At 66.8% G+C, this 56,096-nt stretch carries 56 protein-coding genes and 3 pseudogenes (2 of these 59 cut by a window edge); 17 read left to right on the forward strand and 42 right to left on the reverse strand.

From position 1 onward, the window contains the following. The 3 genes from HWX39_RS25420 to rpoN all read right to left on the reverse strand — a co-directional run. A protein-coding gene (locus tag HWX39_RS25420; RefSeq protein WP_011349711.1) for a DUF1328 domain-containing protein crosses the window boundary here: on the reverse strand, window positions 1-120 show its 5' portion. It extends 42 nt beyond the left edge of the window; 120 of the gene's 162 nt are visible here — the first part of the coding sequence; its start codon is at window positions 118-120; its stop codon lies beyond the left edge, outside the window. A 46-nt stretch (window positions 121-166) separates the two neighbouring features. Then, window positions 167-355: a DUF3008 family protein gene (locus tag HWX39_RS25425; protein WP_175970552.1), complete on the reverse strand. Its 189-nt coding sequence runs from the start codon at window positions 353-355 to the stop codon at window positions 167-169. A gap of 77 nt (window positions 356-432) precedes the next feature. Continuing rightward, window positions 433-1,893 carry an RNA polymerase factor sigma-54 gene (gene rpoN / locus HWX39_RS25430; RefSeq protein WP_175970553.1) on the reverse strand — a complete coding sequence of 487 codons (1,461 nt, stop codon included), beginning with the start codon at window positions 1,891-1,893 and terminating at the stop codon, window positions 433-435. A gap of 344 nt (window positions 1,894-2,237) precedes the next feature. On the opposite strand from rpoN, the gene HWX39_RS25435 reads away from it, so the two are divergent. Beyond that, window positions 2,238-2,669, forward strand: a complete 432-nt coding sequence (locus tag HWX39_RS25435; RefSeq protein WP_175970554.1) for a CBS domain-containing protein — start codon at window positions 2,238-2,240, stop codon at window positions 2,667-2,669. 107 nt (window positions 2,670-2,776) lie between these two features. Here the strand turns inward: HWX39_RS25435 and HWX39_RS25440 are convergent, their stop codons facing one another. The 4 genes from HWX39_RS25440 to HWX39_RS25455 form a co-directional block, all read right to left on the reverse strand. After that, on the reverse strand, window positions 2,777-5,083 hold the full coding sequence (locus tag HWX39_RS25440; protein ID WP_175970555.1) for an ATP-binding protein: 2,307 nt from the start codon (window positions 5,081-5,083) through the stop codon (window positions 2,777-2,779). Window positions 5,084-5,121: 38 nt separating this feature from the next. Continuing rightward, window positions 5,122-6,489: a sigma-54 dependent transcriptional regulator gene (locus HWX39_RS25445; protein WP_175970556.1), complete on the reverse strand. Its 1,368-nt coding sequence runs from the start codon at window positions 6,487-6,489 to the stop codon at window positions 5,122-5,124. Window positions 6,490-6,947: 458 nt separating this feature from the next. After that, complete coding sequence (locus HWX39_RS25450; RefSeq protein WP_175970557.1) at window positions 6,948-7,412, reverse strand: DUF1269 domain-containing protein; 465 nt, start codon at window positions 7,410-7,412, stop codon at window positions 6,948-6,950. A gap of 45 nt (window positions 7,413-7,457) precedes the next feature. Beyond that, the gene (locus HWX39_RS25455; protein ID WP_175970558.1) at window positions 7,458-8,096 is read right to left on the reverse strand and encodes a MarC family protein; all 639 of its coding nucleotides are present in this window, start codon (window positions 8,094-8,096) and stop codon (window positions 7,458-7,460) included. A 134-nt stretch (window positions 8,097-8,230) separates the two neighbouring features. Here HWX39_RS25455 and HWX39_RS25460 point away from each other — a divergent pair, with 134 nt between their 5' ends. Beyond that, on the forward strand, window positions 8,231-8,449 hold the full coding sequence (locus tag HWX39_RS25460) for a DUF6566 family protein (protein WP_175970559.1): 219 nt from the start codon (window positions 8,231-8,233) through the stop codon (window positions 8,447-8,449). Window positions 8,450-8,487: 38 nt separating this feature from the next. Here HWX39_RS25460 and HWX39_RS25465 read toward each other — a convergent pair whose 3' ends face one another. Together HWX39_RS25465 and HWX39_RS25470 are read right to left on the reverse strand one after the other, a co-directional pair. Continuing rightward, complete coding sequence (locus HWX39_RS25465; protein ID WP_175970560.1) at window positions 8,488-8,865, reverse strand: DUF5594 family protein; 378 nt, start codon at window positions 8,863-8,865, stop codon at window positions 8,488-8,490. Window positions 8,866-8,902: 37 nt separating this feature from the next. Continuing rightward, on the reverse strand, window positions 8,903-10,435 hold the full coding sequence (locus HWX39_RS25470; protein ID WP_175970561.1) for an FAD-dependent oxidoreductase: 1,533 nt from the start codon (window positions 10,433-10,435) through the stop codon (window positions 8,903-8,905). Window positions 10,436-10,670: 235 nt separating this feature from the next. Here HWX39_RS25470 and HWX39_RS25475 point away from each other — a divergent pair, with 235 nt between their 5' ends. Beyond that, on the forward strand, window positions 10,671-11,831 hold the full coding sequence (locus tag HWX39_RS25475) for an NAD-dependent formate dehydrogenase (protein WP_175970562.1): 1,161 nt from the start codon (window positions 10,671-10,673) through the stop codon (window positions 11,829-11,831). A 34-nt stretch (window positions 11,832-11,865) separates the two neighbouring features. On the opposite strand, the gene HWX39_RS25480 is transcribed toward HWX39_RS25475, so the two are convergent. From HWX39_RS25480 to HWX39_RS25505, 6 genes are all read right to left on the reverse strand, one after another. Then, entirely contained in the window at window positions 11,866-13,290 is a 1,425-nt protein-coding gene (locus HWX39_RS25480) for a PLP-dependent aminotransferase family protein (protein WP_175970563.1), read from the reverse strand. A 390-nt stretch (window positions 13,291-13,680) separates the two neighbouring features. Continuing rightward, window positions 13,681-13,935 carry a hypothetical protein gene (locus tag HWX39_RS25485; protein WP_175952107.1) on the reverse strand — a complete coding sequence of 85 codons (255 nt, stop codon included), beginning with the start codon at window positions 13,933-13,935 and terminating at the stop codon, window positions 13,681-13,683. A 34-nt stretch (window positions 13,936-13,969) separates the two neighbouring features. Continuing rightward, the gene (locus HWX39_RS25490; RefSeq protein WP_175970564.1) at window positions 13,970-14,425 is read right to left on the reverse strand and encodes a DUF1269 domain-containing protein; all 456 of its coding nucleotides are present in this window, start codon (window positions 14,423-14,425) and stop codon (window positions 13,970-13,972) included. 68 nt (window positions 14,426-14,493) lie between these two features. Then, window positions 14,494-14,691 carry a hypothetical protein gene (locus HWX39_RS25495; protein WP_175970565.1) on the reverse strand — a complete coding sequence of 66 codons (198 nt, stop codon included), beginning with the start codon at window positions 14,689-14,691 and terminating at the stop codon, window positions 14,494-14,496. Window positions 14,692-14,748: 57 nt separating this feature from the next. Next, a complete protein-coding gene (locus HWX39_RS25500) occupies window positions 14,749-15,198 on the reverse strand; it encodes a phosphate-starvation-inducible PsiE family protein (protein ID WP_175970566.1) in 450 nt (149 codons plus the stop codon). Continuing rightward, the gene (locus tag HWX39_RS25505) at window positions 15,195-15,563 is read right to left on the reverse strand and encodes a LysR family transcriptional regulator (protein ID WP_175970567.1); all 369 of its coding nucleotides are present in this window, start codon (window positions 15,561-15,563) and stop codon (window positions 15,195-15,197) included. The genes HWX39_RS25500 and HWX39_RS25505 overlap by 4 nt, the downstream gene beginning before the upstream one ends. A 368-nt stretch (window positions 15,564-15,931) precedes the next feature. Here HWX39_RS25505 and HWX39_RS25510 point away from each other — a divergent pair, with 368 nt between their 5' ends. Then, entirely contained in the window at window positions 15,932-16,993 is a 1,062-nt protein-coding gene (locus HWX39_RS25510; RefSeq protein WP_175970568.1) for a Dyp-type peroxidase, read from the forward strand. 153 nt (window positions 16,994-17,146) lie between these two features. On the opposite strand, the gene HWX39_RS25515 is transcribed toward HWX39_RS25510, so the two are convergent. Beyond that, window positions 17,147-17,536, reverse strand: a complete 390-nt coding sequence (locus tag HWX39_RS25515; protein WP_175970569.1) for a GIY-YIG nuclease family protein — start codon at window positions 17,534-17,536, stop codon at window positions 17,147-17,149. Between the two features lie 426 nt (window positions 17,537-17,962). On the opposite strand from HWX39_RS25515, the gene HWX39_RS25520 reads away from it, so the two are divergent. The 4 genes from HWX39_RS25520 (at window position 17,963) to HWX39_RS25535 (ending at window position 25,029) form a co-directional block, all read left to right on the forward strand. Next, on the forward strand, window positions 17,963-18,778 hold the full coding sequence (locus tag HWX39_RS25520; protein ID WP_175970570.1) for a family 1 encapsulin nanocompartment shell protein: 816 nt from the start codon (window positions 17,963-17,965) through the stop codon (window positions 18,776-18,778). Between the two features lie 104 nt (window positions 18,779-18,882). Next, window positions 18,883-19,152: a hypothetical protein gene (locus tag HWX39_RS25525; protein ID WP_175970571.1), complete on the forward strand. Its 270-nt coding sequence runs from the start codon at window positions 18,883-18,885 to the stop codon at window positions 19,150-19,152. A gap of 622 nt (window positions 19,153-19,774) precedes the next feature. Continuing rightward, the gene (locus tag HWX39_RS25530) at window positions 19,775-22,624 is read left to right on the forward strand and encodes an AAA family ATPase (protein ID WP_175970572.1); all 2,850 of its coding nucleotides are present in this window, start codon (window positions 19,775-19,777) and stop codon (window positions 22,622-22,624) included. Window positions 22,625-22,749: 125 nt separating this feature from the next. Then, the gene (locus HWX39_RS25535; protein WP_175970573.1) at window positions 22,750-25,029 is read left to right on the forward strand and encodes an FdhF/YdeP family oxidoreductase; all 2,280 of its coding nucleotides are present in this window, start codon (window positions 22,750-22,752) and stop codon (window positions 25,027-25,029) included. 132 nt (window positions 25,030-25,161) lie between these two features. Here the strand turns inward: HWX39_RS25535 and HWX39_RS25540 are convergent, their stop codons facing one another. Continuing rightward, window positions 25,162-26,583 carry a cytosine permease gene (locus tag HWX39_RS25540; RefSeq protein ID WP_175970574.1) on the reverse strand — a complete coding sequence of 474 codons (1,422 nt, stop codon included), beginning with the start codon at window positions 26,581-26,583 and terminating at the stop codon, window positions 25,162-25,164. A 386-nt stretch (window positions 26,584-26,969) separates the two neighbouring features. Here HWX39_RS25540 and HWX39_RS25545 point away from each other — a divergent pair, with 386 nt between their 5' ends. Continuing rightward, window positions 26,970-27,893: a LysR substrate-binding domain-containing protein gene (locus tag HWX39_RS25545; RefSeq protein WP_175970575.1), complete on the forward strand. Its 924-nt coding sequence runs from the start codon at window positions 26,970-26,972 to the stop codon at window positions 27,891-27,893. 59 nt (window positions 27,894-27,952) lie between these two features. On the opposite strand, the gene argE is transcribed toward HWX39_RS25545, so the two are convergent. The 12 genes and pseudogenes from argE to HWX39_RS25600 form a co-directional block, all read right to left on the reverse strand. Then, window positions 27,953-29,116: an acetylornithine deacetylase gene (gene argE / locus HWX39_RS25550; RefSeq protein WP_175970576.1), complete on the reverse strand. Its 1,164-nt coding sequence runs from the start codon at window positions 29,114-29,116 to the stop codon at window positions 27,953-27,955. Continuing rightward, window positions 29,109-29,786 (reverse strand): DUF1028 domain-containing protein, encoded by a 678-nt coding sequence (locus HWX39_RS25555; RefSeq protein ID WP_175970577.1) that lies wholly within the window; start codon window positions 29,784-29,786, stop codon window positions 29,109-29,111. The genes argE and HWX39_RS25555 overlap by 8 nt, the downstream gene beginning before the upstream one ends. Before the next feature lie 8 nt (window positions 29,787-29,794). Next, complete coding sequence (locus HWX39_RS25560; RefSeq protein ID WP_175970578.1) at window positions 29,795-30,232, reverse strand: RidA family protein; 438 nt, start codon at window positions 30,230-30,232, stop codon at window positions 29,795-29,797. A 74-nt stretch (window positions 30,233-30,306) separates the two neighbouring features. After that, window positions 30,307-31,647, reverse strand: a complete 1,341-nt coding sequence (locus tag HWX39_RS25565; protein WP_175970579.1) for an NAD(P)/FAD-dependent oxidoreductase — start codon at window positions 31,645-31,647, stop codon at window positions 30,307-30,309. A 250-nt stretch (window positions 31,648-31,897) separates the two neighbouring features. Next, a pseudogene (locus HWX39_RS36405) lies at window positions 31,898-32,109 on the reverse strand (ferritin-like family protein); the annotation flags it as partial. A gap of 30 nt (window positions 32,110-32,139) precedes the next feature. Beyond that, window positions 32,140-32,904, reverse strand: coding sequence for a hypothetical protein (locus HWX39_RS25570; RefSeq protein WP_175970580.1), 765 nt, complete (start codon window positions 32,902-32,904; stop codon window positions 32,140-32,142). A gap of 6 nt (window positions 32,905-32,910) precedes the next feature. Then, complete coding sequence (locus HWX39_RS25575) at window positions 32,911-33,342, reverse strand: hypothetical protein (protein ID WP_175970581.1); 432 nt, start codon at window positions 33,340-33,342, stop codon at window positions 32,911-32,913. Window positions 33,343-33,429: 87 nt separating this feature from the next. Then, entirely contained in the window at window positions 33,430-35,013 is a 1,584-nt protein-coding gene (locus HWX39_RS25580) for a tyrosinase family protein (RefSeq protein WP_244135096.1), read from the reverse strand. Window positions 35,014-35,920: 907 nt separating this feature from the next. After that, window positions 35,921-36,367 carry a hypothetical protein gene (locus HWX39_RS25585; RefSeq protein WP_175970583.1) on the reverse strand — a complete coding sequence of 149 codons (447 nt, stop codon included), beginning with the start codon at window positions 36,365-36,367 and terminating at the stop codon, window positions 35,921-35,923. Window positions 36,368-36,668: 301 nt separating this feature from the next. Beyond that, window positions 36,669-37,274, reverse strand: coding sequence for a hypothetical protein (locus HWX39_RS25590; protein WP_244135097.1), 606 nt, complete (start codon window positions 37,272-37,274; stop codon window positions 36,669-36,671). A gap of 35 nt (window positions 37,275-37,309) precedes the next feature. Further along, on the reverse strand, window positions 37,310-37,615 hold the full coding sequence (locus HWX39_RS25595; RefSeq protein ID WP_175970585.1) for a RebB family R body protein: 306 nt from the start codon (window positions 37,613-37,615) through the stop codon (window positions 37,310-37,312). Window positions 37,616-37,729: 114 nt separating this feature from the next. Beyond that, entirely contained in the window at window positions 37,730-38,287 is a 558-nt protein-coding gene (locus tag HWX39_RS25600) for a sigma-70 family RNA polymerase sigma factor (RefSeq protein ID WP_175970586.1), read from the reverse strand. 252 nt (window positions 38,288-38,539) lie between these two features. Here HWX39_RS25600 and HWX39_RS25605 point away from each other — a divergent pair, with 252 nt between their 5' ends. After that, window positions 38,540-39,370 (forward strand): Crp/Fnr family transcriptional regulator, encoded by an 831-nt coding sequence (locus tag HWX39_RS25605; RefSeq protein WP_244135098.1) that lies wholly within the window; start codon window positions 38,540-38,542, stop codon window positions 39,368-39,370. Window positions 39,371-39,451: 81 nt separating this feature from the next. Here HWX39_RS25605 and HWX39_RS25610 read toward each other — a convergent pair whose 3' ends face one another. The 4 genes from HWX39_RS25610 to HWX39_RS25625 all read right to left on the reverse strand — a co-directional run bounded on the left by HWX39_RS25610 (window position 39,452) and on the right by HWX39_RS25625 (window position 41,564). After that, entirely contained in the window at window positions 39,452-39,751 is a 300-nt protein-coding gene (locus HWX39_RS25610) for a RebB family R body protein (RefSeq protein ID WP_231937802.1), read from the reverse strand. 202 nt (window positions 39,752-39,953) lie between these two features. Beyond that, window positions 39,954-40,319: a RebB family R body protein gene (locus tag HWX39_RS25615; RefSeq protein WP_175970588.1), complete on the reverse strand. Its 366-nt coding sequence runs from the start codon at window positions 40,317-40,319 to the stop codon at window positions 39,954-39,956. Between the two features lie 190 nt (window positions 40,320-40,509). Then, on the reverse strand, window positions 40,510-40,842 hold the full coding sequence (locus tag HWX39_RS25620; protein ID WP_175970589.1) for a RebB family R body protein: 333 nt from the start codon (window positions 40,840-40,842) through the stop codon (window positions 40,510-40,512). 80 nt (window positions 40,843-40,922) lie between these two features. Continuing rightward, a complete protein-coding gene (locus HWX39_RS25625; protein WP_175970590.1) occupies window positions 40,923-41,564 on the reverse strand; it encodes a hypothetical protein in 642 nt (213 codons plus the stop codon). Window positions 41,565-41,793: 229 nt separating this feature from the next. Between HWX39_RS25625 and HWX39_RS36410 the strand changes: the two are divergent. Continuing rightward, window positions 41,794-42,012, forward strand: a pseudogene (locus HWX39_RS36410) (HipA N-terminal domain-containing protein); the annotation flags it as partial. Window positions 42,013-42,062: 50 nt separating this feature from the next. Here HWX39_RS36410 and HWX39_RS25635 read toward each other — a convergent pair. The 4 genes and pseudogenes from HWX39_RS25635 to HWX39_RS25650 all read right to left on the reverse strand — a co-directional run. Further along, window positions 42,063-42,266 (reverse strand): annotated as a pseudogene (locus HWX39_RS25635) (IS256 family transposase); the annotation flags it as partial. Window positions 42,267-42,296: 30 nt separating this feature from the next. Further along, entirely contained in the window at window positions 42,297-42,800 is a 504-nt protein-coding gene (locus HWX39_RS25640; RefSeq protein ID WP_175970591.1) for a pentapeptide repeat-containing protein, read from the reverse strand. Further along, the gene (locus HWX39_RS25645) at window positions 42,797-43,081 is read right to left on the reverse strand and encodes a hypothetical protein (RefSeq protein ID WP_244135099.1); all 285 of its coding nucleotides are present in this window, start codon (window positions 43,079-43,081) and stop codon (window positions 42,797-42,799) included. Before HWX39_RS25645 ends, HWX39_RS25640 begins: the two co-directional genes overlap by 4 nt. A gap of 26 nt (window positions 43,082-43,107) precedes the next feature. Continuing rightward, entirely contained in the window at window positions 43,108-44,751 is a 1,644-nt protein-coding gene (locus HWX39_RS25650; protein WP_244135100.1) for a DUF6396 domain-containing protein, read from the reverse strand. Window positions 44,752-45,553: 802 nt separating this feature from the next. Between HWX39_RS25650 and HWX39_RS25655 the strand changes: the two genes are divergently transcribed. Both HWX39_RS25655 and trpS read left to right on the forward strand, forming a co-directional pair. Next, complete coding sequence (locus HWX39_RS25655; protein WP_175970592.1) at window positions 45,554-45,709, forward strand: hypothetical protein; 156 nt, start codon at window positions 45,554-45,556, stop codon at window positions 45,707-45,709. 214 nt (window positions 45,710-45,923) lie between these two features. Continuing rightward, entirely contained in the window at window positions 45,924-46,937 is a 1,014-nt protein-coding gene (gene trpS, locus HWX39_RS25660) for a tryptophan--tRNA ligase (RefSeq protein ID WP_175970593.1), read from the forward strand. A 114-nt stretch (window positions 46,938-47,051) separates the two neighbouring features. Here trpS and HWX39_RS25665 read toward each other — a convergent pair whose 3' ends face one another. From HWX39_RS25665 to HWX39_RS25685, 5 genes are all read right to left on the reverse strand, one after another. After that, window positions 47,052-47,462 carry a VOC family protein gene (locus HWX39_RS25665; RefSeq protein WP_175970594.1) on the reverse strand — a complete coding sequence of 137 codons (411 nt, stop codon included), beginning with the start codon at window positions 47,460-47,462 and terminating at the stop codon, window positions 47,052-47,054. Window positions 47,463-47,703: 241 nt separating this feature from the next. Next, a complete protein-coding gene (locus HWX39_RS25670) occupies window positions 47,704-48,090 on the reverse strand; it encodes a VOC family protein (RefSeq protein WP_175970595.1) in 387 nt (128 codons plus the stop codon). Window positions 48,091-48,167: 77 nt separating this feature from the next. Further along, window positions 48,168-49,088, reverse strand: coding sequence for a bestrophin family ion channel (locus tag HWX39_RS25675; protein WP_175970596.1), 921 nt, complete (start codon window positions 49,086-49,088; stop codon window positions 48,168-48,170). Window positions 49,089-49,279: 191 nt separating this feature from the next. Continuing rightward, a complete protein-coding gene (gene cydB / locus HWX39_RS25680; protein ID WP_175970597.1) occupies window positions 49,280-50,287 on the reverse strand; it encodes a cytochrome d ubiquinol oxidase subunit II in 1,008 nt (335 codons plus the stop codon). 3 nt (window positions 50,288-50,290) lie between these two features. After that, a complete protein-coding gene (locus HWX39_RS25685) occupies window positions 50,291-51,691 on the reverse strand; it encodes a cytochrome ubiquinol oxidase subunit I (protein ID WP_175970598.1) in 1,401 nt (466 codons plus the stop codon). Window positions 51,692-52,116: 425 nt separating this feature from the next. Here HWX39_RS25685 and fdhD point away from each other — a divergent pair, with 425 nt between their 5' ends. The 4 genes from fdhD to HWX39_RS25705 all read left to right on the forward strand — a co-directional run. Continuing rightward, window positions 52,117-52,983, forward strand: a complete 867-nt coding sequence (fdhD, locus tag HWX39_RS25690) for a formate dehydrogenase accessory sulfurtransferase FdhD (RefSeq protein WP_175970599.1) — start codon at window positions 52,117-52,119, stop codon at window positions 52,981-52,983. Beyond that, window positions 52,983-54,197, forward strand: coding sequence for a gephyrin-like molybdotransferase Glp (gene glp / locus HWX39_RS25695; RefSeq protein ID WP_175970600.1), 1,215 nt, complete (start codon window positions 52,983-52,985; stop codon window positions 54,195-54,197). Before fdhD ends, glp begins: the two co-directional genes overlap by 1 nt. Window positions 54,198-54,405: 208 nt before the next feature. Then, complete coding sequence (gene moaA / locus HWX39_RS25700; RefSeq protein ID WP_175970601.1) at window positions 54,406-55,530, forward strand: GTP 3',8-cyclase MoaA; 1,125 nt, start codon at window positions 54,406-54,408, stop codon at window positions 55,528-55,530. 46 nt (window positions 55,531-55,576) lie between these two features. Next, window positions 55,577-56,096, forward strand: the 5' portion of a protein-coding gene (locus tag HWX39_RS25705; protein WP_175970602.1) for a molybdenum cofactor biosynthesis protein MoaE. It continues 50 nt past the right edge of the window; the window shows 520 of its 570 coding nt (coding positions 1-520); it begins with the start codon at window positions 55,577-55,579; its stop codon lies off the right edge, out of view.

The raw sequence follows: 56,096 nt of genomic DNA on the forward strand, positions 1-56,096 counted from the left end.
CACGACGAAGATGTAGAACAGGATCTTCGCGATCTCGGCCGCGCCGGCCGCGATACCGCCGAAGCCGAACACGGCAGCCACGATCGCGATGATGAAGAAGATGACGGCATATCGAAGCATGGAGACCTCCTGGATGGCTGCTGTTGTCAGTACACGTCGTCGCCGTTCACGCATCGCGCTTGTGCTCCGGTTTGCCGCGTCTCGGCGTCGACGCCATTTTTTCGAGTTCCTTTTCGCTCATCGACCTGGCCATCGATTTGGCCGGCGGCTTGAGGTCCTTCATTTTCGTCTTGCCGCGTTTGGCCGACAGCGCGGCCCCCGCGGCACGCTGCTGAGCTTGCGATTTTGCTGGCATGGTTGCGCTCCTGTCGTGGGCGCGCGCGTCGACGCGACGGTCGGCGCGCGCACGCGATGGGCTCGCCCGGGCAGCCGTCATGCGGCATCGCGGCGGCGCAGGTCGGCCGGTGGAATCTTCATCGCCTGGCGATACTTCGTCACCGTGCGACGCGCAAGCAGGATGCCGCGCCCCGCGAGGTTGTGCGTGAGCGCGACATCGGACAGCGGATCGGTGTGACGCTCGGCCGCGATCATGTCGCGGATCAGGACCTTCGCGGCCGCCGCCGAGCACACGCCCTTGCCGGCCGCCTCGAGCTTGCGCGGGAAGAAATGCTTGAACTCGAACGTGCCGTGCGGCGTGGCCATGTACTTGTTGCCCGTCGCGCGCGACACGGTCGATTCGTGCAAGTCGAGTTCCTCGGCGATATCGCGCAGCACGAGCGGCTTCATCGCGATCTCGCCATAGCGGAAGAAATCGCGCTGTCGCGCGACGATGCATTCGCCGACGCGCTGGATCGTGTCGAAGCGCTTCTGCACGTTGCGGATCAGCCAGCGCGCTTCCTGCAACTGCTGGCCGAGCGGCGAATCGCGCTCGCCGCTCGACTGCGCGAACAGCGTCGCATAGCGTTCGTGCAGCCGCGCGCGCGGCAGCACGGCCGGGTTGATCGTCACGATCCAGTCGTCGCGCACCTGGCGCACGATCACGTCGGGCACCACGTAGTCGCCGCGCGTGCTGCCGTAATGATTGCCGGGGCGTGGGTCAAGCCCGCGCACCAGCGCGCAGGCTGCCTGCAGCGTCTCCGGGTTGCAGCCGATCCGCCGCTGGATCTCGCCCGTCTCGCGGCGCGCCAGCCGCTCGAGATGCTCGCGCGCGATTGCTTTCGCTTCCGCCAGCGCCGGCGTGCCGGCCGGGATTGCGTCGAGCTGCAGCACGAGACACTCGGACAGCGAGCGCGCGGCGATGCCGGGCCGGTCGAGCATCTGCACGAACCGCAGCGCGACCGCGAGATCCTGCTCCGACAACAGCAGCGCGGGGTCCGCCGCGACCGGCAGCTCGGCCAGTTCCTGGCGCAGGTATCCGTCGTCGTCGAGCGCGTCGATCACGATGCGCGCGGCTTCGCGGTCACGCCGATTCAGCGGATAGAGCCGCAACGCATCATGCAGTTGCTGATGCAGCGACGGTTCCGCGGCCAGCCATTCGCCGGGCGACAGGCCGCCCGACTCGTCGCCCTGGCGGCTTGTGCCGCGCGTCGCGGGCGCGGCCGTCAACGACACGTCGGACATCTCGGGCACTTCGGGTGCTTCGCCGTCCGGCGGGCGAGCGTCGTCAGCCTGGGGCGCCGCGTCGGGCGCGGCAGCTTCGGCCTGCGGCTCCGGAGCGTCGGCGGCAGGCTCCTCGTCGCCCTGGCCATCCTCGAGAAACGGATTCTGATCGAGCGCCTGCCGCAGTTCCTGTTGAAATTCGAGCGAGGACAACTGCAGCAACCGCAGCGACTGCTGAAGCCTCGGCGTAAGTGCCAGATGCTGTCGCATCTGCAGCGCAAGCGAGACGGACATCGATGATCCTCCTGACGTTTCTTGGGTTTCGCTTCGTATTCAGCCAGGATTGACGCAGTTTCCGTGCCAGGCGGGCCGATCGCCCCACGTCGCGGTTCGCGCGGGTTCATACCCCGTCTTGCATCCCGTCAGGGCAGCTTTTTTTACAAGCCGGCGGCAAGTTTTGGGCACGCATTTCGCGCACCTCGCCGCAATGCGCAAGCCGCGAGTCGAATCAGTACTGCATCGGCCGCGGCGAGCGCCGCGCGAACACAGCCGCGAATGACCGGCCGCGCGTACCGGACGGCATGCGATTTGCTGAATCCGCAGAAAAATCACCCCATTCCACCCGCAAGGAGAACGCCATGCATCGCGTCAACGAAATCATGTCGCAGGATGTCGTGCGCATCGCGCCGACCGATTCGATCCGCCATGCCGCGCAACTGATGGAGCGCTACGACATCGGCGCACTTCCGGTGTGCGACAACAACCGGCTGGTCGGAATGGTGACGGACCGCGACCTCGCGGTGCGCGCGATCTCGGTCGGCAAGCCGCCGGAGACGCGGATTCAGGAAGTCGCGTCGGGCCCGATCGAATGGTGTTTCGAAGACGATTCGCTGGACGAGATCCGGCATTACATGGCCGACGCGCAGTTGCGGCGCCTGCCGGTCGTCGATCACGACAAGCGTCTGGTCGGCATGCTGTCGCTCGCGGACATCGCGACGCGCTCGGCCGGCCCGGCGCGCGACGACGTCGCGAACACGCTCGAAGGCGTGTCGCAGCCGAAGCGGACGTGACGGAGCGTCGATGGCCGCGCGCGATGCGACCTGCACGCCGCCGGTCGAGGTCGGCCCCGCATCGCCGACACCGGCCGTCGACAGCGGAAGAATGCATGGCCGCAGCGTCAAACGTCGTGCTTCGTCACGCGCACGATCTTGTCCGCCAGTTCGCGCACGTCGACCGGCTTGCACAGATAGCCGTCGAACCCGGCCTCGAGCGCCCGGCGTTCGTCGGCCAGGCCCGCATGCGCGGTCACGGCCAGCACCCGCACCGCGGGCGGCGCACCGCCGCCGTTCATGCCGGCGTGCCGCAACGCGTCGAGCAGCCAGAAGCCGTCGCCGTCGGGCATCGCGAGATCGGACAGCACGACAGTCGGCCGCAGGTCGGCGGCCACCGCGAGCGCTTCGCGGCCCGTCGATGCGATCGCGACGGCCGCGCCGAACGTCGTCAGCGCGGCGGTGAGGCTCTCGCGCGTCGTCGCATCGTCGTCGACGATCAGGATGCGTTGCGTATCGAGCATCGGCGGGTCGCGATGGTCGTCCGCGCGCGCATTCCCCCACGCCATCGCACCGATCGGCTGCCAGCCGACCGGTAGCGTCACCGTAAACGTCGCGCCGCGATTGCGGCCTGCACTCTTGGCCGTCACGCCGCCACCGTGCAGCTCGGCGATATGCCGCACGATCGACAGGCCGAGGCCGAGCCCGCGCCGCGACGACGCGGGCGAATCGTCCGCGCGGCGGAACATGTCGAACACGTAGGGCAGGAATGCCGGCACGATGCCCTGCCCCGTGTCGGACACGGTCAGCACCACCCGGGTGTCGTCGCGCGCGAGCCCGACCGTCACGCTGCCGCCGGCCGGCGTGAACTTGAGCGCGTTCGACACGAGGTTCGACAGCATCTGCCGCAATCGCTCGGCATCGCCCGACACGACGCAGGTCGACGCCGCACAGTCGAATTCGAGCATGATGCCGGCCGCCGACGCGGCCGTCTGGAACGCGCCGACCGAATCGGAGAACAGCCGCACGACGTCCACCGGCATCGCGTCGAGCTGCAGCTTGCCGGTCGCGAGCGACGACGCGTCGAGGATGTCTCCGACCATGCGCGTGAGCGAGCGCGCGCTGCGGTCGATCGCATCGATCGCCTGCCGCTGCAGCGCGTTGTCGCCCGCATTGCGCAGCACCTCGACCCAGCCGTAGATCACGTTCAGCGGCGTGCGCAGTTCGTGCGACACCGTCGCGAGCAATTCGTCCTTCAGGCGGTTCGATGTCGCGGCCTGGTCGCGCGCCACGCGCGCGCCCTGCAGCGACTGCTGCGCGCGCAAGTCGCGACGGCGCTGCGCACCGGCTTCGCGCAGCGTCAGCGAAAACGCGACCCAGGCGCGCGCGTCGCCGCGCACCGGGCACGCCGACACGGTCGCACGAAAGCGCCGGCCGTCACGCCGCACGCACAGCAGGTCGATCGGCCCGACCGCTTCGTGCATGTCGTCGAACGCTTGGGCGAGCGGCTTGCGCTTCAGCCAGCGCATCGCGACCAACGATTCGAATGCACGGCCGCGCGCATGGTCCTCGTCGTAGCCGAACATGCGCTGCGCGGCCGGGTTCCAGCTGACGATGCGGCCGTCGGTGTCGATGCCGACGATCGCGTCCGGCGACGCGTCGACCACGGCGCGCTGCAACCGCGACGCATCGGCCTGCGCACGATCCGCACCGGCGTCGCGCAGCAACAGCACGGCGCCGTCGACGTTGCCGTCCGCATCGCCGAGCGGCCCGGCGACCTCGACGATCGGCACCCGCTCGCCGCCCTCCGCCTGCAGCCAGTGGCGATCCGACACGACGCCCGCGCCGCCGCGCGCGAGATCGAGCGGTGTCGACTGAACGCGCCGGCCGTCGCGATCGACGATCCGCAGCACGTCGCGCGCGGCCTGTCCCGTCGCGTCGTCCGGACGGCAGCCGACGAGCGCGGCCGCGGCCGCGTTGATGTAGGTGAGCCGCCCGTTCGTGTCGGTGGCGATCACGCCATGCGGCAAGGCCTGCAGCACGGCTTCGAGCCGCCGTCGGGCGGCCGCTTCGCGGCACAGCGCCGCGTCGTTCGTGAGGCGCGCATGACGCAGCATCGACGCGACCGCGCAGGCCAGCGCGCCGACCAGCACGAACGTGCCGAGCCGCACGAGCCGCTCGGGCAGCGGCTCCGAATAGGCGGCCGGATCGGACAGGAACAGCGTCCACACGAGCAGGCCGCTGACCACGGTCGAGACGACGCCGAACAGGAACGATGTCGCCCATGCGGCGCCCGCGAGCAGCGGGTAGTACAGGACGAGCGGCAGGTTCACGCCGCCGAAGCGGATCGCGAGCGCCTGCAGCACGGTCGCGATCGCGACCAGCATCACGGCCGTGACGAAGTTGCCTGCACGCATCCGCGACATGTCGAACATCGGTCGCGCTGCTGGCGGCGTGTGCGGTCGGCGCGGCATCAGGATTCCGGCTTGTCCGCTTCGCCTTCGAGCTGCGCGAGCCGGTTGTAGATCGTCTTCAGGCTGACGTCGAGCACCTCGGCCGCCTGCGCCTTCACGCCACCGCATTGCGCGATCGTGCCGAGGATCAGCCGCCGGTCGACTTCCTCCAGCGGCGTGCCGAACGGCACGGTCACGCGATCCTCGTGCGAATCGGCCAGGTTCGACAGTTCGTCCATGATCGGCGGCGGCAGCGAATCGATCACGTCGGCATCGCTGAAGATGCTCGCGCGCTGCACGAAGTTGCGCAGCTCGCGCACGTTGCCCGGCCACGCATAGGTCTTCAGCGCTTCGCGCGCGGCCGGCGCGAAGCGCAGGTTCCGGCCGCTTTCGGCGTTGAACTGCTGCAGGAACGAATCGGCCAACATCGGGATGTCGTCGCCGCGCTCGCGCAGCGACGGCAGCGGAATCGGGAACACGTTGATCCGGTGGAACAGGTCGGGCCGCAGCTTGCCGTCGGCCATCGCCGCTTCCGGATCGCGGTTGGTCGCCGCGACGATGCGCACGTCGACGTCGATCTCGCGCGTCGAGCCGAGCCGCGTGACGCGCCCCGTCTCGAGCACGCGCAGCAGCTTGACCTGCGACTCGAGCGGCATCTCGGTGATCTCGTCGAGAAACAGCGTGCCGCCGTCCGCGCGTTCGAAGAAGCCCTTGTGCTGGCGCTCCGCGCCCGTGAAGCTGCCGCGGTCGTGGCCGAACATCTCGCTCTCGACGAGGTTCGCGGCAATCGCGCCGCAATTCACCGCGAGGAACGGGCCGCGGCGGCGCAGGCTCAGGTCGTGCACCGTCTGAGCGGCCAGCTCCTTGCCGGTGCCCGATTCCCCCGTCAGCAGTACCGACGCCTCGGTGCGCGCGACCCGGCCGATCGCGTCGTAGACCGCCTGCATCGCGGGCGAACTGCCGAGCATCCGGCCGAAGCGGCCGAGCCGCTGCAATTCCGAGCGCAGCTCGGCGATCTCCTCGTGCAGCGCCGTGGTGCGCGGCACGCGCGCGAAGATGCTGTTCAGCCGCTGCATGTTGAGCGGCTTCACCAGATAGTCGGTCGCGCCGCGCCGCAACGCGTCGATCGCAGTTTCGAGGCTCGCGTGGCCGGTGGTCAGCACCATTTCGCAGTGCGAACGCTTGGGCAGTGAATCGAACAGGTCCATCCCGTTGCCGTCGGGCAGCACGAGATCGCACAGCACGAGATCGGGGGTATGGGTCGTGACGAGCGTGCGCGCTTCTTCGAGCGTCGCGGCCGTGTCGCAGGCGAGCTGCTGCGTGCGCGCGAGCGCCGCGAGCATCGTCCGCGTGTCGGCGTCATCTTCGACGATCAGGACGTAGGGCATCGTGCCTCCTTGTGAAGCGGCCCGGCACGCGTATCCGCCGGGACCGCGGCGGGTTGCAGCGAAGTCCGGCCATCGGTCGCACGACGATACGGCATGATCGATGCTCTCGTGCCGACTGGCTGTCCTCCCGTGAAAAGCAGTCCATCTCAGTATAAGAGCCGCATGTCGCGCATTCGCCGATCATCGAATAATTCTATCCGCGCACGTCACCTGCATTGCCAGATTCAATGCGCCGCAATCGGTAAGAACGCCCTCGTTTTCGAGCGGATCATGCGGCGTGAAGCCGTCTCGATCGCGTCTCTTGCACACTTCGACGTCCTATGCGGTCAAACTTTCCGGTCTGACTTTTCGCATGTCGAAATCCGTCGATAACGACAGGAGGGTTGCGACGGCCTGTGTTCGATCAGACCCTGCTGCGTCACGCGCGTCGCATCGAGCACCTCGCGCGAACGCGGCAGTCAGTCGGACGCGGCCTGACTGCCGCCGTCGCGCGCTTTCGAAATCGCTTCGACGAGCTTCAGTTCGTCGTCGATCGACAGCGTCGTGTCGGTCACTTCTCCACCAAACGGTGCGAGCGCCGTACTCAGCGCCTCGATATCGAGTTGCGTCGCGGCCAGCCCGAGCGACACGGTGCCCGGGCGCGCCTTGCGCGCGACGCGGTCGATCAGCGCGTCGTCCACCGGCTTCTCGCGCCATGCATCGAGCGACGATTCGATATGCTCGACCACGCTGTCGAGCAGCGATCCGGGCGGCGTGCGGCCGGGGTCGACCGCATGCGCGCGCAACTGCCCATCGGCCGCGCACTCGACGATCGCCGCACCCGACAGCGCGACGACGTGCCGGTCGCGCAACGTATCGAGTTCGGCGAGCGCGCGATGCGCGGCCGCGAGGTCGGGATAGGACAACACGATCAGCGTATTCATCAGCCCCTCCGTGAAATCAGGCGGCCGCGTTCGGATGCGCCGCGCTCAATGCGGCAGCCCGAACGCGGCCTTCAGGCTCGCGACGATCATCTGCATCGCGATCGCCGCGAGAATCATCCCCATCAGCCGTTGTGTCACCGCCGTCACGCGCGGCGACAGGTAATGTCCGATCAGCGGCGCGGACCATAACGAAACGGCCAGCAGCACGAGAAACGCGGCAAGCCCGAGCGCGAACGCGAATGCCTGCCCGGTCGATAACGCGCTGTGCCCGAGCACGATCATCGTCGCGATCGTGCCGGGGCCGACGAGCAGCGGGATCGTCAGCGGATAGATCGCGACGCTCTCGTCCGCGGCCGGCACGGCGCCTTCGTGATCGCCCGGCGCATGCTGGCGGCTCGGTGCGCCGTGCAGCATCGACAGCGCGATCAGCAGCACCAGCAGCCCGCCCGCGAGGCGAAAGTCGTCGATCGTCAGGCCGAACCCATGCAGGATCGCACCACCCGCGACGGCCGACACGATGCAGCCGACCGTCACGCCGATCGCAGCCGTCAGCGCGATCTTGCGGCGCTCGGCGTCCGCCGCGCCTTCCGTCAGCGACAGGAACACCGGGATGTTCGCGATCGGGTTCATGATCGCGAACAGCGCCGCGAACACCTTGATGGAAAAGGTCAGGTCGAAGGCCACAGGTTCGCTCCCGGTTCGCGCGTCGACGCGCATGTCGAATCGCACGCAGGTTCCGCTTCGTTTCCGATGCACGGCGCGCGCCGTGCTGCTACGATCGTCGCACCGCGTTCGCGCACGACGGAGGGCCCCGACCGATGCAAGCCACCGACACCTTCATGGATCACGAGATTCGCGTCGATGCGACGCGCAACGCGAACGGCGCGTGGGTCGCGCAGGTGCGGATCTTCCGTGACGGCGCGCCGGTCGACCTGCCGGCGCCCGAGCTCGTCACCCCCGAATGGCTCACGTGCGACGAAGCACTGCGCGGCGGCATCGACCAGGGCCGCGTGATGATCAAGACACGCGACCGCTAGCGACAACCGGTTCATCGGCGCGCATCGCACGATGCGTTTCACGCATCGAAATCCAGATCGCCAATCAGGATCTCGCGATCGCGCTGGGTTCGCGTGCTGAAATCGATTGGTAATTCCAACTGCCAGCGTTCGATCGTGACCGGCAGCGCCGCGAGATAGCGGTCGAAGCGGCTGCGGTCGGGTTCGGCCAGCAACGCATCGATCGCATCGTCACGCCACGCGAGCCGCGCGTTCAGCCGGTTCGGCAATCCGACCGTCGACGTGAGGCCGATCACCTCGACACGGGTCGGGCTGCCCTGCCCGTCGTGCGGCACGACGTCCACCCTCACTTCGCCAGGCTGATACAGGCCGAGCACACGCGCCGCGATGCGCGGCGCAAACTCGGTTTCGAAACGTGCACGGACATCGGGATTCATCTCGCCTCCGGGTTCGAATCATGTCGTCATGCCGCTGTCACGCGGCTGCAATCTGTTGCTCGAATGCCGCTTCCGCCTTCAGGCTGTCGAGATCGCGGCCGATCGTCGCGACCGCGAGCCGCGTGTCGCCGCGCCAGTACGCGATCGAGCAATCGTGCGCGCCGAGGTCGCCATCGATCTCGACACGATCGAATTGCTCCGCATGCCCGACGTAGTTGATCGTCAGGTCGTAATGCTGGCTCCAGAAGAACGGCACCGCGTCGAACGGCCGCTGCTGCCCGAGCATGTTGCGCGCGGCGGCGATGCCCTGCCGCTCGGCGACCACCCAGTGCTCGACGCGAATCCGCTGGCCCGTCAGCGGATCGGGCCAGCGCGCGATGTCGCCGGCCGCGTAGATGCCGGGCACACTCGTCCGAAGGAAGCGGTCGACCGTCACGCCGCGCTCGACGGCCAGCCCCGCGTCCTGCGCGAGCGCCACGTTCGGGTGAACGCCGATGCCGACCACCACGAGATCGGCCGGCAGCACGTCGCCCGTCGACAGCGTCACGCTGTCCGCCGTGATCTGCGCGGGTGTCGCGCCGAGATGGAACACGACGCCGTGCGACTCGTGCAGCGCCTGGATCGTGCTGCCGAGCGCTTCGCCGAGCACGTGCGCCATCGGATGCGCATCCGGCGCGACGACCTGCACGTCGAGCCCGCGCGTGCGCAACGCGGCGGCCGCTTCGAGCCCGATGAAGCTCGCGCCGACCACGACGCAGCGGCGCGCCGTTTTCAGCTTGTCGATCAGCGCGTCGCAATCGGCACGCGAGCGCAGCACGCACACGTGCGGCAGGTTCGCGCCGGGCACGGTCAGCCGGTTCGGCTCGGCCCCCGTCGCAAGCAGCAGCGCACCGTAGCCGACGCGGCTGCCGTCGGCCAGTTCGACGGCCTGCCGCGCGGGATCGATCCGCGCGACACGCGTGCCGCACCGCACGTCGATGCGATGGTCGGCATAAAACGACGGCGCACGCAGCGGCAGCCAGTCGGCGTCGGCCGTGCCGGCGAGATAGTCCTTCGACAGGTTCGGCCGGTCGTACGGCGGATCGGAATCGGCGGTCAGCAGCGTAACGGGATGCGGATAGCCTTCCTGCCGCAGCGTCACCGCGGCCGCGATCGCCGCGGCGCCGCCGCCGACGATCACCACCGACGCGGGCAATCCGGCCGCATTCAGCGCAGGCGGCGCGGCGGGCGGCCGCGCGTCGAGCACGACGGCACGGCCGTCGCGGCGTTCGACGCGCCAGCACGGCAGCCCGTCGAGCGCCGGCGCGCGCAGCAGCTCGCCGCTGCGCAGGCAGAATGCCGCGTGATGCCACGGGCAGCGGATCGTGTCGCCCTCGAGCAGGCCGTCGGCCAATGGCGCGCCGTAGTGCGGGCACTGCGCGCCCACGGCATACAGTTCGTCGGCGCGGCGCACGAGCAGCACCGCCGCATCGCCGACATGGCCCTCGATCATGGCACCGTCGGCGAGATCGTCGAGCGCGATGCCTTGCGTGAGATCGGGACGTGAAGGCGAGGAATCGCTTCCGGACATGACATCGCTCCCGCAGAGTCAGGTAACGATCCCATTATCGGCGTCCCTCATGAAAAGAACAGGTACAGACGTCCCCGCAGCGCACGCAAACACGCACTGTAGCTTGCGGGCGATCCATGACGGGCGTAGAACGTCACCAACGTTGCGGCGCAACACACCCGCTGCGTGCCGCGCACGTCGTGCGTCCTGCGCAATCCGCGTGCCGCCTTCACCCCGTCACCAGGAGTGCTACCCGATGGCCACCGTCCTGTGCGTGCTCTACCCCGACCCCGTGGACGGCTATCCGCCGCGCTACGTGCGCGACGCCATTCCGGTCATCACGCGCTACGCGGACGGACAAACGGCGCCGACGCCGGCCGGCCCGCCCGGCTTCCGGCCCGGCGAACTTGTCGGCTCGGTGTCCGGCTCGCTCGGGTTGCGCGGCTATCTGGAGGCCCACGGCCACACGCTGATCGTCACGAGCGACAAGGACGGCCCCGACTCCGAATTCGAGCGCCGGCTACCCGAAGCCGACGTGGTGATCTCGCAGCCGTTCTGGCCCGCGTACCTGACGGCCGAACGGATCGCCCGCGCGCCGAAGCTGAAGCTCGCGCTGACGGCCGGCATCGGCTCCGATCACGTCGATCTCGATGCCGCCGCGCGCGCCCGCATCACCGTCGCCGAAGTCACCGGCTCGAACAGCATCAGCGTGGCCGAGCACGTGGTGATGACGACGCTCGCGCTGGTGCGCAACTTCTTGCCGTCGCATGCGGTCGCGCAGCAAGGCGGCTGGGACATCGCCGATTGCGTGTCGCGCAGCTACGACGTCGAGGGCATGCATTTCGGCACGGTCGGCGCGGGGCGCATCGGGCTTGCCGTGCTGCGCCGGCTGAAGCCGTTCGGCCTGCACCTGCACTACACGCAGCGCCACCGGCTCGACGCATCGGTCGAGCAGGCACTCGGGCTCACGTATCACGCCGATGCCGCGGCGCTCGCGAGCGCCGTCGACATCGTCAACCTGCAGATCCCGCTGTACCCGTCGACCGAGCACCTGTTCGACGCGGCGATGATCGCGCGCATGAAGCGCGGCGCGTACCTGATCAACACCGCGCGCGCGAAGCTGGTCGACCGCGACGCGGTCGTGAATGCCCTCACGTCCGGGCATCTCGCGGGCTACGGCGGCGATGTGTGGTTTCCTCAGCCGGCGCCGGCCGATCACCCGTGGCGCACGATGCCGTTCAACGGGATGACGCCGCACATCTCCGGCACGTCGCTGTCCGCGCAGGCACGCTACGCGGCCGGCACGCTGGAAATCCTGCAATGCTGGTTCGACGGCAAGCCGATTCGCCATGAATACCTGATCGTCGACGGCGGCACGCTCGCGGGAACGGGCGCGCAGTCGTACCGGCTGACGTGATGCAGCGCGCGACTCGCGGCTCGCGGCGGACCGTTCAGTCGAGGCAGTGGGCGGCGAGCTTGCCGACCATGATCACCGCCTGCTCGATCTCCGGCGACCACGGGCTGCTGTAGTTCAGCCGGATGAAATTCCGGTAGCTGTCCGTGATCGAGAACATGTAGCCGGGCCCGATCGTGATCCCCTGCTCCAGCGCGAGCTGGTACAGCCGCATCGCATCGACCTGCGCGGGCAGTTCGACCCACAGCACGTACCCGCCGGCCGGGCTCGAGATGCGCGTGCCTTCCGGGAAGAACCGCGACACCATCGTACGCATCAGGTTCGCCTGCTGTGCATACGCCTTGCGAATCCGCCTCAGGTGATGCTCGTAGCCGTCGCGTTCGAGAAACTCCGCGATCGCGAGCTGCGGCAGCGACGGCGTCGCGAGCGTGTTCAGGAATTTCAACTTCTCGACCTGCTCGCGATACCGCCCGGGCAGCGCCCAGCCGATCCGGTACGCGGCCGTCAGGCTCTTCGAGAACGACGCGCAATGCAGCACGATGTCGTGGCGGTCGAACGACTTCAGCGTGCTCGGATGCATGTTGCCGAAGTACAGTTCGTTGTACACGCCATTCTCGATGATCGGCAGGTCGGCCTTCGCGGCGAACTCGACCAGCTCGCGCTTGCGCTCGTCCGGCATCTGGAAGCCGAGCGGGTTCTGGAAGTTCGGCATCACCATGCAGGCGGCGATCGGCTGCGACTTCGCAATCGCGGCCAGCGCCGCGATGTCGATCCCGTACTCCGGATGCGTCGCCACCTCGATCGCCTTCATCCCCATCCGCTCGATCGCGTGCAGCATCGCGTAGAACGTCGGCGATTCCACCGCGATCGTGTCGCCCGGCTTCGCGACGGCCTGCAGGCACAGGTTGATCGCCTCCGTCGCGCCGACCGTCACGATGATCTCGTTCGGGTCCACCGACATCCCGTTTTCCAGGTAGCGTCGCGCGATCTGCCGGATCAGCCGCGGATGCCCCGGCGGCAACCCGTCCGTCACGCCCCACAGCGACTTGTCGCGGCCGGCCGCATACGCGTAGCGGTTCAGCTTCTCGAACGGGAACAGGCTCGGGTCCGGATACGGCGAGCCGAGTGGCACCGCGTCGTCAGCGCCGATCGAGCGCAGCGTCGACAGCACCAGCCGGCTCACGTCGACCGACGACGAGATCGCGATCGGCTTCGACGGCCGCAGCTCGCGCACCGGCGCATGGCCGTCGTCACGCCGCAGGTTCACGAAATAGCCCGACTGCGGCCGGCTTTCGAGCAACCCGCGGCTTTCCAGCAGCAGATACGCATGCAGCACGGTCGTGATGCTGATCCGGTGCTGCTGGCTCGCCTGCCGCACCGACGGCACACGATCGCCGTGTCGATATACCCGTTGCCGGATGAGTCTCTCTATGTCGTTTGCAAATTTCTCGTAGAGCTTCATCCGCCTCGCCCCGCCAGCGGTGAACCGGCCTGCGATGCACGGGCGCCATGGCCGCGCCGGTGCACGAAGCCGGATAGCCGGGCCCGGGCGCGGGCGTCCCGGTGCGAACCTCGTCCGTTATCGAAATTGAAGGCGGATAGCAATGCGAATCTCATCAAGACAAGGTTCGGCATCCTACTGCGTCATTTCGACGAATGTAAGTGACAGTTTGGCGAGGAAACGCGAAATCCGGCCGGCGTGGTGAACAGATTCGAACGCGACGGCGCGGCCCCGCGCGATCGCGCGGCAACCGTTCGCCGGGCGCGGTGCCGGCGCGCGTCATCGTGGCTTGCCGATGACCGTCGGGCAGCGATCACGCGAGGCCCGGTCATGCGCGGGCCCCACATTCACTCAAGCGTCGTCGACGTTATCCGCGTAGTGATCGATCGCGACCTTGCACGCGTCGAACACCACCGTCAGCGATGCGGCGTCGTTCGACTCGACCCACTGGCGGATCTGCAGGAATTGCCCGGTGCCGAGATCGGCGATGCGGGCAGGATCGTCGGTCGTCACATCGACGATCGCGATCGCGCGGTTGCGGTTGCCGGGCAGCGGCGACAGCGTCGCCGCGATGTCGAAGCGCCGGTACGATTGATCGATGCGCATGCGGTTCTCCCTTTGCGGTTCGACAACGACACGCTCAATCGAGCGTCTGGCGGAATACCTTGCCGCCGAATCCCGTCACGACGTTGTCGACCGAGAACGGCGTGTCCTCCTTCGCTTCCAGGATGATCGCGACGCTGCCGGGCATGAGCCGTGCCGCAATCGTCTCGACGAACGTGCCGTCGAGCAGCGCATTGCCGGCCGCTTGCGCGAGCACGCCGGCTCCCGCGCCGGCCGCCATGCCGGTGACCACGCCGAGCGGCCCGGCGAGCAGGCCGAGCAAACCGCCTGCGATCGCGCCGATCACGCCGCCCTTGAACGGCCGCGATTCGGCGTGCAGTACCGCGAGCTTGCCGGTCGCGTCCTTCTCGACGACGACGCCGTTCTCGATGTGGAATCCTTCGTTCTTCTCCGACAGCGCCTCGAAATCGTTCGTGGCCTGACGGGCCGTCTCGACGCTGCCGAACACGGCGACGATCAGTTGCTGGGTCATTCGACACCTCGCTCGCTGGGATGGTCAGTGGCAGCCGCCGCACCGCGTGCGGCACGCCGGGGTTCGATTCAGATGCCGGTGGCCGCCGCGCGTGCCCGCGCCGCAGCGGCATAGGCATGCGCAGCCGCCCGCTGCAGCCTGGCGACGGAAGGCGCGCGTGCGAGCACCGGATCGGCATCGCGCGTGTCGCGCGCCAGCCGGTAAGCGTGCGACGCCGCGTGCTGCAGTTCGATCGCCTGTTTCGTTGCATCGAGATACGTGGTCATCCGGCATCCTCTGTCTTGCAGGAACAGCGAACATGCTTGCGGCCCGCCGCCCGCGCTTCACCTGCGCACATGTGCATCGTCCTCGACATCGTCGACGTCGGCCGGAAAGCGGTGCTGGCCGAAACTCGGGATCAGCACGCCCACCGCGAGCAGCACGATCCCGAACGTCGTCATCAACATCCGCTCGGGGCTGTCGGTTGCACCGCGCAGGATCAGGTCGCGCGCGAGCGACGTCATCGCGATGAACAACGGAAACCGCACCGGCAACCGGCCGAGCCGCAGGTAGCGCACGTCCATCGCGAGCACTTCCAGATACAGGAACATCAGCAGCAGGTCGGTCAGCGACACCTCGCCCGCGAGCACGACCTTCCACGCCTCCTGCGTCATCGCGAACGCGGTCGCGAGCCCGATCACGATCAGCCCGGCCAGTTCGGCCGCGTGAAGGAAATGGCCGAAGCGGCGGCGAATACGCTCGGCCGGCGAGCTGGAAAGCGTGGTCGTATTCAAGGTGACAGTCGCGGTGATGAGGCTGGAACGGCGCCGGGCGGCGGGAGCGTCGCGTCGCGCGCGGCGGCATGCACGGTATCGTGCGCGTCGGGCATTGCCGGTGCGTGCGGGCCGGCCGCGCCGATCGCCTGCTCGACCGCGGACAGCGTCCGGCGGCAGCACACGTGGAACGCATCGCCCGCATCGGTGCAGGCGACGTCGTCGTGGTCGCGGCACAGCAGCAGGCGGCAGCCGAGATACCGCTCGAGGCCGTCGATCCGTTCGCTCACCTGCGCTTCGCCGAGCTGCAGTTCGGACGCCGCACCGGACAGGCCGCCATGCTCGACCACCGCGACATACACACGCATCGCTTCCAGCAGGTTCATGATGACGCTCCTCGTCGGCGGGCGCAGCGGAACCTAATCTACTGCACGCGGCACGCGCGCTCAAGAGCACAGCGCCGCATGCGCCAGGAGTACAGCTGCGCGGCCGCCGCCCAAATTCCGGCCCTGTTTGACGCATTCGCATGACAGTTTGGCGCTACGTGTTCCAAAGACCGGCCGAAGCTGCTAGATTGCTTGCTCGACGACGTTACGCGGTGCGGGCAGGTCACGCGCCGTGCGGCCGGCCGCCACCGCTGCGGCCCGTTGCGCGATGCCCGCGCAACGTCCTTCATCCGCGTGACACAAAGAGAACCGTCGCATGACACAGTTCAACCGTTCGCCTTCGCGCGCCACGGCACTTCCGTCCCGACATGACTGACCGGCAAGCCACGATGCAGACACCTCCCCCGCTCTCCCAGGCCGTTCACAGCCCGATCACGCGCAGCGCGATCTTCCTCGTGGCGACGATCAATCCCGGCGCCGATCACGCCGACACGATCCGTTCATGGTGCGGCGACATCGCCGCGCTCGTGCGCTCGGTCGGCAAACGCGTGCCGGGCGGCAACCTCACTTGCGTGTGCGGCTTCGGCGCCGACGCATGGGATGCGCTGTTCGGCAACCCGCGCCCCGCCGCGCTGCATCCGTTCCGCGAATTCGGTGCGGGGCAGCGCGTCGCGGTCGCGACGCCGGGCGACATCCTGTTGCACATTCGCGCGGAAGCGATGGATCTGTGCTTCGAACTCGCGACGCAACTGCTCGGCGCGCTCGGCGATGCCGTCACGGTCGTCGACGAGGTGCACGGCTTCCGCAATTTCGACCAGCGCGCGATGATCGGTTTCGTCGACGGCACCGAGAACCCGGAAGGCCGCGAAGCGGTCGATTTCACGGTGATCGGCGACGAAGACGCGGAATTCACGGGCGGCAGCTACGTGATCGTGCAGAAGTACCTGCACGACATGGCCGGCTGGAATGCGCTCGCGGTCGAGACGCAGGAGCGCATCATCGGCCGCACCAAATTGTCCGACATCGAGCTTGCGCCGGACGTGAAGCCGTCGTGCTCGCACAGCTCGCTGACCACGCTCGACGAGAACGGCCAGGAAGTGAAGATCCTGCGCGACAACATGCCGTTCGGGCGCCCGGGCGCGGGCGAATTCGGCACCTATTTCATCGGCTACGCGCGCACGCCGGCGCCGATCGAGCAGATGCTCGAGAACATGTTCGTCGGCCGCCCGCCCGGCAACTACGACCGCCTGCTCGACTACAGCCGCGCCGTCACCGGCTCGCTGTTCTTCGTGCCGTCCGCCGACCTGCTCGAGGCGCTCGCCGATCGCGCGGCGCCGGCCGCGGATGCCGCGGCGCCGGAGCCCGCTTCGTCCGCGCCGCATCGCGACGGCTCGCTGAAAATCGGCTCGCTGAAAGGCGTGCCGTCCTAAGGCAACGCGCCAACGGCAGTCCGGCGCGCAACCCGCGCCGGACGTGCCCGAAATGGCCGCGGTTCAGTCCGCCGGGGCGCTCGCGCGAAGCGCGCGCGGCGCACGGGCCGCCGCGCCGACCTGCCACTGTGCCCGGCGTTCCATCCGCGCGAATCAGCCGACCAGGATATAGAGCCAGTTCTTCGGCAGCGCCCCGCCGGGGCCGTTGCTGCATGCCAGCAGCCGCTCCCCGGATTGCGGGTGCATGATGCCGGTACGGAATGTCTCGATGGCCTTGCGCTCCAGACGGTCGAACGCGTTCCCGACCAGGTTGTGCGCTTCCAGATAGATCGGGCACATCAGTTTGAAATCGGGCTTGGTGGCGCGATGTTTCGCCAGCCGGGTGTGCAGGTCACTGGTAATGCCGATATAGAACTTGCTGTACTCCGGCTTTGCGGCAAACGCGTTCAACACCTGCTTCAAATGCCCGATGACCGCCTCGTGACTGATGACGCCCGTCTTCAGCAAGTATTTGTCTTCGGGCGAGACGAGTTGTAGTGCCATGAACGACCTCCACGTGTTGTGAAGCTTCAATAGGCTGCGTCTATGATTCATCCGGGCGTGGCCCCGCCAGCTGCATGCCGCCCAGCCCCGGTTTCCGGCAACCCTGCCGGATGAATGTTCGCAAGAATGCACGACGCGCGATGCGGCGTCGAGAGCAAGTGGTTCGGCGCGTGATCGCGCGCGGCCCGAGCGGCGCGAGCGACGTCCGGAACCCGCGTATCGCAATCCGGTCGCGGCCTGCCGCACGCGACTTGCATCACAGTTGCGCCACCGCACGGTGTCGTTTCGATTTGTGCTGCAGCGGTGTCGAGCGAGCCTGCTAATATGCATTTTCACCCGCGATCGGCAGGCCTGGCATCAGGCGCAGTCCGTCAGCCGATCGGCCCACCATGAAGTGTTTTCGCTGACGTGAGGCAACCAGAACCCATGAACAACCTGCACCGCGAACTCGCCCCGATCTCGTCTTCCGCCTGGGAACAAATCGAGGAGGAAGTGGCACGCACCTTCAAACGATCGGTGGCCGGCCGCCGCGTCGTCGACGTCGACGGCCCCGAAGGCCCCGAGCTGTCGGCCGTCGGCACCGGGCATCTCGTCGAGATCGCCGCGCCGCGCGAGCTGGTGAATGCGCGGCTGCGCGAAGTCCGCACGATCGTCGAACTGACGGTGCCGTTCGAGCTGAGCCGCGATGCGATCGACAGCGTCGAGCGCGGCGCGCGCGACGCCGACTGGCAACCGGCGAAGGAAGCCGCGCAGCGGCTCGCATTCGCCGAGGACAACGCGATTTTCGACGGCTACCAGGCGGCCGGCATCGTCGGCATCCGCGAAGGCACGTCGAACCGCAAGCTCACGCTGCCGGCGGACGTCGGCGCCTACCCCGACGCGATCAGCGACGCGCTCGAGGCGCTGCGGCTTGCCGGCGTCGACGGCCCGTACTCGGTCGTGCTCGGCTCGGATGCATACACGGCGCTCAGCGAAGCGCGCGACCAGGGCTATCCGGTCCTCGGCCATATCAAGCGGATCGTCAGCGGCGAGATCATCTGGGCGCCGGCGATCAGCGGCGGCTGCGTGCTGTCCACGCGCGGCGGCGATTACGAGCTGCACCTCGGGGAAGACGTATCGATCGGCTACACGAGTCATACCGACAAGGTCGTCCGCCTGTACCTGCGCGAAACCTTCACGTTCCTGATGCTGACGAGCGAAGCATCGGTGGCCGTGGCGCCGCAGGGCAACACGGCGGCCTGACCGCGGTTGCCTGCGCGCGATGCCCGCCGGGCGTCGCGCGCGAGCGGCCGCACCGCCGGCCGCATGTTCGTCGCCGATCAAACCCATCTTGCATGGAGTGTGTGATGAGCGAGTCGAATGAGGCATTGCAGGCGCTGCAGGCGTCGGTCGACCACCTGAAGCAGGCGGTCGATGCGAACGCGAGCAGCCAGGCCGGCGACACCGCCGTGCTGTTCACCGTCTTGTCGCTGGTCCTGGCGGAGTTGCCGCCCGACACGCGCAACCTGATCGAGGATTCGTTCTCCGTCTGGGCCAATGGCCTGCCGGATGCGGCACTGTCGACGGACGTCAAGCGGATCGCCCGGCAGCGGCTGGCGATGACACTTCCGGACTGACCACGGCACGCCACGGTTGCGCCGTGTCCGGCCCGGACCGTGCAACCTGCCCTCGCCTCCGGCCGCCACACACGCATCGTCTGCGGTGCGTGCGGGGTCGCGCCTGGCCGGTCGCGGCACACCTGCGCTGCGGCGCTTGCGCCGCGCATGCCCTCCCGCATCGCCGCCTCCCCACCGGCAACCGGCGCCCTGCGCGCCGATGTCGCACCGCGATCCGATCGCGCCCAGCCCGCTCCCGCGTCCTGCCATCACACGCCACGCCCGCCGCGCATGCCCGTGCCGCCGCGCGCCCGCCCGTCTGTACTCCTTGCCGCCCGGGCACGAACGCATGCGAGGGTGCAATTCGCGGCCGGGCCGCGGCGGAACTGTGTCTTGGATGGCCTGCGCCGATTCGCTATTTTGAACGCAGTCGAAGCGATGCCGTGGGCTCCACCCGGCACGCACGCTTGCCGCCCTGACCGCGGCCGTGCACGACGCCGGCGCGCGCTGCGTGACCGCACCGGCGCCGCCCGCGCGCCGCCGTGCCGCGCGTCGTGCGTTCGCGGTCGGAATGCGCCCAAGCGCCGCACCGCATCGGGACGTCACCCTTCGACCCACTTTCACCGACAGGAGCCAGACCACCATGCCCGCACTTTGCGATATCTGTCACGCCCGGCCGGCCGTCGCGCGCGCAACCGTGATGCAGGACGGCGAGCGCAAGACGATCTCGATCTGCGATTACCACTTCCGCCAGCTGATGCGGCATCAGAGCATGCTGAACCCGTTCGATTCGCTGCTGGGCGGTGGCGGCTCGTCGTCGCTGTTCGGCGGGCTCGACGACGAAGCGCCGCTCGCCGCCGAGGTGCCGCGCGAATCGGTCGATCCGACCGACGCATTCAGCGAGCAGACGCTGGAGCTGCTGCAGCGCGCGGCCGAGAAGGCGCATGAGCTGCGCCGCAACGAGCTCGATTCCGAACACCTGCTTTACGCGCTCGCGGACACCGACGTGTGCGCCGCACTGCTGAAGGAACTGAAGCTGTCGCCGCAGGACATCAAGTCGTATATCGACGAGCATGCGCACACCGGCACGGCCGCCCCCGATGCGCCGCTCGACAAGCTGTCGATCTCGCCGCGCGTGAAGAAAGCCGTGCAATACGCGTTCCAGGCGTCGCGCGATCTCGGCCACTCGTATATCGGCCCCGAGCACCTGCTGATCGGGCTCGCATCGGTGCCGGACAGCATCGCCGGCACGCTGCTGAAGAAATACGGCGTGACGCCCGAGGCGCTGCGCCAGAAAGTCGTGAAGGTGGTCGGCAAAGGCGCGGAAGACGGCCGCGTCGATGCGCCGACCGGCACGCCGAACCTCGACAAGTTCGGCCGCGACCTCACCGCGATCGCACGCCAGGGCAAGCTCGACCCGGTGCTCGGCCGCGCGCAGGAAATCGAGAGCACGATCGAGGTGCTCGCGCGCCGCAAGAAGAACAACCCGGTGCTGATCGGCGAGCCGGGCGTCGGCAAGACGGCGATCGTCGAAGGGCTCGCGCAGCGGATCGTCAACGGCGACGTGCCCGAGGTGCTGCGCGACAAGCGGCTCGTCGAGGTCAACATCAACTCGATGGTGGCCGGCGCGAAGTATCGCGGCGAATTCGAGGAGCGCGCGAAGCAGCTGATCGACGAAGTCACTGCGAAGCAGGACGAACTGATCCTGTTCATCGACGAGCTGCACACGATCGTCGGCGCGGGTCAGGGCGGCGGCGAAGGCGGCCTCGATATCGCGAACGTGCTGAAGCCCGCGCTCGCGCGCGGCGAGCTGAGCCTGATCGGCGCGACGACGCTCAACGAATACCAGAAGTACATCGAGAAGGACGCCGCGCTCGAACGGCGCTTCCAGCCGGTGTTCGTGCCGGAGCCGAGCGTCGAGCAGACGATCGTGATCCTGCGCGGGCTGCGCGACAGCCTCGAGGCGCACCACCAGGTGACGTTCGCCGACGACGCATTCGTCGCGGCCGCGGAATTCGCCGATCGCTACATCACGTCGCGCTTCCTCCCAGACAAGGCGATCGACCTGATCGACCAGGCCGCCGCGCGCGTGCGGATCGGCGCCACGTCGCGCCCGGCCGACATCCAGGAAGGCGAAGCGCAGATCGCGCAGCTCAAGCGCGAGCAGGACTACGCAACGTCGCGCAAGCGCTTCGACGAAGCGAAGCAGTTCGAGGAGCAGATCAACGCGAAGCAGAAGACGGTCGATGAAAAGATGGAGGCGTGGCAGCGCAAGACCGGCTCCGAGACGCTGGAGGTGACGGTCGAATCGGTGGCCGAGGTCGTGTCGCGGCTGACCGGCATTCCCGTGTCCGAACTCACGCAGGAAGAACGCCAGAAGCTGCTGAAGATGGAGGAGCAGCTGCGCGAGCGCGTGGTCGGTCAGAACGATGCGGTGGTCGCCGTCAGCGATGCGGTGCGGCTGTCGCGCGCGGGGCTCGGCCAGACGCACCGGCCGATCGCGACGTTCCTGTTCCTCGGGCCGACGGGCGTCGGCAAGACCGAGCTCGCGAAGGCGCTCGCCGAGACCGTGTTCGGCGACGAGCAGGCGATCATCCGCATCGACATGTCCGAGTACATGGAGCGGCACGCGGTCGCGCGGCTGATCGGCGCGCCGCCCGGCTACGTCGGCTACGACGAAGGCGGCCAGCTCACCGAACGCGTGCGGCGCCGCCCGTACAGCGTGATCCTGCTCGACGAGATCGAGAAGGCGCATCCGGACGTCTACAACGTGCTGCTGCAGGTATTCGACGACGGCCGCCTGACCGACGGCAAGGGCCGCGTGGTCGACTTCAGCAACACGATCATCATCGCGACGAGCAACCTCGGCGCGGCGATCATCATGGACAACCTCACGCAACCGGAAGCCGCGCGCAAGACCGACAAGGCGATCCGAGAGGAACTGATGCAGGTGCTGAAGGGCCATTTCCGCCCCGAGTTCCTGAACCGGATCGACGAGGTGATCGTCTTCCATGCGCTGTCGAAGGAGAACATCCGCGCGATCGTGCAGATCCAGCTCGACCGTGTGGTGCGCACGGCCGCCGCGCAGGACATCACGCTCGTGATGGGCGATGCGCTCGTCGAGCACCTGACCGAAGCCGGCTACCAGCCGGAGTTCGGCGCACGCGAGCTGAAGCGCCAGATCCGTCAGACCATCGAGACCAAGCTCGCGAAGGAGATCCTCGCCGACCGGCTGAAGTCCGGCGACCGCGTCGAAGTCGACTACGACAAGGACAGCGACGAAGTGAAATTCAACAAGCTCGCCGCACCGGAAGCGAAGGACACGAAGGACGCGAAGCAGGACGCCGGCGGCAACGCGAAACCGAACGGCAAGGCGGCCAAGGCAGGCGACGATGCGAAGACGGGCGACACGCCTGCCGACGCGCCGCCGCCCGCACCCGCCGCGAAACCGTCCGGCAAGAAGCCGTCCGGCGCGAAGAAGGCGGCGCACTGAAATCCCGCGAGCCCCGCACGCCCGGAGCACGCATGACCGGCTCCGTCCACCGGACGGAGCCGCCCCACGCCGCGACACGGCGCAAACCGAGCCGCCCGCATCGGGACCGGCTGATGGAGATTCACATGACAAATCGACGCGAAGTGCCAGGCATCAGGAAGTACGACGGGCCCGCAGGTGGTTGGGGCGCGCTTCGCGCGACAGCCGATGCGGTGCGCACGCAGATGGAAACCATCGAGGCGCCGATCGTGCTGATGCGGACCAACCAGCCCGACGGCTTCGACTGCCCCGGCTGTGCGTGGCCCGACAAGGAACACAAGTCGACGTTCCAGTTCTGCGAGAACGGCGCGAAGGCCGTCACGTGGGAAGCGACGACCAAGCGCGTGACGCCCGAGTTCTTCGCGGCGAACCCCGTGTCGTCGCTGCTGCGCATGTCGGACTACGAGCTGGAGAACATGGGCCGGCTCACGCATCCGCTCGTCTACGACCGCGCGACCGACACGTTCCGTGCGATCGAATGGGACGATGCGTTCGCGCGCATCGGTGAAGTGCTGCGCGCGCTGCCGCCCGACCAGGTCGAGTTCTATACGTCCGGCCGCGCATCGAACGAAGCCGCGTTCCTGTACCAGCTGTTCGCGCGCGAGCTCGGCACCAACAACTTCCCCGACTGCTCGAACATGTGCCACGAGCCGACCAGCGTCGGCCTGCCGCAGTCGATCGGCATCGGCAAGGGCACCGTATCGCTGGAGGACTTCGACCACTGCGAGCTGATCATCTCGATCGGCCACAACCCCGGCACGAACCACCCGCGGATGATGGGCACGCTGCACGAGTGCTCCCGGCGCAACGTGCCGATCATCGTGTTCAACCCGCTGCGCGAGCGCGCGCTCGAACGCTTCGCCGATCCGCAGGACATGATCGAGATGGCGTCGTTCGGCTCGACGCGGATCGCCTCGACGTACTACCAGGTCGACGCCGGCGGCGACGCGGCCGCGCTGAAGGGCATCATGAAGGCGCTGCTGCAGCTGGAAGCCGAACGCGGCGACGTGCTCGATCGCGACTTCATCGCGCAGCACACCGACGGCTTCGATGCGTTCTCGGCCGACCTCGTCGCCACGTCGTGGGACGACATCGAGCGCGCAAGCGGACTCAGCCAGGCGCAGCTCGAACAGGTCGCGCTCGCCTACGCGAAGTCGAACGCGACGATCATCACGTACGGAATGGGCGTCACGCAGCACAACAAGGGCACGGCAACCGTGCGCCTGATCGCCGACCTGCTGCTGATGCGCGGCAACATCGGCAAGCCCGGCGCCGGCGTGTGCCCGCTGCGCGGCCATTCGAACGTCCAGGGCAACCGCACGGTCGGCATCACCGAGAAGCCGTCGGCCGAGTTCCTGAAAAAGATCGAGGACGTGTGCGGCTTCACGCCGCCCGCGCATCACGGGCATGACGCCGTGCAGGCGATGCAGGCGATGATCGACGGCACCGCGAAGGCGCTGCTGTGCCTCGGCGGCAACTTCGCGGTCGCGCTGCCCGATCCGGAGCAGTCGTTCCCGGCGATGGCCAAGCTCGACCTGAGCGTGCATCTCGGCACCAAGCTGAACCGCTCGCACCTGCTGGTCGCGAAGGAAACCTTCATCCTGCCGGTGCTCGGCCGCACCGAACTCGACATGCAGGCCACCGGCCGGCAGTCGATCACCGTCGAGGATTCGATGTCGATGGTGCACGCGTCGGCCGGCAAGCTCAAGCCGGCGTCAGACCAGTTGCGCTCGGAGCCCGCGATCGTCGCGGGGATCGCGCATGCGACGCTGCCGGCGAGCAAGGTCGCATGGCTCGACCTGATCGCCGACTACGACCGCATCCGCGACCTGATCGACCGCACGGTGCCCGGCTTCGAGGCGTTCAACGAGCGCATCCGCACGCCGGGCGGCTTCCGCCTGCCGCTGCCGCCCACCGAACGCGTGTGGCCGACGCCGACCGGCAAGGCGATGTTCTCGGTCTACAAGGGCGTGAAGGAGGATGCCGACGTGCTCGGCGCCGAGCAGGTGCTGCGGCTGATCACGCTGCGCAGCCACGACCAGTACAACACGACGATCTACGGGCTCGACGACCGCTATCGCGGCGTGTTCGGGCGGCGCGACGTGCTGTTCATGAACCCGGCGGATCTCGCGAAGTACGGGCTCGAACACGGCGACCTCGTCGACATCGAAACGATCACCGCGTCGGGCCGCACGCTGCGTCTCGAGAAGATCACCGCGATCGAGTACGACATCGCGCCGGGGTCGGTCGGCGCGTACTACCCGGAAGCGAACGTGCTCGTGCCGCTCGACTACATCGACAAGGAAAGCGGCACGCCGTCGTACAAGTCGGTGCCGGTGCGCGTCGCGCGCTCGGCGGTGGTTTGATGCGCGGGCAGGCTGGCGGCGCGTCGCCGGCCGCGAGCCTGCCCTCGTCATGCCGAAGCGCTTCCACGGGCCACCGCATCGCCACCGATGCGGTGGCCCGACGCTTCCTGTTCCGCGTCGAAAACGCCCCGCTCACCGCGCCGCCGTCGGCGGCATCGTCGCGCCCGTCTGCCGGCGCCGATACGCGCTGTCGCGCGTCGCGAGCCAGTAGTACAGCGGCGACGTCAGCGCGAGCCCCACGAGCCACGACAGGTCCGCGCCGCCGAGATGCGCGGGAATCGGGCCCGCATACATCGGCGTGTTCATGAACGGAATCTGCACGAGGATGCCGATCGCATACGCGAGCAGCGCCTGCGGGTTGAAGCGGCCGTAGATCCCGCCGTCGGCCATGAAGATCGACTGGATGTCGTACTTGCCCTTGTGGATCACGTAAAAGTCGATCAGGTTGATCGCCGTCCACGGCACCAGCACGACCAGCAGCGCGAGCACCAGATCGACGAGGTTGCCGACGAAGTTCGTCGACGCGCCGATCGCCGCGTAGCAGCACGCGACGAAAATCACGACCGACACCACCGCACGCGCCTTCGCGGTCGGAATCCACTTGTACGCGAACGTCTGCACCGACGTGATCACCGCGAGCACCGCGCCGTACAGGTTCAGCGCGTTGTGGCTGATCACGCTCAGCAGGAACAGCACGAGCATCAGCGGGCCGAGCGGGCCCGTCGCCTGCTTGACCGCATCCATCGCGTCCGCGCCGGCCGGCACCGCGAGCACCGCGACCGCGCCGAAGATGAACGCGAGCGTCGAGCCGATCGTGCAGCCGAGGTAGGTCGCCCAGAACGTCGACGCCACGCCGACGTTTTCCGGCAGATAGCGCGAATAGTCCGACACGTACGGCGCGAACGCGATCTGCCACAACGCCGACAGCGACACCGTCGCGAGCCATCCGGCGAAGTTGAAGCCGCCGCGCGTCAGGAAATCGTCGGTCGACACGTGCGTGAGGATCATCCAGAAGCCGACCAGGATCCCGATGCCGAGCACCCACGTGCCGATCCGGTTCAGGATGTGGATGAACCGGTAGCCGACGATGCCGATCAATCCCGAGCCCACCGCGCCGATCACGATGCCGACGGGCACCGGCACCGACGACGCGATGCCGTGCACCGACTTGCCGGCAAGCACGATGTTCGATGCGAAGAAGCCGACGTACATCACGGCCGCGATCACGGTCACGAGCAGCGCGCCCCACGAACCGAACTGCGCGCGGCTCTGGATCATCTGCGGGATGCCCATCTGCGGCCCCTGCGCCGAATGCAGCGCCATCAGCACGCCGCCGACCGCCTGGCCGACGACGATCGCGACGATGCCCCACATCAGGTTCAGGTGGAAGAGCTGCACGCCGAGCGCGCCGGTCACGATCGGCAGCGGCGCGATGTTGCCGCCGAACCAGAGCGTAAACAGGTCGCGCACCTTGCCGTGGCGCTCCGCGGGCGGCACGTAGCCGATCGTGTGTTTCTCTATCATCGGGGACGCGTTGGGGTCCACGTTCGTCATGGTGAGGTCTCCTGTCCTGCGCGGCGATGCGCGCTTGCCGTGTCAGCCGGCGCGCGTCGGGGTGCGCGCCTGCAATCGGGTCCGGATACGCGAGCGACGACGCACCGCTTGCACGCGCGGCGGTGTCGAACGAAGCGGACGATGCGCATGCGGGGACGGATGCCTTGTCCCGCCAGTGCGTGCGCGGCCTCGTCGTGATCCAGGTTGGAGACGATGGTGCGCCACGACCCTCGCGGCCGGAAAATACTAAAAATATTTCCGGGACATACGAAAAAGCTCTGCAGCGGGAATACCGGCGCCGGGGGGCTTTCAGGTAAGGTGCTACGCAAAACCATGGACAGATTGCGCCCGCGGCGGCACGCCGGGGCCGTGCATCAGAGGTGCTTGTGGCTCACTACACTTTGCGGCAACTGAAATACTTCGTGACGACGGTGGAATCGGGCAGCGTCGCCGAGGCCTCGCGCCAGCTCTTCATCGCGCAGCCGTCGATCTCCAGCGCGATCAAGGGGCTCGAGGAAAGCTTCGGCGTGAAGCTGTTCATCCGCCATCACGCGCAGGGCGTGTCGTTGACCCCGAGCGGCACGCGCTTCTACCGGAAAGCGCAGGAGCTGTTGCGCATCGCGCACGAGTTCGAACAGAACGCGCTTGCCGACAACGACGTGATCACCGGGCAAATCGACATCGGCTGCTTCGAGACGGTCGCGCCGCTCTATCTGCCGCAACTGATCGCGGGGTTCCGCGAGCGCTATCCGGGCGTCAACATCCGGCTGCGCGACGGCGACCAGCAGGAACTCGTGCAGGGCCTGACGTCCGGCACGTTCGATCTCGCGCTCATGTACGACCACGATCTCGACGGCACGATCGAGACCGAGCCGCTGATGCCGCCGCAACAGCCCTACGTGCTGCTGCCGGAAAATCACCGGTTCGCGGGCCAGACGCACGTATCGCTGCGCGACCTCTGTGTCGAGCCGATGATCCTGCTCGACGTGCAGCCGAGCCGCACGTATTTCGTCAGCCTGTTTCATGAGCTTGGGCTCACGCCGAACATCGTGTTCGGGTCGCCGTCGATCGAGATGGTGCGCGGGATGGTCGGCCAGGGGTTCGGCTTCTCGCTGCTCGTCACGCGCCCGCATTCCGAATACACGTACGACGGCCAGCGGGTCGTGACGATCGGCCTCAGCGAAACGGTGAGCCCGTCGGGGCTCGTGAGCGCGCGGCTGAAACGCGGGCAACTCACGAAGCAGGCGCAGTCGTTCGTCGATTTCTGCCGCGAGCGGCTCGCGCGGATCGCCGCGGAATCGGCGCGATAAGGAACAGGAAAACGCACGCGCCGCGGAATGCGGTGCGTGCGGGTCGGCCGCTCGGCGGTTCAGGCGGCCGCAGCGAGATGCGCGGCGAGACGCCCCAGCATCGCGTCGCAGCCGTGGAGCTGGTCGAGCGTGACGAACTCGTCGGGCTTGTGTCCCTGGTCCATGCTGCCGGGCCCGCATACCACGGTCGGAATGCCGGCCTGGCCGAACAGCCCGCCCTCGGTGCCGAACGCCACCGTGCCGAATGCGTCGGAGCCGGTCAGCATCGCGAGCAGGCGTGCGGCCTCGCTGTCCGGCGCGGTCGCGAGCCCCGGATACGCACCCAGCGGCTGCAATTGGATATCGGTATCGGGCTGCACCGCACGCATCCTCGGCAACAGTTCGGATTCCGCATAGGCCTGCAGCTTCCTCGGCACGTCGTGCGCATCGAAATCCGGCAGCGCCCGCACCTCGAAATCGAATTCGCATTCGGCCGGCACGATGTTCAGCGCGCGGCCGCCCTTGATCAGCCCGGTCTGCACGGTCGAGAACGGCGGGTCGAATCGTGCGTCGTGCCGTTCGGGCCGCGCGAGCGCCGCACCGATCTCGCCGAGCCGGCCGATCAGCTTCGCCGCGTAGTCGATCGCGTTGACACCCGACGGCGCATACGCAGAGTGGCACGCGGCGCCCTTCACGTGGCAGCGCATCGCGAGCTTGCCCTTGTGACCGAGCACCGGCTTCAGTTCCGTCGGCTCGCCGATCAGGCACAGGCGCGGCCGGTGCTCGCGCGCGGCCAGTTCCGCGAGCATCGGCCGCACGCCGAGACAGCCGACTTCCTCGTCGTACGAGAACGCGAGATGCACGGGCACGCTCAGCGGCCGTGCGACGAATGTCGGTACGGCCGCGAGCACCGACGCGATGAAGCCCTTCATGTCGGCCGTGCCGCGGCCGTACAGCCGGCCGTCGCGCTCGATCAGCCGGAACGGCTCGACCGTCCACGCCTGCCCGTCGACCGGCACCACGTCGGTATGGCCCGACAGCGCGATGCCGCCGCGATCGCGCGGCCCGATCGTCGCGTACAGGCTCGCCTTCGTGCGTTGCGCGTTGTAGAACAGCTCGCTCTCGATGCCGAAGCCCGCGAGATAGTCGCGGATGAAGCCGATCATCTCGAGGTTCGAATCGCGGCTGACCGTCGCGAAACCGATCAGCCGCTCGAGCAGCGCACGGCTCGACGGTTCACTCATCGCCCGGCACTCCGTAGCGCGGTGCGGCAGTCGGGTTCAGCGCGCGCGTCTGGTAGTCCTGCATCTGCGGCCGATAAGCCTGCCACAGCGCATCGAGCTGCCCGATCGGATCGGCATCGGCCCAGTCGACGCGCAGGTCGACGATCGGCCAGGTCACGTCGCCGGCCACCTTCAGCGCGGCCGAATGCACCGGCCCCGCCTCGCCGCCGGCCGCCATCGCCGCGTGCATCGCGGCCAGCAGGCGCTCGGCGAGCAGGCCGGGCGCCTGTTCGAAGGCACGCACCATCGCGTCGATCACGGCCGGCGCGGCCAGCAGGTTGCCGGCCGCCACGCATTGCTCGCCCTGCACCGCGTGATGCGTGCCGAGCGCTTCCTTGCCGGTGAAGCACGCCGTCTGCCCCTGCCCGTCGATCACCGTGACCTGCCGGTACTGGCTCCAGCCGTTCGCGCTGAGCGCACGGTCGAGCGCCGCGCCGGGCGCGAGCTGTTCGTGCTCGACCAGGTCGAGGATCTGGGGCCCAAGCGCCGGCAGCGTGATGTTCTGCGTCGCGACGGCGCCGACGCCTGCGCGCACCCACGGGCAGCGCGCGCCCACCGCGATGCTCGACGAGCTGATCGCGATGCCGAGCTGGCCCGTCTCCGGGCAACGCCCGACGATCGAGAAAGTCATGTCGCCTCCTATGCGCGGTTCGGCTGCCAGTGGTCCGGGATCACGGCGATCACGTCGATTTCCATCAGCCATTGCGGCTGGCCGAGCGCGGACACGACGAGCCCCGTCGAGATCGGAAACACGCCCTTCAGCCACTTGCCGACTTCCTGGTACACCGGCTCGCGATAGCGCGGGTCGATCAGGTAGGTCGTCGTCTTCACGATGTGCGTGAGGTCGCTGCCGGCTTCCTCCAGCAGCTGCTTGACGTTCTTCATCGCCTGCCCGGCCTGCGCGCGCGCGTCGCCGAGGCCGATCAGGTTGCCGTCGAAATCGGTGCCGACCTGGCCGCGCACGTAGACGGTATTGCCCGCCCGCACGGCCTGGCACAGGTCGTTGTCGAGCGTCTGGTTCGGGTAGGTATCCTTCGTGTTGAACATGCGGATACGGGTATGGGTGGGTTGGCTCATCGAAATCCTTCGGTTGTCGGAGGTCACGCCGCCGCACCGGATGCACACGCGGTGCGGCAGGCGGCACGGGTTCGTCAGTTCACCGCGACGGCAAGCGGTTGCGCGTCGGCGTGCGCCGCGACGCCGTCCTGCTCCGCGTGCGAGGCCGAGCGGCGCTGCGATGCATGGTGGTATGCGAGGTAGGTGCGCTGGATCGCGATGTGATCGGCGATATGCCGCGCGTCGTGCCACACGCCCCAGATGAAGCTGGAGCCGCGCCGCGACAGCCACGGCAGCCCGAGAAAATAGATGCCCGGCTCCTTCGACACGCCGCGCTGGTGCTGCGGCTTGCCGTTGTCGGCGAACGCGTCGACCTTCAGCCAGTCGTAGTCGACCGCGTAGCCGGTCGCCCAGATGATCGACGTGACGCCCGCGCCGGCAAGGTCGAGCGCGAGGATCGGATGCGCGACGCAGTCGGGGTTCGGCAGGATGCGGCGCGCGTCGGGCTCTTCCGGCAGGTCGAGGCCGTTGCGTGCCGCATAGGCATCGGCGGAGTCGAGCAGCGACAGGTAGTTCTCGTCGCCGCGTGCGAGATTGATCGCCAGGTCGCGCTCGAACACGGCCACGCCGCCGTCGAACGACTTCGTCAGCCCGACGAGCGTCACGCCCTGGTTCGCCAGCCTGCGGAAATCCACGGTATGGCCGCCGCGCGCGCCGCTCACCGCGATCGTCACGTGTTCGCGGCCGGGCGTCGCGACTTCCTTGTCCCATTCGCCGAGCACGCCGAGCCACCAGCAGAAGTCGCGGCCGCGATACGCACGCGGCGGGCGATCGTGCGGGCCGACCGACAGGTACACCTGCCGGCCCGCGCGCTGCAGCTCGTCGGCGATCTGCACGCCCGACGATCCCGCGCCGACCACCAGCACCGCCCCGTCCGGAAGCTGGCCCGGGTTGCGATAGTCGGCGGAATGGAGCTGCACGAGGCGCGCATCGTCCGGCGCGATCGGCGGAATCACCGGGCGCTGGAACGGCCCGGTCGCGACGACCACGCGGTTCGCCTCGATCGTGCCATCGGACGTCTCGACGATGAAACCCGGCTTGCCCGTATTGCGCACGACCTTCGTCACCTCGACGCCGGTGCGAATCGGCGCGGCGAACTTGCGCGCATACGCTTCGAAGTAGTCGGCGACCTGGTCTTTCGATGCGAACGCGTCAGGATCGAGGCCGTCGAATTCGAGGCCGGGGAAGCGATCGTGCCACGCAGGGCCGTTCGCGACCAGCGAATCCCAGCGCCCCGTGCGCCAGCGTTCGGCGATGCGGCTGCGCTCCAGCACGAGATGCGGCACGCCCAGCTTGCCCAGGTGCTCGCTCATGGCCACGCCGGCCTGTCCGGCGCCGACGACGAGCGTATCGATTGAGGTTGTTTCGACTGCCACGGCTGTCTCCTTCTGAAGTGCGGCTCGATGCGACGTTCTTGCTGCCGCACGAGTTGGAATGGAGACATTCTGCTGACACCCCGCCGGGGGCGAAATGATGATTTTTGTCGTTGTTGATGAGCAAAAAGCTGGGGGGGAGGCGCGACTGGCCGCGCCGGGCGTCGCCCATTGCAGGCGCCCGCCGCCCCCCGGCCGGATGGCGGGCCCCGCCCGCTGGCCCGGCGCGCATGTCCCACGCCGGCCGTCGCACCTAAGCCTGCGGATTCACGTTGCGGAAACGCGGGCCGTCAAACACCGGCTTCGACAGATCCGTATAGCTTCGCAGGTACGCGACTCGTCCGGAGACAGCGTGTCCAGCCGCGCGAGCGCGGCCGGCGGCACCGGGTGGCGCAGGAGGTTGAAGCACGACAGCACCCGCAGATCCACCATGCCGTGCACTGCCGCGCCGAGCGACTTCCACGCGTCTATGCCCTCCGGTTTATTTTTGCCATCCTAAGCAACAGGACCGTTTTTATTGCGCAGGCGATCTTTCAACGACACCTCCGCGAGTGCAGCGCGATCGCTCAGCGCGTAGAACGCCAGCATGCTGACGAGCATCGCAACGGCCACGCCGTTCGTGTCCCAACGCAGTCCCATGCCGAACGCCAATGCCTTGATCGCGCTCATGCCGAGTGCCATGACGAGCAACATCGCCGCCAATTCAAGCGCGACCCGAACCGGAGCCAGAAACCGAGCGCGTACCGTGCTGCGCCGATGCCCGGCCTTGCGGTCGACCTCGCGCCGGATCAACAGCGCCAGCATGGCCAGCATCGACATCGGAAACCATTGGAGATGGAGCACGAGCGAATTCCACATGGCGCCGGCATCGAGGGTTCCTCCGCAGAGGTTGAGGACGGCATCCAGCGGGGAGCGCATCGCATCGAGCGTCAAGCCCGTGCAGATCGCGGCCATGCACCACAGCATCGACCGGCGCGCACACCTGCCGGGCGAGCCGCTGCGCGTCGAGTAGCCGGCGATGCCGCAGGCAATCGCGCCGATGCCGTTCCATATCCAGCCGGAAGGGACACCTTGCAGCCGGGTCGGCAAGTCGCACGTCAGGAAACCGAGGAACGCGAACGCCAGCCCGCCGCGTACGCGTTCTGACCTCGAAACCATGGCGATTCGCGCAGGCCCGATCCCGGCGCACGCGCGGATCGCGTCCGTCGCCGTCGCCGGACGCCCGGCCGTGTCGGCCGGTGGTGCGGTCGGAGCCGTCATGGCCGTTCAGGCGGGATCTCTCATCACCGCATACCACGAGCACACCACGCCGGCCGGCGCGACGCCGCCGTCGCCGCTCGCATGCGGAACCGTGCGGACGATCGAACCGGTCAGCGCCGGACGCTGATCGATACCATTGGGCCAGGGCGCGCTCACGTACCCGACATAGTCGTAGACCCATTCCTCGCCGCCGACCACGCCGCGCCCCTGGAATCGCACCGTGCCGGGATTCCCGTAGCTGATCCAGCCGTTGAGTTGCAGTTCCCATCCCGGGCCGAAAATGCGCCCCTTGAAAATGCCCGCCGGTGCCTGCGCGATCTCGATCGTGCCGAGGCCGAATTCAAGGTCGTTGAATGCGGTCGCAGGGTCGGGATCGTTCAGGAAACTGCGGTAGGTCCACAGCCCCGCCAGGCTGCCGGTTTCGGGTGTGTAGCTCATGCCTGCGCCTCTCCTTCATGTCCACGTTGTCGACGTGCCGCGGTGAACCGGCGCCAGGCAACGGCGCCGGTTCGTCACGCGCCGCGGCTAGCGGACCTCGAGCCGGAACAGTTTCCGTACGGGTTGCGGAGCCGCACCGGCGACGGCTTGCGACGCGGGGGGTGACGCGGGTGGCGTCTGAAGGCGCACGCCGTCACGCGTATGGATCTCGACGTCGTACTGCGCATCCTGCACCGCGCTTTCCGCGAACTGGTCCAGCGGAAAGAACGCCTTCACTTCGACGTGCGTCTGGCAGTTCGCGCAGGACTGCACGCTCCAGCGGCTCAGCACGGCCTCCGTGCCGAGCAGGTGCCGCTCGCCGTCCACGTTGACGTACGCGGACACGAGAAACGACCCGGCGATCGGCGCACGATTCAGCCCGGAGACGCGCACGACCTTGCTGCTGTTGCCGGCCTGCACCGTCGACGCCGCCAGCGAGTACGCCGGCTGGTTTTCCAGCGAACCGGGGCCGTACGTGTAGCCGAGCTGCTCCTCGATGTTGATGCAGTCGAGCGACGTATAGGCGCGCTCCTTGCCGTTCTCGCTCTTCTTGAACGGGTCGAGCGGCGATTCGAGCGTGAGCCACGCGTTGGGCACCGTGCCCGGCGTCGGCCCTTGCGAATCGACGGAGTTGGTGCCCGGATACTCGGCGATGACGTCGAGGTGCTGCGTGAAGCCATGCCGCTTCTGCCACAGCCAGAACACGCGATCGATGAAGCAGTGGTGGAAATAGAAGATCGGGTCGAGGCCCGCCGTGTCGTTTTCGCCCATATCGCCGTTGGCGCCCGGAATCGGCGAGAAATCGCCCTGGTTCGGGCCGTGCGGCACGTCGAATCCGCCGACGGCAAGGTGAATCTTGTTGTGCGGCGACTCGAGCGGGACGACGGGAATCGCACCGGCCGGAAGATTCTCGTTCCACTCGGCCGCGGACGTCGTGTTGGAAAACACCGTATAGTTCGGCGCGTCCAGGCACTGCTCGTACTTGCGCTTCACATTCGTGTCCACCACCTTGCCCTTCACGACGATGTACGACGTGAGCCAGTCCACGATGTTCCGGTTCAGTATGACGACGTTTTCCTTGGGGTCGGGAAACTTGGCGTTGTGCTTCTCGGTGGCGGCCTTGTCCTTCTCGGTCCCCACGAGCCCCGACAACGGGTAGCGAACCGTGACGTAGGGCAGCGGCTTGCTGTAATTGGGATCGTCGCCGTTGATGTTGTCGGTGATCGCCCTGTTGAACGAGAAGGAGGCCAGCGGGTTCGGAATCTTTTCGCCGTCGAGCTCGAAATCCGGGTCGGTCAGCGCCCACGGAATGCCTTTCGTCAGCGACTCTTCGCTGGTTTCGTCCCAGAAGGGCAGCATCACCTGCTCGCAACCGGGGATGCTCTGCAGCGCCTGTTCCAGCCGCAGCAGGTAGGCGCGGTGCCAGGTGGGGAACAGCACGTTGCCGTGGTTGCAATAGCCGCCCCAGTACGACGCCGATCCCCAGCCGGCACCGCGGAACGGCTCGCCGTGGAAGCCGCCGATCATGAAGAACGAGTTCGGATCGTCGGGCGGTAATTCCTTGATGCCTTTCCACGCGCGCATCAGGTCTTCCAGCGGCTTTTTGTTGCCTTTCCGATATTCGGCTTGCAACGATTCGATCGACGGACGAACTCTGACTCCAGGTGCATTATTCATGATGTGCCCAATCCCCTTCGTGGATAGCGTTACGGTTTGGCCGCCAGATTTTGAACGTAAGCAGGTAATTCAAAAAATCAGTCAAACTCACGCTCAATTGAATTCGTTTTATTAAAACAGCGCCAGGTATTTGAAATGCATTGACCGGCGGGCCATAGGCAGGCCCGCGTGGTCACCTGTTCGCCTCCATGGGTGGCGTGGACACGCGCAACAGGCGCAGCACGGCCTCTGAAAAGGGGCTGCGCCTTCAGATCGTAAGAATGCGGTAGTGAATGGATGCCGATTCGGCAGGCACGAATGCCTGGCGAAGCAGCCGAGATACCCCGATAGCGTTTTATCCTGATTTGGTATGAGTAAATAAAGCAGATGGCGTTGGTTTTCGCAAGGAAAAGGCAGGCCTGATTATCAAAAAAAACTGGCATCGGCCGGGGTTATTGGTTCGCTTTATTTTCATGAATAATCAAGCAAATTTGCGACGAGATCGTAAAAACCGGCGCCGGATAATCACGGGCGCATAACGGAGTTTATTAATGCAATCAGCCGACGGATACCTTACGATCGCCGGCTGCCGCTCGGCCGGTGCAATCGCTTCCAGCCGGGAGAGCGTATTGAGGCGCGCGTGTGACGGCGCTGCGAACGTGCGTCTCCGGCGCGTTCGGTTCGCGTCGCACGAGCGGGTGAAAACTCGCGGAGGACAAGGACGATTGCATCGCTACATTGGGACGACGAGATCCCGAGCAAGTCGCATCTCAGCCATTCGACTTCCTCCTCGCGCGCCCCCCGTCCGCGACGATCCTTGGCCGTGCCGTTCGAACCGGCGCCCGCGCACGCAGCGGGCACTGGATTCAACGGATCGTGCAGGCTACACGTTGGTCCATGCACCGGTGCCATGCCGATACTGCATCACGCCACCGTGGATCCGCACCCGCAAGTTGCCGTCCGGCACCTGCACCCAATCGAGCATGTCGAGGCTCTGCATCAGCCCGACGAAGAAATCCTGCAGCTCTTGCGTCTGGCTGGCTTGCCAGAGGTCGATGCGGCCGAGGCATGCACGCAGATCGCCGCTCTGCTGCATGATCGTCTCGACCTGTCCGGCCACGTCCGCCGCCGGATCGTAGACCCGTGTGCCGTCGGCGCTAACGATCGACAGGTGGATTCCGCGCACCTGCGTGGGCTGAGCCGGTGCCTGCTCGACGAGCGCGATGCAGCTCGTCATCGCACCGAAATCGATTTCCGTCGCATCTCCCCAGGTGCGCTCGCCAACCGCCAGCGGCGCAGGACCGTGTACGTTGTGAATGATGTAGGACATGGGTTCCTCACGTGATGGATAGGACTACAGATAGCGGGCCTCGACGCGTTCGGGACAGCGAACGTGCGTCGGTTCCGCCGCTCACATCCCGCATCGGGCCCGACGGCCCGGCGGGTCGTGTCGATCGATGCGCCGTCGATGCGCGTGCGGCAGGCAATTGCCTGCGACGTTCCACATCGGCGCGATCACCCGTGCCACGCGGACGATCACGCGTGCTTCGACTCGATGCCTGTCGCTGCGCGCCTGCCGGGCCGTCGTCGACGCTGCCGGCGCAGCCCGTTGCTGCATCGTTCGGCGCACCCTACGCGCCCTTCTTGTCCAGCAGCGCCTGATACTTCTGCAGGCTCTCGTCGATCCTGTCGAGCGCGACATTGGCGGCCTCCCCTTCGATCGCTTCCGCGGCGCCCGCGACGATCGCCGCGGTCGCCACGAACAGGTCGGTCAACAACAGGCCCACCGCATCCATCGCCATGCCGGCCACGTTCTCGTCGACGGTCTTCTGCGCCAGGTCCTTCATCAGCACGCTCTTGCCCGCGATCGCCAGCGACGTCGTCGCCTCGAAATAGTTGGCCGCCGCCTGCGCGACCATGCCGCCCGCCTGCGTGATCATCATGTTCGGGCCGACGGCAATCTGCGTCGTCGCATAGGACGCCGCCTCCGCATTGATCGCCTGCACGGTCTGCAGCGCCGAGCCGCCGGCCCCGGCCGCATCCGCGACCTGGTTCGGTGCTTTCAATGCATCGGTGAACCGGCGCAGCCGGTTCACCGGCCACGCGCGCGCGCCGGCCTTGGGTGTCGCGGCATGCGGCGTGGCATCGGCCGGCGTCGCGGCTTCGGCGGCGGCGTCCGAGACTTCGTCCGGCGGCTGCGCCGTGCCGTCACCGCGTCCGCCCAAAAGACCTTTCATGTTCATGATTCAGGTATCCCGAGAGTCGTCACGTCCTAATGCGTGGAGCCCGTCTGCGGCCCGGCCGCCGGAATCTGCGGCGTGCCGCCGGATCCACCGCCCGATGCGCTCTTCGGCGATGCTTCCACGGACAGGATCATGGCCACCGCCTTCGACACGACGGCGTTCGAAATCTGGTTCAGCGCGGCCTGCTGCTGCGTCATGTTCTGCGCCGAGATGCCGACGGCCTGGCTGAACATCTGGTAAAGCGTGCCCAGCGCCTGGGCCGGCGATCCCGCGACGACGTTGACGTTGGTCTGCGTCACCGCATCGGTAATCTGCTCATTGACTTTGTCTGCCACGAGGCCTCCTCGGAACCCGGCTCCGGCATGCGATTGAAGGAACGGACGGGCCGGCAGGCCAGCGACGCCGCACATGCCGTTAGGAACGCTGCGTGCCCGCGTTCGTGAACGCGCTTACGCGAGTTCCTCGCGCAACTTCTTGCGCAACAGCTCGACTCGCTTTCGGGCAAGCGGCTCGTTGATCCCGAGTGTCGCCGCGATGTGCAGATAGGGCCGGTCTTCCTCGAACTTGAGCGTGAACAGCATCTGCTGCTGAGGGGGCAGCGCGGACAGCGCCTGCTGGAGACGCAGCAGCTGCTGTCGAAGCAGCATTTGCTGCTCCACCGACGGCGCGTGGCCGGCCAGCTCGACGGTGTGATCGTCGTCCCAGTCCGGGTCGAATTCGAGCATGCCGCTTTCGCGCAGCCGGCGCCGTGTGCCATCGAGGAATGCGTGGTTCAGCACCAGAAAGAGAAAACCGGCCAGGTTCTGAACGCGCTCGGGCGAGCGCTGCAGGTAAATGTGCACCTTGAGTGCGGTATCGGAGAGCAGTTCGTCGGCGCGGTGAATATCGCCCTTGCACAACAGGCGCGCGCGGCGCCGCAATTTCCCCTGCATTTCCCGCCAGGTGCGATCGAGTTGCTGCGCCGGAGACTCGGGCGCCGGGGCAGCGTGCTGGTTCGAGGTTGTCATCCCGTGCCTTCCTGTTTTTATGGAAAACACAGAATCGATTCGACTCCGCGAATGGCGCTGTTACCCGCGTAACACCGTTATAACGATAATCGGATCGGGTAAATTTTCTTGATTATTATGAACGGAAATTTCAATTCTCCGGCATCTCCCGATCCGTTGTTTCAGGTGCGTCGCCGGCCCTGAATAACGGCATTGCGATGAAAAAGAACGACTGCCGCCGCGCATTGTTCGTGCGCCGGCATGCAGTTACCCGTGTCGATCGACCAGGCGCCGTTGCCGCCAAAGTGCCGTCCTGTGCGGTCTGCTTGCCGATTATCTCGACACTTTCATTATTCATTTTTCACGCAATGCCGGAGGCAGCGTTTTCCGCTAGGTGGCCGTATCGTCAAACAACCTCGCGCGGAAAACATGCCTGCCCTTGCTAACGCTCAAACGCTGCGCAATATACCGATACTCACCGACCTTCCGGAAAGCCTGATCGCTCATATCGAGCGGCATGTCACGCCCTGGCCCGAACACGGCAATCGCCTGTTGTTCTTCAAGGGCGATCCGGGAGATTTCATCGCATTCGTGCACCGCGGACGCGTCTACAAGACGCTGCACGAACCCGGTGGACGCGAGATCATTCTCGGCCACTCGATGCCGGGCGAACTCATCGGCGAAACCACACTGATTCGCGCGCACCGGCGCAACTTCACCGCCCAGTTGAGCGCCGACTGCCGCATTTCGCTGCTGCATCGCCCGCACTTCGCGCCGCTGCTGACCAACCCGGAATTCATGGGCCGCATCCACGAGCAGCTGTGCCAGCATATCCACCAGCTGAGCGACTTCGTCGAGTCGGCATGCCTGTACCGGCTCGACGCCCGGCTCGCGCGCCATCTGCTGAACCGCATGCAAGGGAACGATCTCGAGGTGCCGCTGCCGGAGAACCAGAGCGTCCTCGCGGCGATGCTCAACGTCAGCCGGCCGCGACTGAACAGCAGCCTGCAGAAGATGCAGCGCGACGGCCTGATTCGGCTTCACGAACACGGCGTGACGATCCAGAAGCCGGAGCAGCTTCGGACCATCGTCGACGCCAATTGACGGCCGGGCACGCACGAGCGTCGTGCGGTGCCGCGGCGCGGGGAAATCGCGTGCGCCGGGTCGGGCGCCGCGCGGGGAGGATCAGCCGCGCCAGTGGCCGATCGCGTTCATCAGCTGCGCGACGGCGGCCAGCTGCGATGCAAAGCTGTCGTTCGCCGACCGCGCGGCGCCGGCCGCCGCCGCCGGCGAGCCGGCATAAAGCTGCATGACGCCGACCGTCGTCGCGGCGAGATTGGACATCGCCTGGTTCGCCTGCATCTGCACCGCGTTGTGCAACAGGATCGCGGATGCATGGCTGTTCGACTGCATGAGCGTGCCCAAGGCCACGGCGGGCGCCTCGCCCACCACCTTGACGTTGGCTTGCGTGACCGCATCGGTCACCGCGGCGGAAACCCGTTCCGGCATGTCGTTGCTCCTGGTTGGCTCGCCGCTGCGGTGCAGTTACGGCGAAAGCATGAGAGGGTCGGCCGGCGACGCGCGCCGCACCGGATTGTCGATACGTCGCAAGCGCCGACACGACATCGGGCGCCGGGCGGCAGCCACCGATCGGGGCCGCCGCCCGGCGTCGACGCCGGGCTGCGCGTCAGGCAAGCGCCTTGCCGAGCGCGAGCACGTCGGCCAGCACGGAAAGCACGCCGTTCGAGCCGATTTCCGTCGAGGCGGCGCCTGCGCTCGCCGGCCCGAGCGTGTACAGCTGCATCGTGCCCACGTTCGTCGAGGTCGGCAGCTGCACCGCCGACTGCGACTGCTGCTGCACGGCGTTCTCGAACAGCACGCTGAGCGAATGGCTCTGAGCCTGGTACAGCGAGCCCGTTGCCATCGCAGGTGCTTCGCCGACCACCTTGACGTTGGTTTGCGTGACCGCGTCAGTGATCGCGGCGTTCACCGCGCACGTCTTGCAGTTGCAGGCGTCTTTCGGGTCCTTTGCGTCGTTTGCGTCGTTTGGCATCGTATTTCTCCTGGTTCGCGAACAGGCGCCGCATCGAATCGGCTCCGCCCGTTCTGTCTGTTGCTCCGGAATACCGCGCGGCCCCCCTGTTCAGGCGCCGGCGGCCGTACTGCGGATCCGCGGCACGGCGGCGACTTCGGCGGCGCGCGCCGCTTGCGCCGCCGCTCGACCACGGCGTTGCGATGGCACGTCAGGGCTTGACTGCCTTCCCGATCGCGATCACGTCGGCCAGAATGGAGATGATCCCGTTCGCCCCGATTTCCGTGGCGGCCGCGCCCGCGCTTTCCGGCCCGATCGTATAGAGCTGCATCGTCCCTACGTTCGTCGACGTCTGCGACTGGATTGCGGCCTGCGACTGCTGCTGCACCGCGTTCTCGAACAGGATGCTGAGCGAGTGGCTCTGGGCCTGGTACAACGAGCCCATCGCCATTGCCGGCGCTTCCGCGACCACCTTGACGTTGACCTGTGTGACCGCATCGGTAATCGCGGGATTGACCTGGCACACTTGACACGTATCAGTCATTTGTTGCTCCTTGGTTCACGTAGTTGAGAGGTCGCACATCGGGGCCGGCCGGTTTGGCTGTCTGCCGAATCACCCGCGTGCTACTCCATGGACGCTTGGCCGGCGGTATCGTGAACGGCAGCGGCGACGACAGCGGTCGGTTCGGACGGTTCGGCCGGGGCGGCGTCGGCGCTTCGCAACCGCGCCTCCATCGCATCGAGCCTGGCGTCGAGCCGTTCGGCGAGCGAATCGACGTATTGCCGAAAGCATGCGTCGATTTCCTGCCGGATCAGGCCCGTCAACTGTTCGCCGATCATCGCCAGCGCCTCGCGGGTGCTGTCCTGGATCTCTGCCGCGCCGGATGCCTGCGCGTCGTCCGGCGGCGCGTGCGCGTCGAGCACGCCCGACACTTTCCGCTGTTCCGATGCCAGCATGCCGAGGGTCGTCTCGTTCTGCGCGTCGATCGTCTGCAGGATGCCGCGCATCTTCTCGTACGCCTTCTGCTGGTTGAGCTGCAGGAAATGCTTGACCTGCTCCCGCGCCTCCTGCCGGGTTTTCAAGCGCGGCAATGGCGGGTTCGCGGCGGCCGCCGGCGCGGCCGTGTTGGCAGCCGGCGCCGGCGGGTTCCCGTGCCTGCCCGGCAGTTGCTCCAGCAGCGCCTGTTCTTCGGCCGGCGCGAGGGGCCGCCCCAGCCGCTTCTCCGCGAACTGCCGCAGCAGCGGGTCGAGTGCTTCGTGGCTCATGGCTTCCTCTCCTCGATGTCGGCCCGCGGCGCCGGTGCGTGCGGTCGGGGTGCGGACGGACGCAGCGACGAGGCGCCCTGGTCGGCAGGCTGCAATGGATATCGCATGGTGTTCTCCCGGGAATGGACGTGCGACGGCCTCGCCGGAAAGTTCGGCAGGACCGCTGTATGGACGAACCGTGAGACGCGTCCGTGAAATCGGTCGCCGCGCGCCGGCTGCGTGCGCCGGGTACCGGATGTCGCCGACGTTCGGGCTGCGCGTGGAAACGTGCATCGATACGTCGACCGATCGCCCGATCCAGCGGTTCTTCGACAATCTGCTGCCCGACGAACGGAGGCGCATGGCGCTCGCGCGAGAGGCGAAAAGCGACGCCTGGAGCCTGCTCGCATACTTTGGACGCGAATCGGCCGGCGCGCTCCCGCTGCTCGCCGAAGGCGAGCGAGAAGCGGCGCAGCACTCGGGGGTAACCGGAATTCCGTGTGCGAGGCGGGTCAGGACTCAGATTCCGATGTCGAATCGCTCTGGGCAAAGCAGCACAACCTGCGTCATCGCGCTTTTCCAGTCGTGCCGGGAGCCGGTCCAATTGGCAATGATGTTCCGCAGGGCCAGCCAGCTCAGCTAGAGCGCGACCTCGCCCGACGGGAGGGGACCTCGTGCCTTGATGATCTTCCGACGCTGCACGTGCAGCGCCTCAATGGCGTTCGCAACCGCGATGAGGGATACAACGTTGATTCAATGTCCACCGTTGATTTCCGTGTCCTCGAACGCCAGATGCTCGAAATAGCTCCCCGTGAAATCCACGTCCAACCCTTTGAGCCCGTGAGCTTCGACCGTGGTCCCGGTGCAGTCCAGCACTTGCACCGAATGCCACGTGTTGCCGTCGAACCGAATGCCATTCCATTTGCATCTCAGAAACTTGACGCTATTGAAAGTGCTGCCGTGAAACGTCGCTTCATCGAAACTGCAATCGACGAACGTGCATCCGGAAACTGCAATTTCCGCAAAATCGCAACCAACAAACGTACAGGCTGAAAACTGACATTCCTTCCAACCGGCCTGCCGAAACGACGTTCCGGTGAAGCGACTGCCGCTGAAATTACCGCCGACAAACTGCGCAAGACTCAGATCGAGGCCGGCATAGGCCGAACTGTCCGACTGACCGGACAGCCCTGCGGGCATACCACCCGCGCCCTTGCGCCACTGGTCATGCCTGTAGATGATTTCGGTACTACTCATGAGTCTGCATCCCGATGCACGGGAGCAGACGAATCGCTCCCGCCGTTGCCCGACGGAGGATCGTCAGCATCGCCGGGCGTTGTCGAGTCACGGCTGGCGAACCATGCGACCAAGCCGCCCAATGCAATCAGCGGCCCGAGAAACAGGAAATTCCCGATCGCGAGATCACTCACATCGTGCGAACCGTAGCTACCTCCGCTGACCTGGGCGACGGCTCCCACGAGCGCGAGCACGCCCCAGGCCGCCAATAGCAGGCCTCCGGCAACCACGGTCGCGGCCATCGTCGTTTTACGCACCTCCCCTCCCGTCACGCATCGTCGGAAAAGTTGCCGACGCTGACCTGAGGCAGCTTCGCGAACCCGAGGCGATTAGCCTCGTTCCACCACGTCCACGTCACGTCCGTCGGCGATACGTCCAGATGGACGGTCCAAGGATCGGGGAACGCGTCCCCCTGCATGACATAGGCCTGGCGATACCACTGATTGAACGTGGCCGCCCGAGGATGATCGACCGCCACGCTGGCCTGCCAGACGCCCGTCACCGGACACGCGCGCGAACCGCGACACTGGATGGCGGGGTCAGGAAATTCGGCAGCGCGCGCAATACCTTGCGCCACGCGGGGATGCAATTCCTCCTGCTTCGCAGGCATGGGGATTGCATCGCCGACGTAGTGGAAGAAGATGCGACCATCTTCCGGCACGAGGCCTGAGCGGCTCCGATCGAACAATTCGTCCTTCCGGTAACGCATCGGCACCTGTTCCGTATTCCACGCAAAGTGCCGTTCGGCAGCCGGATATTTCAGTTGTGCAAGCCAATAGCGCCCGACAGGGGCGGCGGTCGTTTCCGCCTGCGGGGGAACGGCGACCTGCGGCTTCTCCGGCAGCATGTAGCCATCCGGCACGTGTGCGCGACCGGCACGCAACGATACCGGTTGCACGGCAGGTTTGGAAAGTGACGTCGGCCCCGATGTCACCGCCTTCGCCGCATTGATCAAAGTTTCCTTGTTGCCGTCCCACTTGGGCAGCTTGGCCGGCGGCAGCGGCGCTACTTTGTCCAGGTTAGGCAGACGAAGATCCGGGTCGCGCTCGAGGCGATCGGCAAGAACACTATAACGCTCGGCCCGGGCACGATCCTTCACGTTGCCGACCACGGCATCGCCATCGTCGAACGCTCCAAACAAATACGCTGCGCTCTTGGCGCTTCCGTATTTCACGCCTTCATGCAGGATCTTGAGAGCCCGCACGTTATCTTCGCCAAGTGATTGGTCGGAGCCAACGAGAGTTGTTCCGAGAGCGTACGCTGCATCCCCGCTACCCTGGGCGAAGCCACACTCGAGCATTTTGAGCGCAACCTTTCGATTGCCCCAAAAACCCGATTTCGGATCATCGTAGACTGCATCGAGCTTACTGCCCAAATAAGCCATCGCACTCGGGCTACCCTTGTCCGCAGCAAGTTGCCAGAACGCATACGCGCGGCTGGCATCCTGCTTTACTCCAACTCCGTTCATGTAGTACGTGCCCATAAGATCATAGGCCGCAGGGATGCCCAGCTTCATGGCCTGCTCGGTAATCTGCAACGCATGCTCGGTATCGCGATCGACACCCAACCCCTGCGCGTAGGCATTCGCAAGGTTCAGCATCGCCTTCCAGTGCTTGCGCTCAGCAGCCTTGCTCCATAGCACGACGGCACCAGCGTAGTCGCGCTGGTTCGGCCACAACAATGCACTTGTCATCTTCATCGCCTGCTGATTCCAGCGATCGGCCTCTGGATCAACGGCCGGAACGACGGCGGCTTCGTGCACGCAATCAAACGTCTCGCGATGTGGATTGAAAGCGTCGAGCGACATATTTCGCGGAAGGGAATCGTTCATCGAGCAAGCGGCACAAGCAAAGAACAGGAAGAGGGAAAACACGCCCGTCAGGCGCAACCGTTTAGATGTTGTAGAACTCATCGGAACTCGCATGATTACCCCAGCCGAACGCTGGACGTACGATCGTCTTGACATGCCATCAGGAAGCCCCAAGAAAGCGGACAGCGGAAGGTTCGGGCGCGAAGACAGACAGGTCAAGTGCCCTTCGATCCCAGTACAAAGGCCTTCCGTCAAATCCACGTTCTGCGATACCAGGACATGCGCCAGCGCATCCTGATGACGGCCCCAATGAAACCGGATCGCGCATGATTGTTCTGATCGAGCGCACTAACGAAGGCGCGCGGCATTTCGGTCACGTTCACTTGTCGATGGCCATTCGGCGACGGCGCTCTCAGACCGCCACGTCACCTACGCGCTTAATTGTTTAGCCGTCAATTTTAAGTGCAACGTTCACATAAAAACCATCGTATTGTGGTGGCCACCTCGCAATTGCAAGAAGGAACTCGCGACAAATACAACGATGTCCCGCCGACTAATTTGACCCCTTAAAAAACAGCAGTAATTCATTGAATTTATTAATAATTTTCAATATTTCAGATACCCGACGAAAAAATTCTGCTCGCCCGACCGCTCTTTAACCCGATCATCGCCCGACAATTCTTGACGGTTCGCGAGCCGCCAAACTGGTAGCATTCGGTCGGCTCACAATATGTGACGCGCAGCATGCACTCGGGCATCCAGGCGACCCATCCGGTCACCCCTTTTTTGCGCCGCCCAGACACCGATGCCGCTGTGCCCCCCCCGTTTCCCCGCAACACCCCGGCGTCGCCCCACCCGACCCGTTGCAGCAACCGTTGGAGTGGCGCCTCGTGCGCCAGCAAGCATGAAGAACTCGAAGCCGTCCCTCCGCCCTCCGCGCGAGAAAGACCGCACGCCGCTGGTACGTGCCGGCGCGCTGCTGCTGATGGCCGGCCTGCTGTACCTGCTATGGCCGTCGGCCGAAACCGCGTACCTGGCGATGGAGTCGGTCATACGCTGACGCGGCACGTCCCGCCCCGCCCCGCACTACGCTATACTCGCGCAATGGAAACCCAACCCGCCCTGCCGAACCTGCATTGCTGGTGGCGCGCCTGACCCAGGCGGCCCGTTTCCTTTTGCATGTCCCAAACGTGATGCCGCCAGCGATGGCGGCATTTGCGTTTCTGCGCAGACACCATGGCTGGCGGCTTCGATAACCCGGAGCAACGACCAACATGACCCACCCGACCCGACCGACCATCCTCACCGGCGACCGCACGACCGGCCCGCTGCACCTCGGCCACTACATCGGCTCGCTGCGCGCCCGCGTGCACATGCAGCACGAAGCGAAGCAATTCCTGCTGCTCGCCGACACGCAAGCGCTGACCGACAACATGGGCCGCCGCCAGCGCGTCACCGAGAACGTGATCGAAGTCGCGCTCGACTATCTCGCGGTCGGCATCGATCCGGCGATCTCGACGATCGTCGTGCAGTCACAGGTGCCGGAACTCGCCGAGCTGTCGCAATACCTGCTGAACCTCGTCACGGTCGCGCGCCTCGAACGCAATCCGACCATCAAGGAAGAGATCCGCCTGCGCGGTTTCGAGCGCGACATCCCGGCCGGCTTCCTGACCTACCCGGTGAGCCAGGCGGCCGACATCACCGCGTTCAAGGCGACGCACGTGCCGGTCGGCGACGACCAGTTGCCGATGATCGAGCAGACCAACGAACTCGTGCGCCGCTTCAACGCGACCGTCGAGCAACCCGTGCTGGTCGAATGCGAGGCCGTGCTGTCGCCGGTCACGCGGCTGCCGGGGATCGACGGCAAGGCAAAGATGAGCAAGTCGCTCGGCAACGCGATCACGCTCGGCTCGACGCCGGACGAGATCACGCAGGCCGTGAAGGACATGTACACGGACCCGAACCACCTGCGCGTGAGCGATCCCGGCCAGGTCGAGGGCAATGTCGTGTTCACGTTCCTCGATGCGTTCGAGCCCGACGTGCAGAAGGTGGACGAGTTGAAGGCGCATTACCGTCGCGGCGGGCTCGGCGACAGCGTCGTCAAGCGCGTGCTGAACGAGCGGCTGCAGGCGTTGATCGAGCCGATCCGCACGCGCCGTCGCGAATTCGAGGCCGACAAGGCCGAAGTGATGGCGATCCTCAAGCGCGGCACGTTGCACGCACGGGACGTGGCCGGCGCGACGCTCGCGGAGGTGAAGGGCGCGATGGGGTTGAACTACTTCGATTGAGCGGCGCGGGCAGCATGCGCGCGAATGCGCTGCGCGTGCCGGACGGTATCGGGCCGGCGCGCGGCAATCAGCGCGCCACGTGCGCAAGCGAGCGTCGATGCACGCGCCGCTTCATCACGATGCATGCGCCGGCGCGGACGCGTGGCACACCGCCTCGACCCGATTGCCGGCCGGGTCGACGAGAAACGCGCCGTAGTAGTCGCCGTGGTAATGCGGCCGCAAGCCGGGTTCACCGTCGGACTGCCCACCCGTCGCAAGGCCCGCTTCGAAAAACGCGTCGACCTGCTCGCGGCTCGCGGCCTTGAAGCACCAGTGCCGCTTGCTCGCGCCGATTTCAGCGGGATCCAGATAGACCGCCAGGCAAGTCGATGCAGTGTCGTTCGCATTGCAGCGCTCGCCATAGCCGAGCGCGGTCGGCCGGTCATAGACCTTGGCTGCGCCCAGCGCGGCCATGATGGCATCGTAGAAAGGGCGTGCCAGGTCGATATCCGGCACGCCGATCGACACGTGATCGAGAAGTTGCATCGTATCGACTCCGTTGAAGGGCAGACGAGTCTACCTGAGCGCGGCATTTCGCACCGGAGTCACCCTGCCGCTCGCGGGCGATACGTGAGCGCCCGGCACCGTCACGTGCGATGTCGTTCGCGCCGCCGGCGGGTGCAGAACGAATGCGTGCGACGCATCCAGCGCCGCACACAGGAGTGCAGCTGGATGCACCGTGCGTCGCCGCTCGCGGTACGCTGAGCGCCTCGCGCGACGCATTGCGTCACTTCATCTGCATCAGCTGAATCAGGTTCCCGCACGTATCGTCGATGACCGCGACGCGCACGGGCCCCGCGTCCATCGGCTCCAGCGTGAAGCGCACATCGAGATCCGTGAGCCGCGCGAACGCCGCATCGAGATCGTCGACCTGGAACGATGCCGCCGGGATGCCGTCCTCGTACAACGCCTGCTTGTAAGGCCCGACCGCGCGATGGTTGCTCGGCTCGAGCAGCAGTTCCGTGCCGTCCGGCTGGTCCTTCGACACCACGGTCAGCCAGCGGTACTCGCCCACCGGCACGTTGTTCTTCAGCTTGAAACCGAGCTTGTCGGTATAGAACGTCAACGCCTTGTCCTGATCGTCGACAAAGATACTCGTCACGTAGATTCGCATGTCAGCCTCTCCTGAACAGGCAAACGCCATTCTAGCGCCCGACGCGATCCACGCCTTCCGCGCTTGCGCGCCCCCGCTCACGTGATCTGGTACGTCGACGCCGGTACAAATTCCTCCGGCAGCGGGCGATCGCCCAGTTCGAGCACCGACCGCTCGATCGTGCGCGTCATCGCATCGAGCGCCAGCGCGTTCGGCGCGAGGCCGAACGGCTCGGCCACTTCGCTCGCGATCGCTTCGAGCGCGATCAGCGTGTACGAGATGAATACGCAGATCAGCGGCGTGAAGAACTCCGTCGAATCGACGAGGCCGAACGGCAGCAGCACGCAGTACGCATACACGGTGCGATGCAGCAGCACGCTGTACGAGAACGGGATCGGCGTCGACAGGATGCGTTCGCAACCACCGACCGATTTGCCGACCTCGTCGAGCTGCGTCTCGAACATCCAGCAGATCGCGTCACTGCCGGGCGCGCGGCCCAGCGCGCGGACAATGCCACCGCGCAGTTCGTCGAGGATCGCGACGGGCTTGAAGCATTTGCCGCCAAGCTCGGCCGTGCGTTGCGCACCGAGAATGCGCTGCAGGTCCGCGGTCGGATCGGTATGACGAAGCTGATGCTTCAGCGCATAGGTGAGCGCGATCAGCAGGTCGGCGAGCCGGTTGCGCTCGGCGTCGCTCACGCTGTCGGGCAGGTAGCGATTCAGCTGCGACGTCAGCGCGCGCGCCGCGATCAGCAGGCTGCCCCACAGATGCCGCGCCTCCTTGAAGCGCTCGAAGCTCGCGTTGTTGCGAAACCCGAGGAAGATCGCGAGCGCGAGTCCGAACAGCGTGAACGGCGCGGTGTTCAGCGGGATCTTCTCGCCGAAGATGCGCCCGTTCGTGAAGACCGCCAGCGTGCTGACGATCGCCATGAACACGAGCTGCGGAATGATCGATTGCAGCACGGAGCCGTTCCAGACGAACAGCATCCTGAGCCAGTTTTGTTGTGGTCGGACGATCATGGTGTTTTCTCGACTGCGAGGGGATGCATCAAACGGCACGCCGGCGCCCGATGCGCAACGGCCCGCGCGTGGCGGGCCGCTGTCGGGTGCATGCCGGGCACGGGCGCCGAGCTGCGCTGCGCGTGATGATACGCCCGCGCCCGCTGCACCCGCTGCGCCCGTCACATCGGGCGGCGCTCAGCGATAGCCGCTCAGTGATAGCCGATATCGCCCTCGCGCACCTTGCCGCGAAACACGCGGTACTGCATCGCGTTGTACACGAGGATGATCGGCAGCACGATCACGGTGCCGACGAGCGCGAACAGCTGGCTCGAATGGCTCGACGACGCATCCCAGATCGACAGCGACGGCGGCACGATGTTCGGCCAGATGCTGATCACGAGCCCCGTGTAGCCGAGGAACACGAGCGCGAGCGTCAACAGGAACGGCGTGGCCTCGTGCTCGCGTTTCACCGTGCGGAAGATGCCCCACACGCACGCGACGACGAGAACCGGCACCGGCAGGAACCAGCCGAGGTTGCCGCTGCCGAACCAGCGATGCGCGACGGCCGGCAGCCCGATCACGGTCCACAGGCTGACCACGCCCATCACGGCGAGCAGCACGCCCGCGAGCGGTTTCATCAGGAGCCGCATCTTGCGCTGCAGTTCGCCGTCGACCTTCAGGATCAGCCAGCCGCAGCCGAGCGTCGCATACGTGACGAGCACGCCGATCCCGCACAGCAGGCTGAACGGCGACAGCCAGTCGAACGGCCCGCCCGCGAACTGGTGGTTCTCGATCTTGATGCCTTGCAGCAGCGACCCGAGCACGATCCCCTGGCAGAACGCGGCGAGTGCGGAGCCGCCGATGAACGCGAGATCCCACATGTGTTGCGTGCGCGTGGCCTTCGCGCGCAGCTCGAACGCCGCGCCCCGGAAGATCAGCCCGACCAGCATCAGCACCAGCGGCAGATAGTTCGCCGGCAGCAGCGTCGAATACACGACCGGGAATGCGCCGTAGAGCCCGGCGCCGCCGAGCACCAGGAACGTCTCGTTGCCGTCCCACACCGGCGCGACGGTGTCGAGCATCACCTGGCGCTCGGCCTTCGCGTCGAAGAACGGAAACAGCAGGCCGATACCGAGATCGAAGCCGTCCAGCATCACGTAGATGAATACGCCGAGGCCGATGATCGCGGCCCACACGACAGGAAGATCGATTTGCATGGCTTACTCCGCTTCGGTGACGTTCAGCGGCGTGGACAGCGCGCTCTTGCGCAGCCCCGGATGGCGGTGCAGCTCGATATACCCGGCCTGCGCGGCCGGCCCGCGCTTCATCAGTTTCAACATGTAATAGATACCCGTTCCGAACACCAGGAAATACACGACCACGAAGATCAGCAGCGACACGCCAACCTGCTGCGCGCTGAGCGGCGCCACCGAATCGACGGTGCGCAGCACGCCGTACACGGTCCATGGCTGCCGCCCGACCTCGGTGGTGATCCAGCCGGCCAGCAGCGCGAGGATGCCCGACGGCCCCATCGCCACCACGAACCACTGGAACCAGCGCGTTTCATACAGGCGCCCGCCCCTTCTCAGCAGCAGCCCGAGCAGCGCGGTGAGCAGCATCAGCATCCCGAGGCCCGCCATGATCCGGAACGTCCAGAACACGATCGGCGAATACGGGCGGTCCTGCGGCGGGAATTCCTTCAAGCCGCGAATCTCGCCGTCCCAGCTGTGCGTGAGGATCAGGCTGCCGAGGTGCGGCACCTGGATCGCATAGCGCGTGGTTTCGGCCTGCATGTCGGGCAACCCGACGAGGTTCAGCGCGGTGCCGCCCTTCTCGGTTTCCCACAGCCCTTCGATCGCCGCGATCTTCGCCGGCTGGTATTCGCGCGTGTTCAGCCCGTGCGCATCGCCGACGACGATCTGGATCGGCGCGAGCACCAGCAACATCCACAGCGCCATCGAGAAGCTGCGCTTCACCGGCTCGTCGCGACGGCCCTTGAGCAGGTGCCACGCGCCGCACGCGGCGACGATGAAGCCGGCGACGATGAACGCCGCGATCGTCATGTGCACGAGCCGGTACGGGAACGACGGGTTGAAGACGACCTTGAACCAGTCGACCGGCACGACGAGGCCGTTCTCGATCTTGTAGCCCTGCGGCGTCTGCATGAAGCTGTTCGACGCGAGGATCCAGAACGTCGAGATCAGCGTGCCGACCGCGACCATCAGCGTCGCGAAGAAGTGGGCGCGCGGGCTGACGCGTTGCCAGCCGAACAGCATCACGCCGAGGAAGCCGGCTTCGAGGAAGAACGCCGTCAACACTTCATAGGTGAGCAGCGGGCCCGTGATGTTGCCCGCGACGCGCGAGAAACCGGCCCAGTTGGTGCCGAACTCGTACGCCATCACGACGCCGGAGACCACGCCCATCCCGAAGCCGATCGCGAAGATCTTCGACCAGAACTGGAACATCGATTTGTAGGCGGCATCGCCGGTGACGAGGTAGCGCCATTCCAGCACTGCCAGGAAGCTCGCCATGCCGATGCTGATCGCGGGAAACACGATGTGGAACGACACCGTGAACGCGAATTGCAATCGGGCGAGATGGAACGCATCGAAGATTTCCATGACCGTAATTTGCTCGTGGTTGTGAGGACGTACGCTCGAAGCAGGAAATCGCGCGACGGCTTGGCGACAACACATGCGAACACCAACGGTCACTCGCATGGCATCGAAGCGTGAATGACGATATCGCGTTTGCAACGATACTCGCAATCGTTCGAGCGTGCGTCGAAACTGTGCTGCTTGCGCTGCCGAAGATGTGTGTACGGAAAACACATTTCGTGCCGGCGGGACGGTCGGCTGTACTGCTTTCCGCGTGGCGGCGCTGTGCATCCGGCGTGCCCTTCATCCCCGCTAACATCCGCTGCAACGCCTGCCCACGGCCACGCCGAGCCCCTCGGCCACGCCCGCCCGGCAGCATCGAATCCCCTGGTCCGGCGCACGCGCCCGACCCGGCCGGGCAGCCGGCCGATCCGCCTGGAGAAAACCGCATGGAGTCCTGCATCCGCCGCGACGATCCGACCGGCAGCACCGCGTGTCGTGTGACACGTCACCGTGCCGGCGACGCACGGGACACCGTCGACCGTGTCGTCGACGAAACGCCGGTTGCACTCGTGTTCAACGGGATCGCGCACACGGTCATGATGGCGACCCCGATCGACCTCGACGTGTTCGGCCTCGGCTTTGCGTTGAGCGAAGGCATCGTCGAGCGCGCGTCGGACGTTTTCGACATCGAAAGCGAATACCGGGCCGGCAGCGCCGAAGTGCGGCTTACCGTATCGCAGCAGGCGTTCATGGCGATGAAGGCGCACCGGCGCGCGCTGGCCGGCCGCACCGGCTGCGGCGTATGCGGAATCGAAAGCATTGCGCAGCTCGACCTGCACCCGCCGCGCATCGCCGCCGCCGGCGCGGCCGCCGGGATCGGCGCGGCATCGATCGCGCGCGCCGCGCGCACGTTGCCGGCCCGTCAGACGCTGATGCGCGAGACGGGCGGCATCCATGCGGCCGCCTGGTGCGACCGCGACGGCGACGTGCTCGACGTGTTCGAGGACGTCGGCCGCCACAACGCGCTCGACAAGCTGATCGGCCGGCTCGCGCGGCGTCGTGCGAACCTGCACGACGGCTTCGTGTTCCTGTCGAGCCGGGCAAGCTACGAACTGGTGCGCAAGGCCGCGCGGGTCAGCATCCCGATGATCGCGACGATCTCGGCGCCGACGTCGCTCGCCATCGACATCGCCCGCGAAGCCGGCGTGCGGCTGCTCGGCTTCTGCCGCAACGACGGCTTCGTCGAATACGTGTCGCCCGACATCGCTCCCCTCTCTCATCCCGACCAACCGGCGCATCCGGCGCTTTCCTGATGAAACCCCTGACCGATTTCGATACCGCGCAGCAGCATTTCGCGAGCGCGTTCGCGCCGCTCGCGGCCACCACGTCCATCCCGGTCGCGCAAGCCGCCGGCCACGTGCTGGCCGCGCCGCTCACCGCCGTGCTCGACCAGCCACCGGCCGACCAGAGTGCGATGGACGGCTACGCCGTGCGTCACGCGGATCTCGCGCAAGGCGAACCGCTGCACGTCGCGCAGCGCTGCTATGCGGGCGACACGCCGGCACCGCTGGCCCGGCGCACGGCCGCGCGGATCTTCACCGGCAGCGTGATACCGCCGGGCGCGGACACCGTCGTGATGCAGGAGCACGCACGCGAGCAGGACGGCTGGGTCGCATTCGACGCGCCGCAGCGCAGCGGCTCGCACATCCGCCGCCGCGGCGAGGAAGTGCGCGCCGGCGACCTGCTCGTGCCGGCCGGCGTACGCCTGGGCGCGATGCATGTCGGCGTCGCCGCCGCGCAGGGATTCGCGCGCGTCGACGTGCGCCCCGCGCTGCGTGTCGGCATCCTGACGACCGGCGACGAGCTCGTCGCGTGCGGGCAGCCGCGGGCGCCGCAACAGATTTACAACAGTAACGCGCCGATGCTCGCCTCGCTGGTCTCGGGAACCGGCGCCGATGTCGCGATGAGCCTGCATGCGGCCGACACCGCGGCGGCCGTCGATCGCGCGCTGCGCGATCTGCACGCGGGGTGCGACCTGGTGATCTGCGTCGGTGGCGCATCGGTCGGCGACAAGGATCTGCTGCGCCCCTCGCTGGACGCGCTCGGCGCATCGTTCATCGTCGCCGGCGTGCGCATGAAGCCGGGCAAGCCGGTTGCACTCGCACGGCTCGACACGCGGCCGGTGGTGCTGCTGCCCGGCAATCCGGGTGCCGCGATGACGGCGTTCGCGCTGTTCGTCGCGCCGCTGATCCGCCGCCTGCAGGGGCGCGATACACGCGTACCGGACGTGCCGTCGCTGCCGATCGACGCCGACTTCGAACCGGATGCGCAGCGCGAACGCTTCGTGCGCGTGCACTGCACGGTCGGCCTCGACGGCACGCCCGCCCTCGATACGCTGCGCCAGCAAGGCGCCGGCACGCTGCAGTCGCTCGTGCAGGCGAGCGGGCTGGCCCGGTTGCCGGCCGGGCAGCGCATCGCGTGCGGCGACGCCGTACCCTATTACGAATTCGCGCAGTGGCTCGCATGAGCGCGACGCCGGACATTCGCCCGATCCGCGCCCTTCACCGCGCGGGCCACGCAGGCCGCCCGGCGAACTGTATTCCTGCAATTCGGGCGCGATTGTGTCCCTGCCGGAAAAACCCGGCGGACTATCCTCATGAAGAGGCTCGTCACGCGCCCTGCGCCTGCCCATCCGCACACGCACGGCCGACCGGCGACGTCCCACCGCTTACTTCTTGCAGGCCGACGAACCGATCGTGAATGCCATCGTTTCCGCCGCACCGGCCGCTGCCGCACTTTCCGGCGGCGCATCGCCCGGCGCTTTCCCCCGCACGTCCGACACGCTTGGCCGCCCGCTGCGCGACCTGCGCCTGTCCGTGATCGATCAATGCAATTTCCGCTGCGGCTACTGCATGCCGCGCGAAAGCTTCGGCGCCGACTATGCATTCATGCCGTCGTCCGAGCGGCTGTCGTTCGCGCAACTGGAAAAGATCGCCCGCGCGTTCACGTCGCTCGGCGTCGAAAAAATCCGCATCACGGGCGGCGAGCCGCTGCTGCGCCGCAACCTCGAAGCGCTGATCGAACGCCTCGCCGCGCTGACGACCGTCGATGGCAAGCCCGTCGAAATCGCGCTGACGACCAACGGCTCGCTGCTGGCCGCGAAGGCGCGCACGCTGCGCGACGCGGGCCTGTCGCGCGTGACGGTCAGCCTCGATGCGCTCGACGATGCGGTGTTCCGCCGGATGAGCGACGCCGACGTGCCCGTGTCGCGCGTGCTGGCCGGCATCGAGGCCGCGCAGGCCGCCGGGCTCGCGCCGGTCAAGGTCAACGCGGTGATCGAGCGCGGCGCGAACGACGACCAGATCCTGCCGCTCGTGCGGCACTTCCGGCAGTCGGGCGTGACCGTGCGTTTCATCGAATACATGGATGTCGGCGGCGCGAGCTTCTGGTCCGGCGACAAGGTCGTGCCGGCCGCGCGCATGCGCGAGCTGATCGACGCGCACTATCCGCTCGTGCTCGTCGGCGAACCGGGGCACGACGCGACCGCGATCCGTTGCGCGCACATCGACGGCGCGGGCGAAGTCGGCTTCATCGCAAGCGTGTCGCATCCGTTTTGCGGCACCTGCTCGCGCGCCCGCGTGTCGGCCGACGGACAGCTCTACACGTGCCTGTTCGCGACGCAAGGCGCCGACCTGCGGCCGTGGCTCGACGACGCGGCGTCGATCGCCGACCTCGCCGCCGCCGTGCGCGAGCGCTGGACGCACCGCGACGACCGCTACTCCGAGCGCCGGGCCGCACGACCGGCCCGTGCGCCGGGCAAGACCTATCCGACCGTGCGCATGTCGCTGGTCGGCGGCTGAGGGGCCGCCGCGCGACACCGGACGCCCCGCTTACAGGAGAACCGTCATGACGACCTTCACCGCATCCCGCGCCGGGCAGCCGGACGATCCGTTGCACGCCGGCAGCCCCGCTCCCGACGGCACGACCGACCTGCACCCCGAGCCGCCACCGTCGATTGCCGCCGGCTTTGAAGTGCGCGTGCAGCACGCGTCGATCGATGCCGGCGCCGAGCTCGCGCCGATCGTTCGCAATCCGAATGTCGGCGCGGTCGTGAATTTCCTCGGTGTCGTGCGCAACGAAGGCGACGTCGACGACGTGATCGCGCTCGAGGTCGAGCACTATCCGACGATGACCGAACAGGCCCTGTGGAGCATCGTCGAGGAAGCCAGCGCACGCTGGCGGCTCGAAGCGATCAAGATCGTGCATCGGGTCGGGCGCATTCCGCTCGGCCAGGCGGTCGTGCTGGTCGTGGTGGCCGCCGCGCATCGGGGGTCCGCGTTCGATGCGTGCGAATTCCTGATGGACTTCCTGAAGACCCACGCACCGTTCTGGAAGAAGGAGATCCGCCACGACGGCGTATCCGGCT

Source organism: Burkholderia sp. BCC0322, assembly GCF_902833045.1.
Taxonomy (GTDB): Bacteria; Pseudomonadota; Gammaproteobacteria; order Burkholderiales; family Burkholderiaceae; genus Burkholderia.

Excerpts from the sequence above, each read along its gene's own strand:
- HWX39_RS25425 (WP_175970552.1), bottom strand. The coding sequence starts at position 355 with ATGCCAGCAAAATCGCAAGCTCAGCAGCGTGCCGCGGGGGCCGCGCTG.
- rpoN (WP_175970553.1), bottom strand. The coding sequence starts at position 1,893 with ATGTCCGTCTCGCTTGCGCTGCAGATGCGACAGCATCTGGCACTTACG.
- HWX39_RS25435 (WP_175970554.1), top strand. The coding sequence starts at position 2,238 with ATGCATCGCGTCAACGAAATCATGTCGCAGGATGTCGTGCGCATCGCG.
- HWX39_RS25440 (WP_175970555.1), bottom strand. The coding sequence starts at position 5,083 with ATGTTCGACATGTCGCGGATGCGTGCAGGCAACTTCGTCACGGCCGTG.
- HWX39_RS25445 (WP_175970556.1), bottom strand. The coding sequence starts at position 6,489 with ATGCCCTACGTCCTGATCGTCGAAGATGACGCCGACACGCGGACGATG.
- HWX39_RS25450 (WP_175970557.1), bottom strand. The coding sequence starts at position 7,412 with ATGAATACGCTGATCGTGTTGTCCTATCCCGACCTCGCGGCCGCGCAT.
- HWX39_RS25460 (WP_175970559.1), top strand. The coding sequence starts at position 8,231 with ATGCAAGCCACCGACACCTTCATGGATCACGAGATTCGCGTCGATGCG.
- HWX39_RS25465 (WP_175970560.1), bottom strand. The coding sequence starts at position 8,865 with ATGAATCCCGATGTCCGTGCACGTTTCGAAACCGAGTTTGCGCCGCGC.
- HWX39_RS25470 (WP_175970561.1), bottom strand. The coding sequence starts at position 10,435 with ATGTCCGGAAGCGATTCCTCGCCTTCACGTCCCGATCTCACGCAAGGC.
- HWX39_RS25475 (WP_175970562.1), top strand. The coding sequence starts at position 10,671 with ATGGCCACCGTCCTGTGCGTGCTCTACCCCGACCCCGTGGACGGCTAT.
- HWX39_RS25480 (WP_175970563.1), bottom strand. The coding sequence starts at position 13,290 with ATGAAGCTCTACGAGAAATTTGCAAACGACATAGAGAGACTCATCCGG.
- HWX39_RS25485 (WP_175952107.1), bottom strand. The coding sequence starts at position 13,935 with ATGCGCATCGATCAATCGTACCGGCGCTTCGACATCGCGGCGACGCTG.
- HWX39_RS25490 (WP_175970564.1), bottom strand. The coding sequence starts at position 14,425 with ATGACCCAGCAACTGATCGTCGCCGTGTTCGGCAGCGTCGAGACGGCC.
- HWX39_RS25495 (WP_175970565.1), bottom strand. The coding sequence starts at position 14,691 with ATGACCACGTATCTCGATGCAACGAAACAGGCGATCGAACTGCAGCAC.
- HWX39_RS25505 (WP_175970567.1), bottom strand. The coding sequence starts at position 15,563 with ATGAACCTGCTGGAAGCGATGCGTGTGTATGTCGCGGTGGTCGAGCAT.
- HWX39_RS25510 (WP_175970568.1), top strand. The coding sequence starts at position 15,932 with ATGACTGACCGGCAAGCCACGATGCAGACACCTCCCCCGCTCTCCCAG.
- HWX39_RS25515 (WP_175970569.1), bottom strand. The coding sequence starts at position 17,536 with ATGGCACTACAACTCGTCTCGCCCGAAGACAAATACTTGCTGAAGACG.
- HWX39_RS25520 (WP_175970570.1), top strand. The coding sequence starts at position 17,963 with ATGAACAACCTGCACCGCGAACTCGCCCCGATCTCGTCTTCCGCCTGG.
- HWX39_RS25525 (WP_175970571.1), top strand. The coding sequence starts at position 18,883 with ATGAGCGAGTCGAATGAGGCATTGCAGGCGCTGCAGGCGTCGGTCGAC.
- HWX39_RS25530 (WP_175970572.1), top strand. The coding sequence starts at position 19,775 with ATGCCCGCACTTTGCGATATCTGTCACGCCCGGCCGGCCGTCGCGCGC.
- HWX39_RS25535 (WP_175970573.1), top strand. The coding sequence starts at position 22,750 with ATGACAAATCGACGCGAAGTGCCAGGCATCAGGAAGTACGACGGGCCC.
- HWX39_RS25540 (WP_175970574.1), bottom strand. The coding sequence starts at position 26,583 with ATGACGAACGTGGACCCCAACGCGTCCCCGATGATAGAGAAACACACG.
- argE (WP_175970576.1), bottom strand. The coding sequence starts at position 29,116 with ATGAGTGAACCGTCGAGCCGTGCGCTGCTCGAGCGGCTGATCGGTTTC.
- HWX39_RS25555 (WP_175970577.1), bottom strand. The coding sequence starts at position 29,786 with ATGACTTTCTCGATCGTCGGGCGTTGCCCGGAGACGGGCCAGCTCGGC.
- HWX39_RS25560 (WP_175970578.1), bottom strand. The coding sequence starts at position 30,232 with ATGAGCCAACCCACCCATACCCGTATCCGCATGTTCAACACGAAGGAT.
- HWX39_RS25570 (WP_175970580.1), bottom strand. The coding sequence starts at position 32,904 with ATGACGGCTCCGACCGCACCACCGGCCGACACGGCCGGGCGTCCGGCG.
- HWX39_RS25575 (WP_175970581.1), bottom strand. The coding sequence starts at position 33,342 with ATGAGCTACACACCCGAAACCGGCAGCCTGGCGGGGCTGTGGACCTAC.
- HWX39_RS25585 (WP_175970583.1), bottom strand. The coding sequence starts at position 36,367 with ATGTCCTACATCATTCACAACGTACACGGTCCTGCGCCGCTGGCGGTT.
- HWX39_RS25590 (WP_244135097.1), bottom strand. The coding sequence starts at position 37,274 with ATGAAAGGTCTTTTGGGCGGACGCGGTGACGGCACGGCGCAGCCGCCG.
- HWX39_RS25600 (WP_175970586.1), bottom strand. The coding sequence starts at position 38,287 with ATGACAACCTCGAACCAGCACGCTGCCCCGGCGCCCGAGTCTCCGGCG.
- HWX39_RS25615 (WP_175970588.1), bottom strand. The coding sequence starts at position 40,319 with ATGCCAAACGACGCAAACGACGCAAAGGACCCGAAAGACGCCTGCAAC.
- HWX39_RS25620 (WP_175970589.1), bottom strand. The coding sequence starts at position 40,842 with ATGACTGATACGTGTCAAGTGTGCCAGGTCAATCCCGCGATTACCGAT.
- HWX39_RS25625 (WP_175970590.1), bottom strand. The coding sequence starts at position 41,564 with ATGAGCCACGAAGCACTCGACCCGCTGCTGCGGCAGTTCGCGGAGAAG.
- HWX39_RS25640 (WP_175970591.1), bottom strand. The coding sequence starts at position 42,800 with ATGAGTAGTACCGAAATCATCTACAGGCATGACCAGTGGCGCAAGGGC.
- HWX39_RS25645 (WP_244135099.1), bottom strand. The coding sequence starts at position 43,081 with ATGGCCGCGACCGTGGTTGCCGGAGGCCTGCTATTGGCGGCCTGGGGC.
- HWX39_RS25650 (WP_244135100.1), bottom strand. The coding sequence starts at position 44,751 with ATGAGTTCTACAACATCTAAACGGTTGCGCCTGACGGGCGTGTTTTCC.
- HWX39_RS25655 (WP_175970592.1), top strand. The coding sequence starts at position 45,554 with ATGAAGAACTCGAAGCCGTCCCTCCGCCCTCCGCGCGAGAAAGACCGC.
- trpS (WP_175970593.1), top strand. The coding sequence starts at position 45,924 with ATGACCCACCCGACCCGACCGACCATCCTCACCGGCGACCGCACGACC.
- HWX39_RS25665 (WP_175970594.1), bottom strand. The coding sequence starts at position 47,462 with ATGCAACTTCTCGATCACGTGTCGATCGGCGTGCCGGATATCGACCTG.
- HWX39_RS25670 (WP_175970595.1), bottom strand. The coding sequence starts at position 48,090 with ATGCGAATCTACGTGACGAGTATCTTTGTCGACGATCAGGACAAGGCG.
- HWX39_RS25675 (WP_175970596.1), bottom strand. The coding sequence starts at position 49,088 with ATGATCGTCCGACCACAACAAAACTGGCTCAGGATGCTGTTCGTCTGG.
- cydB (WP_175970597.1), bottom strand. The coding sequence starts at position 50,287 with ATGCAAATCGATCTTCCTGTCGTGTGGGCCGCGATCATCGGCCTCGGC.
- HWX39_RS25685 (WP_175970598.1), bottom strand. The coding sequence starts at position 51,691 with ATGGAAATCTTCGATGCGTTCCATCTCGCCCGATTGCAATTCGCGTTC.
- fdhD (WP_175970599.1), top strand. The coding sequence starts at position 52,117 with ATGGAGTCCTGCATCCGCCGCGACGATCCGACCGGCAGCACCGCGTGT.
- glp (WP_175970600.1), top strand. The coding sequence starts at position 52,983 with ATGAAACCCCTGACCGATTTCGATACCGCGCAGCAGCATTTCGCGAGC.